Raw genomic sequence first — 57,671 nt, forward strand, 5'->3', positions numbered from 1 at the left:
GGCCGACGGCCGTGGCGGCGGCGACGCCGCCGACGAGCCGGTCGAGGACGGCCTCCGCCTGCTCGTCGGTGATGATCAGCGGCGGCAGCAGGCGCACGGTCGCGTCGTGGCGCCCGCCGAGCTCCACGATCAGCCCCCGGTCCAGGCACGCCGCCCGCACCCGCGACGCCAGCGCGGGCGCGGGGCGGCGGGCGCCGCAGGAGTCCGGCTCGCTCTCGGGGTCGACCAGCTCGACGCCGATCATGAGCCCGCGCCCGCGCACGTCGCCGATCACCGGCAGCTCGGCGCGCAGTTCCTCCAGCCTGGCGGTCATCCGCGCGCCGACCGCCGCCGCGCGCCCGGCCAGTTCCTCGCGTACGGCGTAGCGCAGCGTCGCCGTACCCGCCGCCATGGCGAGGGTGTTGCCGCGGAAGGTCCCGGTGTGCGCGCCCGGCTGCCAGCCGTCGAAGCGCTCGTGGTAGACGACCACGGCCAGGGGCAGGCTGCCGCCGATGGCCTTGGACAGCACCATCGCGTCCGGCATGATCCCGCTGTGGTCGATCGCCCAGAACGCCCCGGTACGGCCCACCCCGGTCTGCACCTCGTCCACGATCATCGGAATGCCGCGTTCGGTGGTGATCCGGCGCATCCTGCGCATCCACGCGTCCGGCGCGGGCACCGCGCCGCCCTCGCCCTGCACCGCCTCCACGATCATCGCGGCGGGCGGCACCACCCCGCCGGACGGGTCGTCGAGCAGCCGCTCGGTGTAGACGGCCGACAGCTCCGCGCCCCGCTGGCCGCCGACGCCGAACGGGCACCGGTAGGAGTACGGGTACGGCAGCCGCGTCACGTCGGCGGCGATGCCGGGCACCGGCTCCTTGACCGCGACGTTGCCGGTCGCGGCCAGCGCCGCCGCCGTCATACCGTGGTAGGCGCCGGTGAAGGCGAGCACGCCGTGCCTGCCGGTGGCGGTCTGCATGAGCTTCAGCGCGGCCTCGACCGCGTCGGTACCGGCCGGGCCGCAGAAGTGCACGCGGGCGCGGTCGGCGAAGGCGGGCGGCAGCGTCGCGAACAGCGCCTCGGTGAACTCGTCCTTCTCCGGCGTCGCGAGGTCGAGCACGTGCAGCGGGGCGCCGCTGTCGACGGTCCGCCGGATGGCCTCCATCACCACCGGGTGGTTGTGGCCGAGGGCGAGCGTGCCCGCGCCGGACAGGCAGTCGAGGTAGCGGCGGCCGTCGGCGCCCTCGACGGTCATGCCCTGCGCGCGTACCGGGACGACGGGGAACGAACGGGCGTAGGTCCGCGCCGAGGACTCCCGGTCGCGTTGCCGTCGCAGGACGGCGGCGGTGCGGGGGGCAGAGTCGAGGTCGGTCGCGTGCAGAGGCATTCAGGCTCCGGGTGTGGCAGAGACGGATGACGGGACGGCCCGGTAGGGCCGGTCGTGCTCGAAAGGTTCCGGTCGTGCTCAGAGGAGATGCCGCCGGGCGACGGGGTGGCCGAGGAAGGAGTGCATGGCGAACTCCCACCCGTAGGACCCCGCGTTGGGGAAGACGACCAGGTCTCCGGCGCGTACCCGGTCGACCCTGACGTCGCGCAGGAGGGTGTCCTCCGGCGTGCACAGCTCGCCCACCACGCTCACCTCGGCGTCCGCCACGCCCGGCCGGGGGCAGCCCGCAGGCCAGCGCTCGACGGGCAGGACGGCGACGTTGTGGACGATGTCCCACGACGTCGGAAGCTGGAAGTGGTTGATACCGCCGCGCAGGATCACGAAGTGCCGTCCGTAGGAGGTCTTCACGTCGGTGACCTCGGCCGCGTACCAGCCGCAGTCGGCGACCAGGTACCTGCCGGGCTCCAGCAGCACCCGTACGCCGGGCGGCGGCTCGGCCCGCGCGGCCAGTTCGCCGAAGCGGGCCACGTCGAAGGGCTTCTCGCCCTCGAACGCGACGCCGATGCCGCCGCCGACGTCGACGTGGCGCAGGTCGAGGCCGTGCGCCCGCGCGGTGCGCACACTCCAGTCGAGGCACCAGCGCAGGTAGGCGGCGTGGGCTTCGGCGTCCAGGTTGCCCGAGGCGGCGTGCACGTGGAAGCCGACCAGGTCGAGGCCGGGCAGCCGGGCGGCGGTGCGCAGCACCTCCGGCACGTCCGGCTCGGCCACGCCGAACTGGGAGGGGACCCCGCCCATGTGCAGGGCGCCGGTGACCGGGATCGCCGTCGGGTTGACCCGCAGCGCCACCCTGGCGGTGACGCCCTCGGCGGTGGCGATCCGGCTGATGCGGTGCAGCTCCAGCGGGCTCTCTGCGTTGATCGCCTCGACCTCGGCCCGGACCAGGGCGGTCAGGACGGGGACGGACTTGGCGGGTCCGGCGGCCACGATCCGGGCCCGCTCGCCGGTGCCGAGCGCGAGGCCGAGTTCGGACACCGAGGCCACCTCGAACCCGTCCACGTGCGGCGCCAGGGCCGCGACGACGCCGGGGAAGGAGTTGGCCTTGACGGCGTAGTAGACCGCCGCCCAGGGAGGCAGCGCCGCCATCAGCTCGCGGGCCCGCTCGGCGGCCACCTCCCCGTCGTACAGGTAGGCGGAGACCGGGGTCTCGTCCCGGGCGAGTTCGAGAAGACGCTCGCGGACGGGGTAGGGGAGGACGTCCACGGGGTAAGTGGAACGTGGCGCAGCGGAGGGCGGAAGCTGGATGGACATGTCTACTTTCCCTGACGCACAGTGAAAAGGGGCATGCCCCCATATTTCTAATTAGGCAAGGCTAACCTAATCTCCAGCTTCACTGGGCGCAAGACATCTCCCGCCGCCAAATTCGTGCACACAGGGCGTCGGGTACCTGAAACCGGTTTTCCGGTGAGGTCTGGCGGGATCCACGGGTTTCGACCGGCCAGGTAGAGCCGGCGGGCAGTGCCTACCCCTCGATGCGGTGTGCCGCCAGATGTTCGAGGACGGCCTGGTTGGCCTCCCAGCCGTCGGGGAACTTCACCGGCGCGCCGAGCTGCACCGGCTCGGCCGACGGGTGCGCGTCCAGCAGTTCGGCGATGCCCGCCCGCGCCACCACCACGCACGCGTGCCGGTGCCTGGAGGCCAGCACGCACAGCCGCCCGGACTCCAGGTGGAAGGCCGTCGCGTCACGCCGCCCCGACAGCGGATGCAGCACGATCGTCACGTCGTACTCGCGCCCCTGCAACCGGTTGGCCGTGTCCACGGTGATCTCGGGCGGCAGCCCCGCGTTCCTGATCGCCGCGACCTGGTCGCGATGCGCCGCCCCGACCGCGATGCGCTCGGCCGTCACCGGCCGTTCGCCCTGCTCGGATCGCGCGAGCGCGCCGCGCTGCAGCAGCCGCGCCGCCAGCCGCGCGACCGCGTCCACGGCCTCGGCGTCGGTGCGGACGGTGTGCCGTTCGGGCAGCTCCAGCAGCGCCCACCCGCTGCGCGCCGCCTCCTCCAGCGCCCGGTCGGCCACCGTCCCGAGCCCCTGCGCCGTCAGCTCCAGCGACCGCTCGCCGGGACCGGTGCCCGAGGTGAACCCGGTGAACGGGTAGAACGCCCGCGACACCACCGGCGCGGCGGAGGCGGGCAGCCGCCACGACACCGGCAGCCGGTGCACCGGCAGGTCCGGATTGTGGCGCAGCAGCACCGACACCGCGCTCTGCAGCGGATCCCACGACAGGCCGGACCAGCGCTCGCCCTCGACCACCGAGAACGGGTCGAGCTGCCCGGGATCGCCCACGAACAGCGCCCGCTCGAACAGCGACGCGATGCGCAGCAGCTTGTCCGAGCGCATCTGGTACGCCTCGTCCACGATCGCCCACGGCCACGTGCGGCCCGAGACCCACGCCCACTTGTCGGAGGTCGCGATGACGATGTCGGGGTCGCCGAGATCCTGGATCCGGGTGCCGACGGTGACGCCGCGCAGGTCGAGCAGGCGGCGCGGCGCGACGTACCCGGCGGCCGACAGGCGGCCCACGGTCAGGCGCGGATGCCTGTCGTTGATCCGGACGACGAGGTCGTCCACCTGCTCGTTGGTCTGCGCCACGATCATCAGCGGCTCACCGGTCCGCGCCAGGTGCGCGGCCGCCCTGACGACGAGCGTGGACTTGCCCGCGCCCGGCGGCGAGTCGACCACGACGCCTCGGTGGTGCGGCAGGTCGGCCAGGACGTTCTGGATGACCTCCTCGGGACTCACTCCCACGCCTCCTTGGCGTCGTCGTCGTCGGGGACGTACTGCTGGGGCGGTCCGCCGTGGGTCCACGGGGTCGCCTCCGGCTCGGGCAACGCGGCCGCGCCCTGGAAGTCGTCGGTGAGCGTCGTGTAGCAGACCCGCTCGCCGGGCTCCGGCACCGAGCCGGGCGCCGGGGTCTTCCCCCTGCCCATCCCCTTGGTGATCTTGATGGTGACCAGCCCGCCGTGTGACTCGACCAGTTCGGCGCCCTGCTGCCTGCGCTGCGGGGTGCCCAGGGCGGCGCCGGGCTGGAGGCGTACGGGGTCGTCGGTCTTGACGACCACGAGCGGGCGCAGCTTGCGCGAGCGGCCCTCGCCTTCGACGTGCCCGGGATCGGTCTCCACCACCTCGCCCGCGAACGCCTCGCCCGACAGCCGGTAGTCGGCCATCACGAGCGGGTCGTCATAGGCGCGCTGCACGTCGTAGCTGGCCTGGGCACGCTCCAGCCGCGACAGCCGGGACGCGGCCGCGACCGCGCCGTCCCGCCTGGCCTGCGGCGGCCCGCCCTCGGCGAGCTGCGCGGCGAAACCGCTGAACGACCCCCGGTCGAACTCCCACCGCTGGGCCACGCCGGCCCCCGGCGCGAGCGCACGCAACCGGTCGAGCGCCTCCCACATCAGCCGCCACGTCGGCTCCAGCTGGGTGCGCAGCACCTCGGCCACCCGCTCCGCCGAACCCGACTCGATCGCCGGGCCGAGCACCTCGGAGTCGAACCCCGGGTCGGTCGCGGGCCCGGAGGGCGGCCACACCAGCGGGTCCTCCGCCGCGTCCGACGGCTCGCCCCGCACCCAGCCCATCAGCGCGGCCAGATTCGCGTCCTCCAGCGCGCTCTGCCCGCTGGCCCAGTGCCGGGCCAGCTCCTCCGTCGCCGCCAGCGCCAGCGACGAGCCCGGATGGGCGGCCCGCTCGGCGAAGTACGTCAGCCAGCGGCCCAGCGCCGGGACCGACGCGGGCACCGGGTAGGGCCCGTCGGCGCGGCGGAAACGCGTCGAGCGGCCCATGAGCGCGGTGAACGCGATCCCGCCCCGGTTGGGCAGCAGCAGTTGCGGCGCGTCCAGCGCCCGCTCGTACGGATCGGCGTTCTTGCGCTCGACCGGCTCGCTGTCCTCCAGGAACCCCTCCGCGTACGGCAGCAGCACCTCCGCCAGCTCGGCGGCGAACGCGAAACGCAGGTCGCGGTTGCGCGGCTGCGTCACCACCAGCAGCCGGGGCGCGTGCCTGTCGGTGCCCAGCATCACCGCCAGCGGGGCGGCGGCCTCACCGGCCAGCTTCAGCGGGACGAACACCATCGGCCGCTCGGACAGGTGGCAGTGCCGTACGGTCGCGATCGGCTGCGCCCGGCCCTCGCGCAGCGCGCGCAGCTTGGCCAGCGAGGCGATCAGGCTCATGCGAGGCAGTCCTGGCGCAGCAGCTCGGCCGTACGGAGCACGCGGGCGATCTCCTCCTGCCCGTCGGCGGGCGACCGGGTGCCGTCGGCCAGGCCCAGCGCCTCCTCGACGCCCGCGACGCCGCCGAGGGCGTCGCGCACCTCCCGGCCCAGCAGGTCGGAGGCGCCCTCCTGGCGGGCCTCGTCGCGGCAGAAGAAGCACAGGTCACAGGTGGACAGGCAGTCGGGCGCGTACCTGGCCTCGACCCGGCGCAGCGCGTCCGCGAGGTCGGCCGCCGGACGGCCGGGCAGCCCGTCCTCGCCCGGCATCAGGTCGAAGGTCAGCTCCTCCGGCAGCCCGCCGAGCAGCCGGTCGAGCGAGGTCATCCGGGCGAGCTGGCGGCGCAGCACCGCCAGCTGCCTGCGCACGTCCACCAGGGTGGCGACCGGGCGGTTGGCGAAGTTCTCCGGGCACACCAGCACGACCTCGTCGGCCACCACGCCCGGGTCGTGGCCGAGGCCCGCCAGCATCAGGCGCAGCGCGTGCACGTACACCGCCGCCTGCCGGGCCGCCGCCGCCACCGCCGCCGGGTCGGCCTGCCCGTCGACCACCGCGAACGACTTGATCTCCACGATGTGGAAGCGCCCGCCGAGCTGGAAGGTCACCACGTCCGGTTCCAGGTAGGCGGTGTGCCCGGCGATCTCCAGCGTGAGCAGCGGGTGGTCGTACAGGGTGCCCGCGTCCTGCTCGCCGCGCGCCGCGCGGTCGAGCAGCGCCCTGGTGTGCGTGTGGCGCAGGTGCGCGCCGACGTTCTCGACGTCGTGGTAGGCGACCTCGGCCACCGGCAGCTCCAGCAGCTCGCGGAGCATCCGCAGCAGTTCGGCGCAGCCGTCGGCCTTCACCAGCGACTCGAACTGGTTGCCCCGGGTGATCGCGAACGGCGACTGCCCGAACGGCGCGGGGAAACCCAGGTGCCGCGCGGCCGCGTCCTTGTCCACCCCGGCGCCGTCCATCAGGGCACGCCGCGCGCACCCGGGGTTGGCGGCCAGCGCCGCGATCGCCCTGGCGTCGTGCGGCTTCGGCGGTGTGGTGCCGCGCAGCGCGTCGATGCGTCTCACGCCGTGATCCCCTTCTTACCGACCGTGCTCAGGTTAGTGGCGCCGAACAGCCGTGCCGGGTCATCCAACTGCTCCCTGGCGCGTCGCGCCAGCTCGGCGCGGTGCAGCGTGTCGCGTTCGGCGTGGACGGCGAGTTCGGCGGCGGCCAGTTCCGCCACCCGGGCCGGATCGACGTCCCTGCCGAGTTCGACGAGTTCGCCGCCCGGGATGTTGCGTCCCATCCGCGCCAGCAGACGCAGCGCCTCCTGGGACGGCTCGGCGGCGCCCGCCACCCGCGCCGCGACCGCGCGGGCGCAGGTGAGGAAGTCCACCCGGGGGCTGAGCGGGCCGACCATCCGCCGCTCCAGCGGCCACCCGCTCTGCGCGAGCAGGCCACGGGCGGGGGAGAGGCGGTCGGTCAGCGCCGCGCACAGGTAGTAGGGGCGGCCGTACGGCGCCGCGCGGAACGAGCGTTCCTCGTCCCTGCGGATGCTGGTCAGCTGCGCGCTGCGCAGGCCGCCCGCGAAGAACGCCTCGCTGACGGCCACGACCAGGCGTGGCTGGGCGGGGGCGCCGAGCACGTCGAGCGCCTGGTGCACCCGTTCGCGTACGGTCACCACCCCGGCGGCCCGCCGCCTCGGCCGGTCCTCGGAGGGGGCGGTGACCAGGCTGTCCCAGGCGTGCTCGGCGGCCCGCAGATCGGCCCGCAGACTGCGGGCGGCGGCCCCGTCCCTGGCGCGTACGGCTCGGCGGACCCCGGCACGGAGCTCGGCGATGCGGCTCTCAAGCGCGTCCAGCCGATCACTCATGGCGCAGAGAGTAGCAGGAGTTCCAGTATTTCCCAGTAAATACGTTCAAACCCATCAGTGCCGTGGGTGTCAGATCTCGGGAGCGCCCCGCCCGTGGGCATCGGATTCCGAAGGCCGCGCCCTTCGGCGAGTTCTGAAGGCCACGCCCCTCAGCGAGGCGGCCGATGGGGCACCGGCCCGCCGTCCGTCCCGTGCGCGGCCGCAGCGGGTGCGGGTGCGGCGAGCGGGGCCGTGCGCATGCCATGACAAGGGAGTTACGGTCTGTCATATCAAGTGTGAAACATTGCTCTATATGTCCTTCACGGCGGTTGCGCGGAGGATTACTTTCGGAGGCACCTGACCGCCGGGAGGCGCGGATGTCCCCGATCACCCTCTCTCACTCCGCACGTGAGGCGCTGCGCGCCGACGAGGTCGTGTACTTCGACTGGCACGTCACCGGCCTGTGCTGCGCCGACGCGGGGGAGTTCTCCGTGCGGCCGCTGCGCCGGGCCCGCCTGCCCAGGCGAGCCCGCCCGCTCGGCGATCTGGTCTACGCCCATCCCACCGCCTGGGTGCACCTCGCCGAGCTCCCGGTCACGGTCGACTGCCGTCCGCTGGGCCGCTGGCGGCGCTTCAGGAGCGACCTGCCGCCGGATGCCGGACTGCGCCACTGCCTGGGCCTACCTCTGGGAGGAAACCGGTGAAGCTGCGTTCCATCGTCATCTGGACGCTGGTCGCCCTGGTCGGCGCCGCCGGCTGGGCGGTGCTCGCCCTGTCCAGAGGCGAGAACGTCAACGCCGTCTGGCTGCTTGCAGCAGCGCTCGGCTCGTACGCCATCGCCTACCGCTTCTACGCCCGCTTCATCGTCCGCAAGGTGCTGCGCGCCGACGACCGCCGGGCCACGCCCGCCGAGCGGCTCGACAACGGACTCGACTACCAGCCCACCGACCGGCGCATCCTGTTCGGTCACCACTTCGCCGCCATCGCGGGTGCCGGGCCGCTCGTCGGGCCGGTGCTCGCCGCCCAGATGGGCTACCTGCCGGGCACGATCTGGATCGTCGCCGGCGTCATCTTCGCCGGCGCCGTCCAGGACATGGTGATCCTGTTCTTCTCCATGCGGCGCAACGGCCGGAGCCTCGGGCAGATGGCCCGCGACGAGATCGGCCCGGTCGGCGGCATCGCCGCGCTGCTCGCCGTGTTCGTCATCATGATCATCCTGCTGGCGGTGCTGGCGCTGGTCGTCGTCGGCGCGCTCGCGAAGTCCCCCTGGGGCGTCTTCTCGATCGCGATGACCATCCCGATCGCCCTGTTCATGGGCTTCTACCTGCGGACACTACGGCCAGGCCGGGTCGTCGAGACCACCGTCATCGGGGTCGGCCTGCTGCTCCTCGCGATCGTCGCGGGCGGCTGGGTGCAGGAGTCGAGCTGGGCGAGCGTCTTCACGCTCACCCCGTCGGCGCTGGCGCTGTGCCTGATCGGCTACGGCTTCGTCGCCGCCGTGCTGCCGGTGTGGATGCTGCTGGCCCCCCGCGACTACCTGTCCACCTTCATGAAGATCGGCACCATCGGGCTGATGGCGATCGGCGTCATCGTGACGATGCCGGTCATGCAGAACCAGGCGTTCACCGACTTCGCCTTCAACGGCAAGGGGCCGGTCTTCGCCGGGTCGCTGTTCCCGTTCGTCTTCATCATCATCGCCTGCGGCGCGCTGTCCGGCTTCCACGCGCTGATCTCCTCGGGCACCACGCCCAAGATGATCCAGAAGGAGTCGCAGGTACGGCTGGTCGGCTACGGCTCCATGCTCATGGAGTCGTTCGTCGCCGTCATGGCGATCATCGCCGCCTCGATCCTCAGCCCCGGCCTGTACTTCGCGATGAACTCGCCCGCGGGAGTGGTCGGCGCCACCGTCCAGACGGCCTCGGAGGCGGTCACCAACCTGGGCTTCGTCATCACCCCCGAGCAACTGCAGTCGGCGGCGGCGGCCGTACAGGAGAACACGCTGATCGCCCGCACCGGCGGCGCGCCCACGCTCGCGGTCGGCATCTCGGAGATCTTCTCCGGCTTTCTCGGCGGCGACGCGCTCAAGGCGTTCTGGTACCACTTCGCGATCATGTTCGAGGCGCTGTTCATCCTCACCACCGTCGACGCGGGCACCCGCGTGGGCCGCTTCATGCTGCAGGACACGCTCGGCAACCTCTGGAAGCCGATCGGCCGGGTGAGCTGGTGGCCCGGCGTGCTGCTGTCCAGCGGCGTGGTCGTCGCCGCCTGGGGCTACTTCCTCTACCAGGGCGTCAACGACCCGCTCGGCGGCATCAACCAGCTCTTCCCGCTGTTCGGCATCGCCAACCAGTTGCTCGCGGCCGTCGCGCTCACGGTGGCGACCACGCTGCTGATCAAGAGCGGGCGACTGAAATGGGCCTGGGTGACCGGGATCCCGCTGGCCTGGGACGTGGCCGTCACCCTCACCGCCAGCTACCAGAAGGTCTTCTCCAGCGACCCGGTGCTCGGCTTCTTCGCCCAGCGCGACCGCTTCCAGAGCGCACTGGACGAGGGCAGGCTGCTGGCCCCGGCCAAGACCGTCGGCGAGATGCGGCAGATCGTGGTCAACTCGACCGTGACCGGCGTGCTGGCCGCGCTGTTCGCCCTGCTGGTCATCATCGTGATCGTGGACGCGCTCCGGGTGTGGATCTCGGCCATCCGCACCTCGGAACCGCTGCCCGACACCGAGGCGCCGTTCGTGGAGTCCAAGCTCGTGGCCCCGTCCGGGCTGGTCGCGACCAGGGCGGAGCGCGAGCAGATGGCCGCCGCGCGTTCGTCGGCCGAAACATGACATAGGTTGTCGGGATTCGCTGCGACGGTGGATCCATGATCGCTTTGGTGGCGGGAGCCACGCGCGGAACAGGCAGAGGTATCGCCGTCCAACTCGGCGCGGCGGGCGCGACCGTGTACTGCACCGGCAGGAGCACACGCGCCGGCCGCTCCGAGATGGACCGGCCCGAGACCATCGAGGAGACCGCCGAACTGGTGACGGCGGCAGGGGGAAAGGGCGTTCCCGTCCAGGTCGACCACCTGGAGCCGGAACAGGTGAAGGCGCTCGTCGAACGGATCGACAGGGAGCAGGGGCGGCTCGACGTCCTGGTCAACGACGTGTGGGGCGGCGACCACCTCTTCGAGTGGGACGTGCCCGTCTGGAAGCACGACCTCGCCAACGGGCTGCGGCTGCTACGGCTGGCGATCGACACCCACATCGTCACCAGCCACCACGCGCTGCCGCTGCTGGTGCGCAACCCCGGCGGGCTCGTGGTGGAGGTGACCGACGGCACCACGGAGTACAACGACGACCACTACCGGCTCTCGCTCTTCTACGATCAGGCCAAGACCGCCGTCAACCGGCTGGCCTACGCGCTCTCGCACGAACTGCGCGACTTCGGCTGCGCGGCCGTGGCGCTCACCCCCGGCTTCCTCCGCTCGGAGGCGATGCTGGAGCACTTCGGCGTCACCGAGGAGACCTGGCGCGAGCACATCCCGAAGGACCCCCACTGGGCCGTGTCCGAGACCCCCGCCTACGCAGGGCGGGCCGTCGTCGCACTGGCGCGCGACCCCGACCGGATGCGCTGGAGCGGGCGGTCGCTGGACAGCGGACGGCTGGCGCGCGAGTACGGCTTCACCGACGTCGACGGCAGCCGCCCGGACGTGTGGCGGTACATCGCGGAGGTGAGCGAGGGCGGTAGGCAGGCGGACCCCGGGGAGTACCGCTGACCTCGGCGGGCCGCCCGTCAGCCGTACACGCGGTGCATGCGGCGGGCGGCCTCGCGTACCAGTTCGCGTAGTTCGGGCGGGTCCAGCACCTCGGCCTCCGGCCCGAAGCGCAGCATCTGCGCGAAGGCCACCTCGACCGACTCCACGGCCAGTACGGCGGTGCCGTCCGGCCGCAGCGAGGCGAGCGCGTCGTCGAGCGCGGCCGGGTCGGCGATGTGGCGCAGCATCCGCTGCCCCGCGGAGGTCAGCCGCAGTGTCACCGTCGTCCGCAGCAGCGAGCGGGCGAAGCGGGCCGACTGCTCCCGCCAGTACGCCGCCAGGTCGAAGCCTGGGTCGCGCTCGAAGCGCTCACCCCGCGCCTCGGCCGCCGCCACCCGGTCGACGCGGAAGGTCAGGAACGCCTCCGTACGGGCGACGAGATACCAGACGCCCGCCTTGAGGACGAGCCCGTACGGGTCGAGGACCCGCTCGCGCCCCTTGTACGTCATGGCCGCCCGCAGATCGTTCCACACGGCCCGGGCCAGCGGCGCCAGCGCGGGCGGCGGCGGCACCTCGCCCGCGAACCAGCCGGGCGCGTCGAGGTGGAAGCGCTGCGCCGCCGAGGCGGGCGCGTCACGCAGGCCGGGCGCCAGCGCGGCCGCGGCCTTCAGCCGCGCGCTCGCGGCCACCCCTTGCAGCCCCATCTCCCGCAGCGCGCCGGGCACTCCTGACAGGAACAGCGCCTCGGCCTCGGCCCGGTCGAGGCCGGTCAGCCGGGTACGGTAGCCCGGAAGCAGGCGGTAGCCGCCGTGCCTGCCCCGGTCGGCGTACACCGGCACCCCTGCCTCGGCCAGCGCGAGCACGTCGCGGTGGACGGTGCGCTCGGACACCTCCAGTTCGGCGGCGAGTTCGGCCGCGGTCATGCCGCCGCGCGCCTGCAGCAGCAGGAGCAGGGACATCAACCGGGCGGCGCGCACCCTTCCGACTCTAGGCCCGCTGCAGCGGCTCGCGAACCAGGGCGGGGCGTCCTCTTCCACCAGCCGTGGCATCCGCTCCGGCACCGCCTCGGCGGGATCGGCGACGGAGGCTCATCGGCGATGGCCGCACCCACAGCTCTCGCCGAGAATTCGCAAGTGCTCACCTTCTGCCGATATTTCAGGACACTGTGGGCAGGTGTACGGCCGACGGGTACTCAGGGGAGTGGAAGACCTCGACGTCGGCGGGCACCAGCGGGCCGTTGCCCGTGAGCGGCAGCGCCGTACCGGGGTTGCGGGCGATCGTCGGGTACGCGCCCGCCGCCACGTGCACCCGGATCCGGTGCCCGCGCCGGAACCGGTGCGCCACCGGCCACAGCTCCACCTCCACCCGCCGCACCCCGCCGGAGGCGTCGGACACCCGCCGCACCCCCTCGCAGACGTTCAGCGAACGACCCGCCGGATCCACGTCGCACACCCGCACCACCACGTCCGTGTACGGCGTGCTGGAACGCACGAACACCGTCGCCGAGACCGGCCCGATCACCTCCGTGTGCGCCCGCATCGGCCGCGAGGTGTACACCAGCACGTCCCGGCGCGCCTCCAGCCGCCGCTGGTCGCGCGGCCGCGAGTCGGCCAGCAGCACCGGCCCGCCCAGCACCGGCGTCGGATGGGCCGGGTGGTAGCGGAACCCGTCGGGCTCGGACGGCGGCGGCGCCCCCTCGCCCAGGTTGTAGCCGGGCTGCAGGAACCACGTCCGCGTCCGCGCCCCCGGCACCGGCCAGTCCGGGTACCCGCGCCACTCGCCCGCCCCCGTCACGTACAGCCGCACCGGGTCGGCGCGCAGCCCCGAGCGCTCGCCCAGCAGATGGGCCCGGAACCACGCGGTCGCCTCCGCCATCGCCACCGGCCCGTGCCGCACGTCCAGGTGGAACCAGGGCCCGACCGTGAGGTACGGCCGCCGCCCCGCCCGCCGCATCGTCAGGTAGTCCTGCAACTGCCACGGCAGGAACACGTCGTACCAGCCGCCCAGCATCGTCACCTCCGCGCCCACGTCGGCCACGTCGGCGGAGAAGTCGCGCCGCGACCAGTACGGCGCCGCCGGGTCGGCGTGGTGGGAGAGCAGATCCTGGTAGAAGCCGAGCGCATGCCCGGAGGAGACCCGGTCCAGTTCCTTCGGCGCGCGCCCGGACAGCACCGCCCTGCGGGTCTGCCGCTGCGCGGTCAGCAGCGCCGGGCCCTTGAACGGCCGTGACAGCGCGTCGGTCAGCGTCGTCCAGCTCAGCGTCGACTCCAGCGCGAACGCCCCGCCCACGTAGGCCGCGTCCCGGAACTGCGAGGCGGTGATCTGCGTCGCCATCGCCACCAGCTCCGGCCCCGCGTACGGCGCGACCGCCCACTGCGTGAAACCCAGGTAGGAGGGCCCGAACATGGCGAAGCGCCCCGGATACCACGGTTGGCGGCGCATCCACGCGATCGTGGCCAGGCCGTCGTCGTGCTCGTCGCCGAGCGGGTCGAGCCGCCCGCCCGAGCCGAACCCGCCCCGGCAGCTCTGGATCAGCACCTGGAAGCCCCGGCGGGCGAAGCCTCTGCCGTACATCCAGCCGAACGGCCCGCGCCGCCCGTAGGGCGAGCGCATGAGGATCACCGGCGCTCCCGACCCCTGCGCAGGGCTGTAGAGGTCGGCCAGTAGATCGACGCCGCCCGGCATCGGAACGACCAGGTCCCGTTGGATTCGCACCCGCATAACTCCAACGGTTAACAGATCATGACCTTCGTCGACAAGTCGAGTGATATTACGGTCGCGTAGGGACACCGGGAGTTGGCAAACTATCCGGTCATGGGACGAATCTCTTCATACGTCGCCCTGGGGGACAGCTTCACCGAAGGGCTGGAAGACCCGGCCGACCACGGCTTCAGAGGCTGGGCCGACCGGCTGGCCGAGCACATCGAGGCCGGGCAGCCCGGCTTGCGCTACGCCAACCTCGCCGTACGCGGCCGGCTCATGGACGAGGTCCTGGCCGAACAGGTGCCGCAGGCCGTCGCCATGCGGCCCGACCTGGTCTCCCTCTGCGCCGGCGGCAACGACATCCTGCGGCCGGGCAGCGGCCCCGCCCAGGTCGCCCGCAGCCTCGAACAGGGCGTCAGACGGCTGCGCGAGGCGGGCGCCCAGGTGATGCTCTTCACCGGCTTCGACCTCAGGCAGGTCCCCGTCATGCGCATGGCGCACCACAAGATCGAGATCTACAACCTGCACATCCACGACATCGCCCGCCGCCACGACGCCCACCTCGTGGACCTGTGGCCCATGCGGGTGCTGCGCGACCTGCGCGCCTGGAACCCCGACCGGCTGCACCTCAACTCCGACGGCCACCGCCGCGTCGCCCTCGCCGCGGCCGAGACCCTCGGCCTGCCCGTCGCCGAGGACTGGCGGCAGCCGTACCCGGACCGCCGCCCGCCCATGTGGACCGACGCCCGCTACGAGGACCTGCGCTGGGCCAAGAACCACCTGTACCCGTGGATCAGCAGGCGGCTGCACGGCCGCTCCTCCGGCGACGGTGTCAGCCCCAAACGACCGGGGCTGACACCGCTGCGCTGAAGGGCCTACTTGTCCGGCCGCTCGGAGATCCGGATCGCGTTCACGATCGTGTCACCCGTGCGCTTGGCCAGACGCACGTTCAGCTGACCGTCGGTCACCTTGACGGTGTACTGCTTGTCCACCGCCGTGAACGTGCCCGCCTCCAGGGCCAGGTCGAGCGCCGGTACGGCCAGCTGGCCCTCGATGATCACATCGAAGACCCGCCGCCCGAACCCGGTCGAGCGCGTGTCGGCGAAGCCCAGCTCCACCGTGTACGTGCCGTTCGGCACCGCGTCGAAGCGGTACTCCAGCGCGTCCTCCCTGGCCGAGCGGTACAACGACTGCTCTGCCGTGCCCGCGATCGTCCTGGTGGTCGCGTGCGTGCGGTTGCGGTTGGCGATCCAGCCGTGGCCGCCCGCCCGGTACTTCTGGTCGGCCGCCCATGCGTCGCCCTGCGTGTCCACCGACGACTTCGAGCCGCCCGCGTCCAGCGCCACCTGGTGCTTGGGCACCGCCACCGTCACCGCGATCTCCAGCACCGGCTGCCGGCCGCTGTTGGAGCGCACGGTCAGCTTGCCCGTGCGGGCCGTGCCCGCCTGCACGCCCTGGCTGTTCGCCGTGATCTTCACGCTCACCCGCTGACCCCGCGCGAGGTCGCCCGCCGCCGGCGTCGCGGTGATCCAGTCGGCGTCGCCGGTCAGCGTGTACGCCGCGGCGGAACCCAGGTTCGTCAGCTCGACCGTCCGCGAGCGCGTCGCGCCCGTCGGCAGCACGATCGCGACCTCGCCGGTCGAGGCGCTCACCGCGCCGGTGATCAGTGAGGTGCTCGCCGAGGTCAGCGCGCCCGGCGTGAGCGTCACCTGCTGCGTGAAGGTGCCGTAGTGCTCCTTCGAGACCTCCATCGCGTAGTCGCCCGCCAGCACCTGGCCGTAGAAGGTGCCGTCGGCCGTCGTCGTGAACACCGCCGCGTCGCCGATCTTCACGGTGGCGCCCGCGATCGGGCGGTTGTCGTTGGCGTCGGAGACCGTACCGGTGACCAGGCCGTGCCGCGTCGCCGCGAACGTCAGCGACTGGCCCTCGGCCAGCGCGGGCTCGTCGTTCGAGTACTGCAGCGCGTCGTCGCCGCGCGCGTTCTCCACGCCGACCGTCGCACTCGTGCCCTGGTCGCGGGCGCTGTCGACGTCGCGGTAGCGGTAGGACACCGAGCCGTCCTCGCCCAGCACCATCGCGAACGAGATCCGCTGGCCGGCCTCGGAGTAGAACGTCACGTTCCGCCACTCGATCACGAACGACCGGCGCGGCGCCGTGCCCGTCGTCGCCGTGTACACGCCCGCCTCCTCGTCCACCAGCAGGTCGTCCCAGTAGGCGAAGGCCGCGTTGTTCGGCGCCGCGCTGTTCGGCAGCCTGCCGTTGGTCGCCGCCGTCACCCGGTCCGCCGCGAACGAGACGTACCCGTTCGTGGTCACCCACGCCCGTGCCTGCGGCGTGCCGTAGAACGGGAACGCGAACGGCAACTGCACCTGCTCCGCCTCGTCGTCGCCGGTCAGCGCCAGCCGCGTGGTGCCGCTCGCGTACGGCAGCGTCCCGCTGGAGCAGCTGTAACCGAAGCTGTCCGTGCGCAGCGGCAGGTCCACGTCCTTGACCTGGTCGCCGCTCACCGTCAGGCTCAGCGACGCCGCCGACGCGCATCGCGAGCGCGGCGTCACCTCCAGCGTGTACTGACCGTTCGGCAGCGTCATCGAGTACCGCCCGTCGGCGCCCGTCACGGCCCGCACCGGGGTGCCCGACGCGGTGATCGCCGCGCCCGCCTCCGGCGTGCCCGCCGTCGTCACCGTGCCGGTCACCGTCCCCATGGGCTGCCGGGTCAGCGTCAGGTCGGCGGTGGCCGTCTGCCCGGCCGTCACCGTGAGGCTCGCCGTCGCCGTGTCGTAGCCGTAGCGGGCGGCCCGCACCTCGTACGTGCCGGGCAGCAGCCTCGGCACCGCGAAGGCGCCGTCGGCGCCCGCGAACACGGTACGGCGCAGCGGCCCCGTCAGCGTCAGCTCCGCGTGCTCGACCGGCTGGCCGCCCGAGGTCACCCGGCCGCCTGCCGCGCCCAGTCCGTCGCGCGGCGCGGCCCGCACCGCCGCCAGGGCGTCCAGGCGCCCCTCGCCCCACACGTTGTTGTCGGCCGCCGTGCCGCCGCAACTCGTGTCCGCCACGTCGATCGCGGTGCCGTCCAGGAGCGGCCGCGTGGCCGCGATGTCGCCCTCCAGGCTCGGCGCCGCCGACCACAGCAGCGCCACCGTGGCCGCCACGTGCGGGCTGGCCATCGAGGTGCCGGTGAAGCTGGCGTAGCCGCCGGGCACCGACGAGCGCACGTTCACGCCGGGCGCCGAGAGGTTCGGCTTGATCTCGCCGTTCTCGCCCGTGCCCTTGCTGGAGCGGTTGTACAGCGCGTTGTTGATGTCGAATCCGCCGGTGCTGTAGCTGATCTGGTACTGACCCGGCGAGCCGCTGGTGTTGCAGCCCGGCCCCTCGTTGCCGTTGGAGAACATCGGGAAGATCCCGGCCGCGATCCACGACTCGACGATCGTCTTGTACCAGGGGTCGAATCCGCGCCCGCCCCACGAGTTGTTGACGACGTCCGGAGCCAGGTCGGGGCGCGGGTTGCGGCCGTTCACGTCCGTCGGAGCCGCGATCCACTCACCCGCCCTGATCAGCGACAGCTCGGAGCAGGAGTTGGTCTCGCACCCCTTGGCCGCGATCCACCTGGCGCCCGGCGCCACGCCGATGCCGTTCGCGCCGACCATCGTGCCCATCACGTGCGTGCCGTGGCCGTTGTTGTCGCACGGCGCCGCGCTCGGGCAGATCCGCGCCGGATCGAACCAGTTGTAGTCGTGGCTGAGACCGCCGTCGGGGGCCCGCCCCCGGTACTGCGCCGAGATGTCCGGATGGGTGAGGTCGGCGCCGGTGTCGATGTGGCCGACGACGATGCCTTCGCCCCGGCTGCCCAGCTCCTCCCAGACCCTAGGGGCGCCGACCCGGTCCACGTTCCACTCGACGGCCGCCGTCCGTGCCTCCGCCGTGCCCTTCTCCGGCGTGGGCAGCGTGTACGTGCGCACCGGTAGCAGGGAGTCCACCTCGGGCAGCGCCGCGATCTCCTTCGCGAGCTTGCCGCCCGTGGTGACCTGGACCGCGTTGACGATCCAGAACGGCGTGAACTCCGCCCGCTGCGAGGTCAGCAGTTTGCGCAGGTTCGCCTGCGAGGAGTCGGCGTGCTCGGTCTTGGCCCGGAAGACCTCGGCCGCCTTCGTCTCCTTCGAGGTGGCCCTGCGGGCCCCGGCCAGCGACGCCTCGGTCTTCAGCCGTACCCAGAAGGTGGCCTTGTCGTCGCCCTTCAGGTCGGTCAGCACCGCCTGGTCGATCTTCTCGGGCACGGGCGCCGCCTGCGCCACGCCCGTGGGGACGAGCAGGCTCAACGCCGTGATGACACCGACCAGTAACGGCCGGCGACGATGGGGAGTGTGTAACACACGCGCTCCTAGTGATCTTTACAGCCTTGTGGAGAGCGTGATTCGACACAGTCAGGTTGGCAAGAGTGAATCTGGTAATGAGATTTCCGGGCGGCTGTCAGAGCCGGTAGACGCGCCGCGCGTTGCCCGAGCCGATCATATGGGCCACCCGCGCCGCGTCTGAGGCCGTCCACTCGCCCGCCTCCAGCCGCTCCCGCAGCGCGAAGCCCAGCGAGAGCCGGAAGTACACCGAGCCCAGATGACAGGTCTCCGCGACGCCGTAGCAGTCGGAGGAGAACAACTGCTTGTGGAACGGCACCAGCTCCAGCAGCTCCGACATCACCCGCGACGACCCCGCCGCCGTGTACGTCAGCGCCAGCCCCACGTCCACGTACACGTGCGGGAACACCGCCGCCAGATAGGCCGCCTGCCGGTGGAACGGGTAACAGTGCAGCAGGATCACCGGCACCCCGATCGGCTGCAAGGCCCGGATCAGCCCCGTCATCCGCGCCGGATCGACCCGGTGCAGGTCGAGGTCGGTGTCGCCGAAACCGGTGTGGAACTGCAGCGGCAGCCCCCGCTCGCGCACCGCGTCGACGGCCGTCCACAGCAGGTGGCGCAGCAGCACCGGGTCGCGCAGCCGCTCCCTGCGCTCGGCGAGGCGGCGCCCGGCCGCCGCGATCACCGCGCCCCTGCTCGGCCGCGCCGGATCGAAGTCGAGCCCGCACCGGTAACCGATGATCGTCTTCAGCCCCACCGCCCGCGCCGCCCGCGCGGCCAGTTCCTCCGCCAGGCCGGCGACGTACTCGACGGCCGTGCCCGCGATCTCGGCGACGTCCTGCTCGATCTGCTCGATCCTGACGACCTCGTCGGCCGCCGCCCCGCCGTGCCTGCCCATCTCCGCCGCCGACAGCAGCTCCGGCTCCTCCAGGCCGGTGTCGACGAGGAACGCCACGATCCCGGCCGCCTCCAGCAGCCGCCGGTTGACCTCGGCAGCCCCCAGCTCCGAGCGCCGCGCCAGATAGACCGCGGCGGGCGCGTGCGCCTCCAGGCCGAGCACCGGCGCGCACCAGCGGCGGATCGCCGCCCCGACGGGCGTGTCGAAGTGGGTCGTGCCGGGCGGCGCCGGCGCGCTGCCCTCCGTGATCAGCAACTCGAAGGCCGCCCGGCCCAGGTCCTCGCGGCTCACCCCGTGGCAGTGATGATCGACGAGCGGCGCCAGCAGCGCCTCGCGCACCGAGTCTGGCAGGTCTACGGGGAGCATGCGGGCGAGCCTAGTTGCCCCACCGCCCCTCGCGTGGCGCCTTTTCCACATCACCGGCCGGGACCAGGGGGACGGCACCGGGCGCCGCCCCCTTCTCCGCAGGCCGGTCAGCGGCGCGTCAGCCGCAGCACGTTGGCGATCACCTGGGCGCCCGCCTCACCCTCCGCCGTCAGGATCGACTCCGGATGGAACTGTACGGCGAAGCGCCGGTTGGCCACGTCCTCGATGGCCATCACGTTGCCGTCGGGCGTCTGCGCCGTGGCCGCGAACCCCGCCACCCCGCCGCGCTTGGCGTGCAGCGAGTGGTAGCGGGCCGCCGTGAACACCTCGGGCAGCCCGTCGAGCAGCGCGCCGGACCCCTCCCTGCTCACCCGCCCGCGCTTGCCGTGCTCGGGGTAGTCGAGCAGTTCGAGGCTGCCGCCCGCGTGCTCGACCATCGCCTGCAGGCCCAGGCACACGCCGAAGACCGGCAGCCCTCGGGCGTACACCTCGTCGAGCAGGGCGGACATGCCGAAGTCCGACGGCCAGCCGGGACCGGGCGACAGCACCACCAGGTCGGGCGCGAGGTCGTCGAGCATCGCGGACGGGAAGCCGTGCCGCAGCGTCGTCACCTCGGCGCCCTGCTGGCGGAAGTAGTCGGCCAGCGTGTTGACGAAGGAGTCCTCGTGGTCGACCAGCAGCACCCGCATGCCGAGACCCGGCTGCTCGCGTACCACCGGCTCCGGCACGCTCTCCGGCCGGTTGACCGCCGCCAGCGCGCCGAGCAGCGCGCTCGCCTTCAACTCGGTCTCCCGCTCCTCGGCCTCCGGGTCGGAGTCGAACAGCAGCGTCGCGCCCGCGCGCACCGCGGCCACGCCGTCCCTGATCTGCGCCGTGCGCAGCGTCAGGCCGGTGTTCATCGAGCCGTCGAAGCCGATGAAGCCGATCGCGCCGCCGTACCAGCGGCGGGTCGTGGCCTCGTGGTCCTCGATGAACTGCATCGCCCACGTCTTGGGCGCGCCGGTGACCGTGACCGCCCACATGTGCGTCAGGAACGCGTCCAGGGCGTCGAACTCCGGCCGCAGCCGCCCCTCGATGTGGTCCACCGTGTGGATCAGGCGGGAGTACAGCTCGATCTGGCGGCGGCCGATGACCTTGACGGTGCCAGGCACGCAGATGCGCGACTTGTCGTTGCGGTCGACGTCCGTGCACATGGTCAGCTCGGACTCCTCCTTCACGGAGGACAGCAGCGTGCGGATCGCCTCGGCGTCCTCGACCGGGTTGGCGCCGCGCGCGATCGTGCCGGAGATGGGGCAGGTCTCCACCCGGTCGCCGCTGACCCGGACGTACATCTCCGGCGAGGCCCCCACCAGGTGCTCGCCCTCGCCGAGGCTGATGATGAACTCGTACGGCGCCGGGTTCGACTGCCGCAGGCTGCGGTAGAAGGCGGGCGGGTCGGTGCAGGTCGAGTGGAAGACCTGGCCGGGCACCACCTCGAACAGGTCGCCCCGCTTGAACTTCTCCTTCGCCGCCGCGACGACCTGTGCGTACGTGCCGCGCTCCGGGTCGGCGGGGACCCGCGAGGGCGCGGCGGGCCGTACGGTCTCGCCGGAGCGCTCCAGACCGGCGGTGGTGGTGCCGTCGACGGTGAACTCGTAGCGGTGCTCCACGCAGGTCTCACGCTGGCGGTCGATGACCACGAGCCGGTCCGGCAGATGCAGCACCAGGTCGCGCTGGTCGTCGGGGCGGGCCAGCCGGTGCTCGATCGGCTCGAACTGGAAGGCCAGGTCGTAGCCGAAGGCGCCGTACAGGCCCAGGGTGGGGTCCTCGCCGCGAAAGGCCGCGATCACCTCGCGGATCGCGCTGAAGACCGTCGGCTTGCGGCTGCGCATCTCCTCCGGCACCAGGTCCTCGGAGGCGGCGACGTACACCTCGACCCGCTCCGGGGTCGGCTCCGTCACCGGCTTGCCCGCCGCGAGCAGGCACGAGGCCACGGCGGGCAGCACCACCCTGCCGCGCGCGTTGAGCGCTGTCGCGCTGATGCGCCGGCCCTTGGCGACCAGTTCCAGACACGGATCCACGTAGCCGAAGGCCCATCGGCTGTAGCGGCCCGGGTAGTCCATGCCCGAGGAGAAGGCGCCGCCGCGCCGCTCCCCGAGCGCGGTCACGATCTCCTCGAGGGCCGCTTCCGGCACCTCGCGGGTCTGGCGTTCGACGCCGATGCCACCCGCGGTGGTGTATCCGCTGGTCTCCACTGGCTGCCCCTTGTCAGGTGAATGAGCCCCGGGGGCGGACATGGCAACGGCCGCCAACCGGGGCGGCCGTCCGTTTGAGGAATGCGAGATCCGGCGCCGCCTACGAGCGGCGCCACCACTGCAGCTGCAGAGGAAGTCGCATGCTTCGATGCTAGCACGCGCAAACCCGCTCCGACGTGGGGTTCGGTCATGGCGCGCCGTACGATGGCCCGGTGCGATTTCTGGATGATGTGACGGTCGAGCTGGTCAAACACAGCGCGTCGGACACCGATGTGCTCTGGGCGGCCCGGGTGTCCACGGCGGGGGAGCAGTCCCTGGAGGAGGTCGGCACGGACCCGGAACGCTCCGCCGGTCTGATCAACTACCTGATGCGCGACCGCCACGGCAGTCCGTTCGAGCACACCTCGATGACCTTCTTCGTCAGTGCGCCGATCTTCGTCTTCCGCGAGTTCCACCGTCACCGGGTCTGGTCCTACAACGAGGAGTCCGGCCGCTACCGCGAACTGCAGCCCGTCTTCTACATCCCGGGCGCGGGCCGCAGGCTCGTGCAGGAGGGCAAACCCGGCCGGTACGTCTTCACCGAGGGCACTCCTGAGCAGCACCGGCTGGTCGAGCAGACCATGGCCGAGTCCTACCGTCATTCCTACGCCGCCTACCAGGAGATGCTTGAGGCGGGCATCGCCCGCGAGGTGGCCCGCGCCGTCCTGCCCGTCGGCCTGTTCTCCTCCATGTACGCCACGTGCAACGCCCGCGCGCTCATGCACTTCCTGTCGCTGCGCACCAAGAGCGAGGACGCCGCGGTTCCGTCCTTCCCGCAGCGCGAGATCGAGATGGTCGCCGAGCGCATGGAGGTCGTCTGGGCCGAGCTGATGCCGCTGACCCACGCCGCCTTCGTCGCCAACGGGCGCGTGGCCCCCTGATCATCTGGTTTGCTGGGGCGGTCCACCAACGCCGAGGTGAAAGCGGGGGCACCCGTGCACGCTGTCGAACCTGAGGTCTTCGTCGTCGCCCGTCCCGAACTGGACTACGACGAGCTGGCCCGCTACCTGGCCGAGGTCGGGGGCGAGACGTGGCTGGAGCGGCTCGACCGGGGCGATCTCGACGCGCAGAACCTCGCCGAGTTCGCCGGCCGCCTGTGCTATCGCTCCTTCGAGCCCGGTCTCAACCCCAACGTGGTCCGCATCCGCAAGGACCAGGACACCTACCTGCGCAACATCCTGGCCAGCGCGCACGGCTCGGTGCTCGAACACGTCAGCTTCAGCTTCGTGCTCCACAACGTCTCGCGGGTGCTCACCCACGAACTCGTACGGCACCGCCCCGGCGTCGCCATCTCGCAGGAGTCGCTGCGTTTCGTGCGCCTGACCGAGCTGCCGTTCTGGTTCCCCGAGTGGGCGCGGCAGGACCCCGAGCTGATGGAGCGGGCGACGGCGCTGCTGGAGGAGATGGAGCGCTTCCAGGGCTGGATGGCCGGGCACTTCGGGCTGGACGAGGAGGGCGTGCCGTTCTCGGAGAAGAAGCACCGCACCTCTTTCATGCGGCGTTTCGCGCCGGAGGGCTTGGCCACGGGCCTGGTCTGGACGGCCAACGTCCGCACGCTGCGCCACACGATCGAGGCGCGCACGGCGCTCGGCGCGGAGGAGGAGATCCGCCTGCTGTTCCAGCGGATCGGTGAGCTCATGGTGAAGGAGGCCCCGGCGCTGTTCGGCGACTACGTCGTCGAGGACGGCGCCTGGGTGCCCGGCTGGCGCAAGGTGTAGCCGGCCGCCTCAGAGGGCGGGCAGCACGTAGACCTCCGCGCCCGGGGGCAGCTCGCAGTCGAGCCGCCCCAGCCCCTGGCCGTCCTCACCGCACACGATCATGTTGATGTGGCGGCGGATGCGGCCGTACTCGTCGCGCAGCCGCTCCTCCAGCGTGGGATGGATGCGCCGCAGCGTGTCGAGGGCCGCGCCCAGGGTGGGCGGCGTGTGCGGGTCGGAGCCGACCGCGAAGACCTTGACCTCGCTCTGCCCGCTCACCCACCGCTGGAAGACGCTGGGAAGCACGAACACGACCATGGTGACGGGTCTGGCCATCGTCTAGCGCCCCGCCGCCGGTGCGCCCGCCCCGGGTGCGGGCCCGGCGGCGCCGTCGCCTCGGGTGTCGATCGAGAGTACGGCCCCACTCATCGCGTGCTCCCTTCGCCTGCCTACGCGTGTCCCGGTCATCGTGTCACGCCGTGGCCGCTCCCGCCCGCCGAGTGCGGGATATGTCACGAAGGTCGGTTGCTTACCTGTCAGGTAATCGAACGAGTCCCCTGAACTGGGTAAATTTCCTCCTATGGGAGCTGTAGTGGCAATGCGCGAGGAGTCGTTCGGGGACCTGCTGCGATCCTGGCGGCAACGACGCCGGGTGAGCCAGCTGGACCTCGGGATCGAGGCCGAGGTGTCGGCCCGGCACATCAGCTTCCTTGAGACCGGGCGGGCCCGCCCCAGCCGCGACATGGTGATGAAACTGTCCGAGGAACTCGAGGTGCCGTTGCGCCACCGCAACCGGATGCTGATCGCGGCCGGTTACGCCCCCGTCTTCCGCGAACGGGGGGTGGGCTCGCCGGAGATGGGGATCGTCCGCGAGGCGATCGACCGCATCCTGGCGGCGCACAACCCCTACCCGGCGGTGGTGGTCGACGTGGCCTGGGACCTGGTGGCGGCCAACGCGGCCGCCGAGGCGTTCTTCGGCGGCATCGCGCCGGAGCTCAAGGGGGAGCGGCCGAACGTGCTGCGCATGACGCTGCACCCCGAGGGCATGGCCGCGAACCTGGTCAACCTCGCCGAGGTGCGCGCCCACCTGGTGCACCGGCTGCGCAGGCACGCCGAGAGCTCGGGCGAGCCCCGCCTGGCCGAACTGCTCGAAGAGCTGATGTCCTACGAGTACCCCGGCGTGGAACTCAACGTGGCCCACGTGCCCGGCCCCGGCGACATCCTGCTGCCGCTGCGCGTCCGCGTGGGCGAGCGCGTCCTGTCGATGTTCACGACCATCGCGACGTTCGGCTCGCCACTGGACGTGACGGTCTCCGAACTCGCCATCGAGACCCTGTGGCCGGCCGACGCGGAGACGGCCGCCGCCTTCCGGTAACGCTTCCGGAGGGCATGGGCGCGGTCCCGGGCACGCCCAGGCAGGCAAGGGCGTGCCCGGCGTGCCCCGAACCCTCAGTACCCGGAGACCGCCGTGTCGCGGTGGATGCGCTCCGGGGGCACGCCACCGGCCTGGAGGCGGTGGACCGTCTCCGCGACCATGGGATCCGGCCCGCACACGAACACGTCGTGGTCCGCCCAGGAGTGGAAGCGCTGCGTCGCCTCCGGCAGGCTGCCGCGCATGCCCTCCCACCCGGGCTCGTCGGAGACCACCGGCAGCACCCGCAGCCAGGGGAACTCCGACTGCATGCGCAGCAGGTCCGGCAGGTCGTAGAGCTCGGCGCCGGTGCGCGCGCCGTAGAGCAGGTGGATGTTCGGACGGCGCGGCGAGGCGATCACCTGCTCGATGATCGCCTTGATCGGCGCCAGCCCGGTGCCGCCCGCGACGCACAGCAGGTCGCGCTCGCCGTCCTGCGGCGCGGTCATCGTGCCCATGGGCGGCCCCAGCATGACCGTGTCGCCGACGCGCGTGTGCCGCAGCAGCGCCGTCGAGACCCAGCCGCCGGGTATCCCGCGCACGTGCAGCCGGAGGGTGTTGTCCGTGCGCGGGGCGTTGGCGACGGAGTAGGCGCGCCACACGCGCGGCCAGCGGGCGGTCTGCACGTTCACGTACTGGCCCGCCGTGTACGGCAGCGGCTGCGACGGCCGGAGCGTGACGACGGCGATGGCGGGCCCCCGCTCCTCGTGGCCGACGACCTCCGCCAGCCACCACGCGGGCGAGACCCCGGCGTCGTCGTCGGCCGCCTCGGTCATCATCTTGGACGCGGCCGCGTACGCCGCCGTCCAGGCGGCCTCGACCTCCTCGGTCCAGACCTCGGCGGCGAAGCACCTGACCGTGGCCACGAGCGCGTCGCCGATCGCGGCGTAGTGCTCCGCGACCACCCCGTACTTGCGGTGGTCGCGGCCGAGTTGCCCCAGGTAGGCGGCCATGCTCTCCGGGCTGTCGAGGCTCCACACGACGCGGGTGAGGGCGCGGAAGAGCCGATCGCGCTGGAGGTCCATGGACGGCGGGAACAGGCCCCGCAGGTGGGGGTTGCCGGCGAACAGCCGGCCGTAGAAGTAGGCGGCGGCCTTGTCGGCCACCGGTTCGACGTGGGAGAAGCTCTCCTTGACAAGGCGCGGATTCAATGTCATTTAGCCGGTCCCGTCTATGGCCCGGAACTCTTTTCCGGGCGTTTCCATCCACCTCCCTGACATTCCGGGTGACGAGCGTCCGCCGAAACCCCGGCCCGGTCGGTCGCTCGGTTGTGAGTGTGGCACCGCAGCCCCGGCGCCACCACCGTTTCACCTCAATAATGCGGGGATCGCAACTATCCGTAACGAGAACGTTATTTTCCGCATTCGGTGGCTTTCTTTCGGATATGGAAGGTGAAGATTAATCATTTTCGTATTCCCCGAACGGGCTGGCCGCCTTACCCGATGAGACTCCCCGAACCGCCCAGATCCCGATTTTTCGGGACAAAACAGGGCAAACTGCATCTTTGTTATATTTCTGACGGTAAACGCGTGTCGGATTGACTACGCGTGTGAAGTCGGAATAATCGGATCTTGGTGTTCGGTCCGGCTGCAGCCAACAGCGCGGCACCCGCAGGTCGGCCACGCCCTCCGTCCCCCACCCCAAAGGTCGCAATGGCTTCCCCTCGCGCGCCCCAGCAGGCGCAGTGGCTCTGGCCCGTCAGTCTCGCCCTGCCCGTCGCAGCCGCCCTCCTCGCCTTCGCCGCCGCCCTGACCGGCGCGGCATGGCTGCCCGTCGCGGCGGGCGTCGCCGCGCTCGTGGGCATGCTGGCCCTGCTCGCCCTGCGATCCGACCAGCAGGCCGTACGGCAGGCGCTGACGAGCCGCGAGCGGGCCGCCCAGCAGCGCGAGAACGAGTTCCAGAACCACCTCCAGCAGCGCAACTCCCAGTGGAACAACCACCTGGCCACCCGCGCGGCCGCCCTCGACGAGGCCGTCAGGCACCTGGTGGAGGAGCGCATCCCCGCCGTCAGGACCGATAGCGCGGTGCCCGCGCCGTTCCAGAGCAACGCCCTGGACGAGGACGCGGCCGTCGCTCTGGAACACGTCCTCGACGCGGTCGCCGAAGCCGCCAAGGAGGACCGCGAACGCCAGGAGTCGCTGCGCCTGGCGGTGATCGCGCTGGCCCGCCGTGTGCAGACCTCGGCCCACCGCATCCAGGAGACCGTCTCGCTCATGGCCGAACGCCACGCGGGCAACCCCGACGTGCTGGAGGCCAGCATGCAGGTCGACCACGCCGCCGCCCAGCAGGGCAGGCACGCGCAGAGCCTCGCCGTGCTGTGCGGCGAGTGGCCGGGCCAGCAGTGGCCCAAGCCGCTCGCGCTCGTCGACGTCGTGCGTGCCGCCGCCTCCCGCATCGTCGCCTACAAACGCGTCGAGGTCTCCGGCGACCCCGACACCGCGGCCGCCGCCAAGGTGGTCGAGCCGCTCATCCACCTGGTCGCCGAACTGCTGGCCAACGCCACCCAGTCCTCGCCGCCCGCGACCTCGGTGCTCGTCGCCGTGCGCAACGTGCAGCGCGGCGCCGTCATCGAGATCGACGACGGCGGCGTCGGCATGGACGAGCACCACCTCGAACAGGCCCGCGAGATCGTCTCGGGCCGGCGGCCCGTCGGCGTCGGCGACGTCGGGGAGATCCCCCAGACCGGTCTCGCCGTCATCGGCCACTACGTGCGCAGGCACGGCTTCCTCGCCGACCTGCTGCCCTCGCCCTACGGCGGAGTGCGGGCCGTGGTGCTGGTGCCGTCCGAGGTGGTCGAGACCCTCGAACCCGTCCCGCTGCCGCCGCCCGCGCGGACCAGGACACCCGTACCCGAGCAGGACAGCCCGGAGCCGCGCTCGCTCGACACCGGCGACCTGCTGCCGCGCCGCCGCTCGCGGCGCGGCGAGGCCCCACCGGACGAACCCCGTGGGGCCGCGACGACCGGCACCGGGCCCGGCACCGGGCCCAACACCGGGGCCACCCCTGAGCAGGCGGGCGCGTGGATGGCCGCCTTCTTCGACCAGGACGCCGACACGGACCCAGGCGACGACCCCGAACGATGACGGAGGAACGGATGCAGCAAGACCAGGACTGGATGATCGCCGAGGTCGTCTGGGTTCCCGGTGTCAGGCACGTCGTCGTACTCAGCTCGGACGGGCTGCTGAAGGCCCGCTCGCAGGAGACGCCGAGAGACGTCGCCGACCGCCTGTCGGCCGCCTGCTCCGGCCTGCAGTCGCTGGCCCAGAGCGTCGGACGCGAGTTCGGCAGCGACGGCGGCGCCGTCAAGGAGTTGATGGTGGGCTTCGAGGGCGGCTATCTGTTCGCCCGAGCGGCGGGCACGGGCTCCCACCTGGTGGTGATCACCGAGCCCGTCGTGGACCCGCGTCTCATCGCCCAGCAGATGCAGGCGCAGGTCATCAAGATCGGCGAGCGGAACTTCAGCACCCCGGCCCGCAGGGCATGACGGGGCAGGGCGAGTATCACGACAGCGCCGTCCGCCCGTACGTCCTCACCCAGGGCAGGGCGCGGCCATCGCGCAACACCATCGGCCTGGACACGCTGCTCGTCGCGGCCGACACGGCCAAGCCGCTGCCGGTCTCGGCCAGCCGCCAGGAGCGCGCCCTGCTGCGCATGTGCCGCAGGCTGCTGTCGCTGGCCGAAGCCGCCGCCCACCTGGAGCTGCCGCTCAGCGTGGCGACGATCCTCGCCTCCGACCTCGTCGACTCCGGCCACCTGCTCGCCCGCTCCCGCATACCCGAGGTCCCACGACCGTCCCAGGACATGCTCAAGGAGGTGCTGGATGGGCTCCGCAGACTCCGCTGACCGCTACCTGCCCGACACCGTGCAGGAATCGGTGAAAATCCTGGTGGTCGGCGACTTCGGGGTCGGCAAGACCACACTGATCGGCTCGGTCAGCGAGATCGAGCCCCTGCGTACGGAGGAGACGATGACGCAGGCCAGCGTCGGCGTCGACGACCTCGCCGGGCTGGAGGGCAAGGCCACCACCACGGTGGCGATGGACTTCGGCCGCATCACGCTCAGCCCCTACACCGCCCTGTACCTGTTCGGCACCCCCGGCCAGCAGCGGTTCTGGGACCTTTGGGCCGGGCTCGCCGAGGGGGCGGTCGGCGCGCTGGTGCTCATCGACACCCGCCGCCTCGAAGGCAGCTTCGAGGTCCTCGACCAGCTTGAGGTGCGGGGCGACCTGCCCTTCGCCGTGGCCGTCAACCTCTTCCCCGACTCGCGGCGGTACAGCGAGAGCGACCTGCGCGAGGCGCTCGACCTGCGCCCGGACACCCCCATCGTGGAGTGCGACGCCAGAAGCCGCACCTCCTCGATGGACTGCCTCATCACGCTCGTCGACCACGCCTTCCGGAAAGTAAGCGCATGACCACCCCCCTGCACGCCACGACGCTCTACGAAGACCTGCGCCGCCAGTGGGGCGACCTCGCCTGGGTGGAACTGGAACCCGGCGTCGGAGCCTGGCTCGTCATGGGCTACCAGGAGATCCTCACCATCACCCGCCAGGAGAAGCTGTACAGCCGCGACGCCCGGAACTGGCGGCTGTTCCAGGAGGGCGTGGTGCCGCCGGACTCGGGCCTCGGCCCGATGATGTTCTGGCGCCCCAACGTGATCGGCGCCGACGGGGCGGAGCACCGCAGGCTGCGCCGTCCCCTGGACGACGGGGTCGCCGCCATCGACCAGCGGCGCATGCGCCGCTCGGTCGAGACCATGTGCGCCGACCTCATCGCGGGCTTTCGCGACCGGGGCAGCGCCGACCTGATGGGGGAGTACGCGGCGGTCGTGCCGATGCTGGCGCTGGCCGACCTGTTCGGCCTCGACGTCGGCCAGGGCCACGAACTGCTGGCGGCGCTGCGGGCGCTGTTCGGCAGCGCCGAGGACTCCCAGGCCGGCAACCGCCGCTTCGAGGAGATCCTCGGCTGCATCATGAACGCCAGGAAGCAGGCCCCGGCCGACGACCTGACCACCAGGTTCCTGCGTCACCACGACCTGCGCGGCGACCCCGAGGTGCTGCAGTCGATGGTGGTGATGATCTCGGCGGCGCAGGAGACGACCACCACGTGGATCTCCCAGACGCTGCGCCTGATGCTGACCGACCCGAGGTTCGCCGGACGCGTGCGCGGCGGGCGGCTCGGCGTCGACGACGCGCTCGACGAGGTCCTGTGGCGGGACCCGCCGATGACGAACATGCCCGCCAGGTACGCCCTGCGCGACACCGAGCTCGGCGGCCGCCGCATCGCCATGGGCGACGCGCTGGTGCTCGGGCTGGCCGCGGCCAACGCCGACCCGAAGGTGCACACCGGCGACGGCGTGCTCGAACTCGGCAACCGCGCCCACCTGGCCTGGAGCGCGGGGCCGCACGCCTGCCCCGCTCCGGTCCCCGCCCGGCTCATCACCCGCACCGCGGTCGAGACGGCGCTGCACCTGCTCCCCGACGTACGGCTCGCGGTGAACGCCGCCGAGCTCGTCCCCCACCCGTCACCGTGGACGCGCTGCCCGGCGGCGCTCCCGGTGCTGTTCGGAGATCAATGAGTAGGGAGCCCGCTGCATGGACGTCATCCCCCTCGACCCCACCGGATCCGATCACCACGGCGAGGCCGAAAGGCTGCGCGAGGCGGGCCCGGTGGTCCGCGTCGAGCTGCCCGGCGGCGTACGCGCCTGGGCCGTCACCCGCCACGACCTGCTGGCCGAGCTGGTGGCCGACCGCAGGGTCAGCAAGGACTGGCACAACTGGGCGGCGATCCGCCGAGGCGAGATCGCCGACGACTGGCCGCTCGTCGGCATGGTCAAGGTCACCAACATGGTCACGGCCGACGGACGCGAACACCACCGGCTGCGCAAGTTCGTCACCCAGACGCTCACGCCGCGCCGGGTGCAGGGCCTGCGGCCCCGGCTGGAGCGCATCGTGGCCGGTCTGCTGGACGAACTGCCCGGCCACGCGGCCGCCGACGGCGGCGTGGACCTGCGCGCGCACTTCGCCTACCCGGTGCCGATGCGGGTGATCTGCGAGCTGGTGGGGGTGCCTGAGGAGGAGCGGGAGGAACTGCGCGCGCTCGTCGACAGCATCTTCCGCTCCACGACGGCGCCCGAGGAGGTGCTGCGCACCCAGCGTGACATCCACCTGCTGCTGGGCAGGCTGGTGGCGGCCAAGCACGCGGCTCCGGGGGACGACCTGACCAGCGCGCTCATCGCCGCCCAGGTCGACGACCCGGAGCGGCTGACCGACGAGGAGCTCGCCGGGACGATCTGGCTGATGCTGGCCGCCGGGCACGAGACGACGCTGAGCCTGATCGTCAACGCGGTGCGCGCCCTGCTCACCCACCCGGACCAGCGCGACCTGGCGCTGGCGGGGGACGCCGACACGTGGGCGGCGGTCGTGGAGGAGACGCTGCGCTGGGACGCGCCGATCGGCAACTTCCTGGCCCGCTACCCGCTGGAGGACCTCACCATAGCCGGGGTGACGATCCCGGCGGGGGAGGCGATCCTCGCGCCCTACAGCGGGGTGGGGCGCGACCCCGGCCGGCACGGCGACGACGCGCACCGCTTCGACATCACCCGTGAGCAGCGCAGGCACCTGGCCTTCGGCGGGGGGCCGCACGTGTGCCTCGGCGCCGGGCTGGCCCGCCTGGAGGCGGGCATCGCGCTGCCCGCGCTGTTCGCCCGCTACCCGGAGCTGCGCCTGGCGCGGGCCGATCTGCCGCCGGTCCCGTCGCTGTTCTCGAACTCCGCCGCCGAACTGCCCGTCCACCTGACCGCCCGCTGACCCCCGGCCCCGCCCGAGGGCGGGGCCTTCTCACGGCCGCCCCTCTCGCGTGCGGCCTCGCTTCCGGCCGCACACACCCCCACAGCCTTCACGGCCCAGCCACACCCACGCCGCCGCCCGCCCCGCCGAGGGCCTCCAGGGCGCCCCTCGCCGCCACAGGTCCCCGCCGCGACGCCGCACCGTGGGCCGCCCGCCGCCGTACCCGAAGACATCCGGACAGATCCGGCGTACGGGATCTCCGTGAGAACCGGCACAACCGAAACCCACTGGGCCATGATGGCTATGGCCACGCCCGGCCGCCCGGTCCCCCTGGAGGATGGCATGTCCCGACCGCTCATCGGCATCACCGCCTACCTGGAGGCCGCCCGCTGGGGCGACTGGATCAGGGAGGCGGTCCTGTCGCCGCCCGCCTACGCCAAGGCGGTGGCCCGCGCGGGCGGCGCGCCCGTCATCCTGCCCCCGATGAGCCCGTACGCCGCCCGCGACTACGTGAGCGGGCTGCGGGGCATCGTGCTCGCCGGGGGCGCGGAGGTCGGCGCGGGAACCTACGGCGAGCAGCCGGAGGCCCGCGTCCCCGAGGCGCAGGACCACCGCGACCGCTTCGAGATCGCGCTGGCCCGCGCCGCCGTCGAGGCCGGCGTGCCGATCCTCGCCGTCGCGCGCGGCATGCACGTGCTCAACGTGGCGCAGGGCGGCTCGCTCATCCCGTGGCTGCCCGACGTCCTCGACCACGACAGGCACGCCCGCCAGGAGCCCCACGTGATCCAGGTGAGCGTCTCCAGCAGGCTCGGCAAGGCCGTCGGCGACCGCGTCGAGGCCGTCGCGCCGCACACCCAGTCCGTGCGCCGCCTCGGCTCCGGCCTGCTGGCCGTCGCCTGGGCGGACGATCAGATCGTCGAGGGCGTCGAGCTCCAGGGGCACCCCTTCGGCGTCGGCGTGCAATGGCACCCGGAACGCGGACAGGAGTTCCCGCTGTTCGATGCGTTCCTGGAGGCGGCCCGCTAGGCTGCCGACCATGCCGCTGCACCCCCAGGCACGAGACCACGTCGCGAATCACCCGTCCGACCTCGGAGTCGATCCGGGCACGCTCGACCTGGCGGCGATCCGGGCGATGCGCGCCACCGACGGGTTCGCCGCCGAGCGCGGCCCGCTCACCCACCTGCCGTCCGTGCGCGACGAGAGCGCCGAGGGCGTGCCGATCCGCATCTACCGCGCCGACCGGGGCGAGGACGCGCTGCCCGTGCTCGTCTACTTCCACGGGGGCGGCTTCGTCTTCGGCAGCGTCAAGCGCAACGACGCCGTCGGCCGCGACCTCGCCCTGCGCACCGGCGCCGTGGTCGTGTCCGTCGACTACCGGCTCGCGCCCGAGCACCCCTTCCCCGCCGCCGCCGACGACGCCTGGGCCGTCGTCCGCGACGTGTTCGCCCGTCCCGCCTTCTACCAGGGCAACGGCCGCGTGGCCGTCATCGGCGACAGCGCGGGCGGCAACCTCGCCGCCGTCGCCGCCTTCCAGGCCCGCGACGCCGGGCTCGCCCTGGCCCACCAGGTGCTCGTCTACCCGGTCCTCGACGCCGCCGGCGACACCCCGAGCTACACGGAGTTCGCGCGCGGCTTCGGGCTCGACGCCGCCGAGATGTCCTGGTTCTTCGAGCAGTACGCCAAGGGCGCCGCCCCCGAGGACCCACTGCTGTCGCCGTTGCGCCTGCCCTCCTGCGAGGGGCTGGCCCCCGCCACGGTCGTCACCGCCGAGTGCGACGTGCTGCGTGACGAGGCCGAGCGCTACGCCGAGCGGCTCGCCTCGGCCGGGGTGCCGGTCGAGCGGCGCCGCTTCGACGGCGCGGTCCACGGCTTCTTCGGCCTGCCCGGCCTGTTCGACCAGGCGATCGAGGCCAGGGAGTACATCGCGGCCCGGCTGGCGGAGGCGCTGTGACGTACGAGCGGCTGAAGACCGACACCCCGTCGGAGGGGGTGCTGCGCATCACGATCAGCGCGCCGCGCAGGCTCAACGCCGTCGACGCCACCGGCCACCGCGAGCTCGCCGAGATCTGGCGCGACGTCGACCGCGACCCGTCCGTGCGCGCCGTCGTGGTCAGGGGCGAGGGCGAGGCGTTCTCGGCGGGCGGCGACCTGTCGATGATCGAGGAGATGACCCGCGACCACGCCACCCGCATGCGCGTCTTCGCCGAGGCCCGCGACATCGTCCGCAACCTCGTCGAGTGCGGCAAACCGGTCGTCTCCGCCATCCAGGGTCCGGCCGTCGGCGCCGGGCTCGCGGTCGCGCTGCTGGCCGACATCTCGGTCGCCGGCCGCACCGCGCGCATCATCGACGGCCACACCAGGCTCGGCGTCGCCGCCGGCGACCACGCCGCGATCATCTGGCCGCTGCTGTGCGGCATGGCCAAGGCCAAGTACCACCTGCTGCTGTGCGAGCCGGTGACCGGCGCGGACGCCGAGCGCATGGGCCTGGTGAGCCTGTGCGTCGACGACGACCGCGTCCACGAGACCGCCCTGGGCCTCGCCGTCCGGCTGGCCGAGGGGCCGCAGGAGGCGCTGCGGCTGACCAAGCTGTCGCTGAACAACTGGCTGCGCCTGGCCGGGCCGACCTTCGACGCCTCCCTCGCCATGGAGTTCCTGGGCTTCACCGGCCCCGACGTCCAGGAGGGCGTCAGGGCCCTGCGCGAGAAGCGCCCGCCCCGCTTCTAGAAGCTGCGCGGCAGCCCCAGCACCTGCGTGGCCAGGTGGTTGAGCAGCAGTTCCTCCGTCACCGGGGCGATCTTGCCGATGCGCGCGTCGGTGAGCAGCCGGGCCACGGGATACTCCAGCGAGTACGCCATGCCGCCGTGCGTCTGGAAGGCCGCGTCCGCCGCCTCCCACGCCGCCTGCGAGGCGGCCAGCTTGGCGATGTTGGCCTCGGTGCCGCACGGCAGATGCCGGTCGAAGGACCAGGCCGCCTTGTACAGCATCAGCCTGGCCAGCTCGATCTGGGCCTTGACCCGGGCCAGCGGGAAGGCGATGGACTGGTTGGCGCCGATCGGCCGGCCGAACACCTCCCGCTCCTTCGCGTAGGCGACGCCGACGCGCAGCGCCACCTCCGCGCCCCCGAGCGCGGCGGCGCCCAGCAGCACGCGCTCGGGGTTGAGGATGTCCCACAGCACCAGCGCGCCCCGGTCGACCTCGCCGAGCACGTTCTCGGCCGGTACCCGCAGGCCGTCGAAGAACACCGTGTTGGACGGGGTGGTGTTGGCTCCCATCTTGGGGATCGGCCGGTACGACAGGGTGCCGGCCGCCACCGCCTCCTTGACGTCCACCAGCAGCACCGTCAGCCCGTTCGTGCGCGGCCGGGCCTCGGCCGCCGGGATCGTCCTGGTCACCAGCAGCATCCAGGACGCCCGCTGCACCCCGGTGATCCACACCTTCTGGCCGTCGACCACGAAGTCGCCGCCGTCCCTGCGCGCCCTGGTGGTGATGGCCAGCGAGTTCGACCCGGCGTCCGGCTCGGTCAGCGCGAAGCACGTCTCGATCTCGCCGGTGGCCAGAGCGGGCAGTAACCGCCGCTTCTGCTCGGGCGTGCCGTGCCTGGCGACGGTGAGGGCGCCGAACCCCGGCGTGAGCACGTAGGTGAAGGCCGAGCCGCCCGCGGCCCCCGAGGCCGACAGCGTCTCGGTCGCGACGGTCAGCTCCAGCAGTCCCTGCCCGCCGCCGCCGTACTCCTCCGGGACGGCCAAGCCGAGCCAGCCGCCCGCCGCGAGGTCCCGCCACGCCTCCTCCGGCCAGCGTTTGTCGGTTTCGCACCGCTGCCAGTAGTCCATGTCGTAGCGGGCGCAGACGGCGCCCACACCGCGCTGGACCGCCAGCGCGCTGTCCGGAAGGGTGAAGTCCATCGAGCCATCGTAGAAGTTAGTTCTGTTCAGGGTCGAGGTCTGCGCGCGTGGAAGACGAAGGCGGGCGGCGCGTTCCGCCACACCGTACGGCCCGGCACGACCTCCTCGAACCGCTCGGCCAGCAGCGCCCTGAACCGCCGGGCCGCGCCCAGCGGGATCGCGTGGACGTAGGAGAACGTGGTGAAGACCGCGCCTGCCCCCATCGCCGTCGTCACCGCGTCCATGAGCTGCCGCTGCAGGTCGGAGGGGAAGGCCGCCCAAGGCAGCCCGCTTACCACCACGTCCGCCCGGCCGAGGCCGCGCTCGACGAGCAGCCCCGGCAGCCGGGCGGCGTCCCCCAGTACCACGTCCACTCCCGGGTAGCGCCGCGCCAGCAGCGTCGCGAGCGGCGCGTTCAGCTCGACGGCCAGATGGTGGCCCCTGCCGTTCAGCCTGCGCTGGATCTCGGCCGTGAACGGGCCGGTGCCCGGTCCGAGCTCGACCACCACGGGCTCGCCGCGCTCGGGGATCGGGCGGCTGACGGCCTCCGCCAGCCGCCGCGACGACGGCGCGAGCGCGCCGATCGTGGCGGGAGAGCGGAGAAACTGACCGAGGAACAGGGCGGAATCATTGGACATGCCGGAAAAGTTAGGTATTGCGACCCGGGTGGCGGATCGGTCCGCAGGGCGGATCGCGCGGCCACCGGAAGGGATCCGGCGGCCACTTGGAGGAGGCCCGCTCCTGCGGGTGGAGGAGCAGCGAGGTCGCGCGCGGGGATAGCGTTTGCCCCATGCGACTGCGATGGCGGGGTGTGCCGCTCGATCTGCTCCTCGCCGCCAGCGGAGTGGGGCTCGACCTGCTGCTGTCCGGAAACGCCCCCGTCGGGGAGCCCGGCGGCTGGTCGGCGGCCTACCTCGCCGTCCTGGTGGGCGCGCCGATGGGGTTCGTCAGGCACCGGCCCGCGTTCGTCGCCCTCTACCTGGCGGCCATGCTCGTCCTCACCGACCACGTCGGTGCCTTCACCTCCAACGCCGCCCAGATCCTGCTGTGCCTTGCCATCGGGCTCGCCGGATACAAGGAGAAGGCCCGTCTGCTCGTCCCCGTCATCGTGGTCGGCTGCGCGGCCTCCGCCGTCAACATCCTCGATCCCGGCGTCCCCGTCACCACGAACGCCTGGATCTTCTCCGTCCTGCTCTCGCTCGCCCCCGGAATCGTCGGCTGCTATCTCGCCAACCCCCTCGTCCGGCCCCATGAACGCAACGTCACCGCCGACGTGCTCCTCGCCGCGGGAGGCGTCGCCGAGAGCGTGCTCACCACCTGGACCGACTGGCACGGCTCCGGGCAGCCCGTCTGGGTCATCGGCCTGCTCTCCGTCGTCGCGGGACTCTCGCTCGGCATCGCCAGGCAGTTGCCCGGCCTCGTCTTCGTCTTCCAGGGTGCGCTGCTCGTCGCCGCCGACACCTACCTGCCCGACGTGGTCACCACCTGCCTGATCCTCACCCTGGTCACCATCGGGGTGTTCGCCATGCGGGTCGGCTCCTGGCTGTGGACCGGCGTCGTCTACCTCGCCGGCTGTTTCCTCGCCGCGACCGCCATCGTCGACGCCCCCGGCGACACCACCGTCGTGCGGGCCGCCGTCCTCATGGGACTCGTCGCCACCCCCGTCGCCATCGGCAGGAACCTCGGCGCCAGGCAGGCCACCGCCGTCGCCGAACGCGCCGCCGCCCGTGAATCGGCCCGCCACGCCGTCGCCCAGGTACGCGCCGACCAGCTCGCCGAACGCGAGCGGATCGCCCGCGAGGTCCACGACATCGTCGCCCACCACGTCGGCGCCATGGTCCTGCGCGCCGGAGCCGCCCACTACGCGGCACCGGAAGGGCCCGTCGCCGACGCGCTCGCCGACATCCGCAACACCGGCCACCAGGCGCTCGAAGACCTGCGCGGCCTGCTCGACGTGCTCCGCGACCCGGAAGGCGACGCCCACCTGCTCGCCGACCCCGGCGACGTGGTGCGCGAGGCCGCCGAGCGCATGACCGCCGCCGGTCTGCTCGTCGACCTCGCCCTCGACCCGGCGGTCGACCAGGCCCCGCTCGTGGCCCGAGCCTCCGCCGCCCGCATCGTTCAGGAAGGACTCACGAACGTGCTCAAACACGCCGGGCCCGGCACCCGGGTCTGCGTCAACGTCCGCCCGCTCGGCCCGTCGGCGCCCGGCCTCAGCGTCCGCGTGCACAACGACCGGCCGTCGTCCGCCGCCCCGCCGCTGCCGTCCTCCGGACAGGGCCTCGCGGGCAGTCGCGAGCGCGTGCGCGCCCTCGGCGGCGTCCTCACGGCGGGCCCGGACGGCGAAGGCGGCTGGCTGCTGTCGGCCACCCTGCCCACCGCACGGAGCCAGGCGTGATCCGCGTCCTGGTCGCCGACGACCAGGCGCTGGTGCGGGCGGGGGTGCGCATGCTGCTGCAGGCGGCCGGCGGCATGGAGGTCGTCGCCGAGGCGGAGGACGGGGCCCAAGCCGTACGGCTGGCCCAGGAACACCGGCCGGACGTCGTCCTCATGGACGTGCGCATGCCCCGCGTCGACGGCATCGAGGCCACCCGCCGCATCCTGGCGGCCAGCCCCGGCGCCCGGATCGTCATCCTGACCACGTTCGCCGAGGACGCCAACGTCTACGCCGCGCTCCGGCTCGGCGCGCTCGGCTTCCTCGTCAAGGACGACGAGCCCGAGCGCATGGTGGAGGCCGTCCGGCGGGCGGCGACCGGGGAGGCGCTGCTGGCGCCGTCGGTGCTGCGGCGGGTCGTGGAACGGGCGCTCTCGGCCGAGGAGCGCCAGTCCGGCGAGGCCGTGCCCGCCGGACTCACCGAGCGTGAACTCGACGTCCTCACCCTGCTCGGCGGCGGGCTGTCGAACGGCGAGATCGCCGAGCACCTGCACGTCGGGGTGACGACGGTCAAGACCCACGTGGCGGGGGTGATGGACAAACTCGGCCTGCGCAACCGCATCCAGGCGGCGGTGGTCGCCCACCGGATGGGCCTCGTGGACGCCGACTTCCGCCCGATCAGGCGCTGACCTCGCGCGGGCCTCGGTAGGCTGGGAGGGTGTTCGTGAAGATCTGCGGTCTCAGCGAGGAAGAGCATGTGCGGGCGGCCGTCGAGGGCGGCGCCGACGCGATCGGGTTCCTCCTGACGGACAGCCCGCGCCGCGTCACGCCTGAGCGGGCTGCGGAGCTGGGCGCGCTGGTGCCGCCTGAGATCCTGACCGTCGGTGTGTTCAAGGGCGAGGCCCCTGCTACCGTCCGGGCGCTCGCGCAGGCGGCCGGGGTGCGGGCGATCCAGCTCCACGGCAACCACCCGCACGCGGACTTCACCGCGCTCAAGGACCTCGGCCGCACCCTGGTGCGGGCCGTCTCCTTCGAGGCCGACCTGCGGTGCGGGGCCTACGACGAGGACCTGCTGCTGGTCGACGCCCCCAAGGCGGGCTCAGGGGAGCCCTGGGACTGGGCCGCGATCAAGGGCCGTCCCACGGGCCGCTGGCTGCTGGCGGGCGGCCTCAGCCCGGACAACGTCCGCACGGCGATCGCCGCCGCCGACCCCTGGGGCCTGGACGTCTCCAGCGGCGTGGAGATCTCCCGCGGCGTCAAGGACACCGATCTCATCCGCCGCTTCCTCACCGTCGCCCGCTCCGGCTGACCCTGTCCCCTCCTCTGCCCCCTCCTCGGAACCCCCTCCTCGGAACCCCCTCCTCGGAACCCCCTCCTCGGAACCCCCCCTGGAGAACGGGCGCCCTGGTGGCCGGTGGTCCCGTGCCCGGGATCCCGCCGTTCGGCGGGCACCGCTGGGAAGCGCCGGAGGCGGGCGCCGGCTGGAAAACAGGGCGGCGGCCCATGTCGTGACAGGTCATGAGACGTGCGGTCTCGGCCGGCCGGCCGTGCGCGGCGCAGCACATGGACATGGGGGACAGTAGGGTCACAACGTGAGTGTGACTTCTGGGGAGGACCGGATCTGGACGGTTCCGAACCTGCTGAGCTTCCTGCGCCTGCTGGGCGTGCCCGTGTTCCTCTGGCTCGTCCTCGGCCCCCAGGCCGATATGTGGGCCATCGCACTGCTGGCCGTGGCCGGGTTCACCGACTGGCTCGACGGCAAGATCGCGCGGGCGTTCAACCAGACGAGCCGGCTGGGCCGGATCATCGATCCGGCCGCGGACAAGCTGTACGTGTTCGCGACCGTCATCGGTCTGCTGCTGCGCGAGGTGATCCCGTGGTGGCTCGTGGCGCTGATCCTGGGGCGGGAAATCTTCGTCTCGTGTTTCGTTCCCGTGCTCCGCAAGCACGGTTATCGGGCGCTCCAGGTGCATTATCTGGGCAAGGCGGCCATGTTCAACCTCATGTACGCGTTCCCGCTGCTCTTCCTGGCCTCCCACTCCGGCTGGTATGCCGAAATATCCCGCATTGTCGGGTGGGCCTTCGCCCTCTGGGGCGTGGGCCTGTACTGGTGGGCGGCAGTGTTGTACGTGGTGCAGGTGCGCCAGCTGGTCAAAGCCGACAAACAGGAGTAACGCCTGCAAAGAGGGTGCCATGTCCGGCCCTCGCGCCCCCGGACCGGCCCTTCCCCTTCCATCGACCGGCTCCCCGTACAAGTCGGGACCGTCGCCGCCGCGCTGCCCGGCCGGAACGCATCGGAGACGTCCCCGATGATCATTCTCCGGGATATCGACTTACGCCAGTAGTTCCCTTCTCATCATGAAATACCGGACCTTATGAGAAAGGCGTGCGATGCCCTTTCGGCAACCCGCCGGACGGCCCGGCCCCGTGATCCTCTGCGGCGGCCCGCGACCCCGCCCGCCCCTCCCGGAGCCGGTGCGCAGGGCCCGAAACGCCGGGCGGGACGCCGGAACGTGGTAGAAAGGCGCGCGGCGGCATGGACCTTGAGCCGCGCTCAGCGGTAACTTTGTCACCGTCCAAACCTGTCGTCCAGCGCCCCGCCTTGACCTTTCCCGCTGATCAGCGTAAGTTGCGGCATTCGCAAACTTGAAGAGCGAAGCGAGGCGCGCCCCGAGCACCGTCGCCGCGACTTCGCGGTAGGAGGCCGAGCCGATCGATGCCGAGCGTCTACTGCACGCAGTGCGGGCACGCCAACCCCGAGGATGCCCGTTTCTGTTCCCGTTGTGGAACACCGGTGACCAGATACGAGGTCCCCGGTGACACCACGTCGACGATCTCGGTCGCGGGAATCGAGGCGTACGAGGCGGAGACCGGTGAGTTCTTGCTCGCCGAGCGCCAGCTGGTCGAGCAGCTGCCGCCCGGAGCCGCGCTGCTGACCGTCACCAGGGGCCCCAACGTGGGCAGCAGGTTCCGCCTCGACAAGGACCTGACCACCACCGGGCGCCACCCGGAAAGCGACATCTTCCTCGATGACATCACGGTCTCGCGCAGGCACGTGGAGTTCTACCGCCACAGAGGCGGGCAGTTCTCGGTGCGCGACGTGGGCAGCCTCAACGGCACCTACGTCAACCGCGAGCGCATCGAGGAAGTGCCGCTGCACTCCGGCGACGAAGTGCAGATCGGGAAGTTCCGCCTCGTCTTCCTGATGCGGACCGCCGTCGGCGCATGAGCTCGCAGGCGGCGCGCTCGCACATGAGCATCGGGGAGGTGCTCGGCCTGCTGCGGTCCGAGTTCCCCGACATCACCATCTCCAAGATCCGGTTCCTGGAGGGCGAGGGGCTCATCGAGCCCGAGCGCAGCCCCTCCGGCTACCGCAAGTTCACCCACCTGCACGTCGAGCAGCTGAGGTACATCCTGCGCGAGCAGCGGGACCACTACCTGCCGCTGCGGGTGATCAAGGAGAAGCTGGCCGAGGAGTTCGGCCGCCCGCGCGCGCTGCAGGAGGGGCCGCCCGAGGTGCGGCTGTCTCGCACCGAACTCCTGGAGGCCGCGGGCCTGTCGGAGGAGGCTCTCGCCGAACTCGAGGACTACGGGCTGCTCGCGGCCACGGCCAGGCGCTACGACGAGGACGCGCTCGTGATCGCCCGGTCGGTGGCGGCCCTGTCCCGTTTCGGGCTGCACGCCCGCCACCTGCGCGCGGTCAAGGCCGCGGCGGAGCGGGAGAGCGGGCTGGTGGAGCAGTCGGTCGCACCCATCCTGAAGCGCCGCGCTCCCGGCGCCATCGGCCACGCGGACGAGGCCGCGAGGGAACTGTCGAGGCTGCTGCTGGACCTGCACGCCGCGTTGTTCAGGGTCGGCATCAAGGATGTTCTGGGCCGGTGAGTTCACGAGTAGGTCACCGGCGGACCCTTCGGGCACCGGTGGGTGTTACGTTGAATTGCATAAGTGCCGTCAGGTGTCGGATACGGAGCAGCTCGTGTTGCAGATGGAGGTAGTGGGCGTTCGCGTAGAAATGCCCACAAATCAGCCGATCGTCCTCCTCAAGGAGGCGCACGGTGAGCGGTTCCTGCCCATCTGGATCGGCATGACCGAGGCCACGGCCATCGCGCTGGCCCAGGCGGAGGAGCCGCCCCCGCGGCCGCTGACCCACGACCTGTTCAGGGACGTGCTCAGCGCGCTGGGCGTCGGCCTGCGCGAGATCAACATCACCGCTTTGCGCGACGGCATCTTCTACGCCGATCTGGTCTTCTCCAACGGGGTCGAGGTGAGCGCCAGGCCGTCCGACTCCATCGCCCTGGCTCTGCGCACCGGAGCGCGCATCTACGCCAGCGAGGAGGTCGTCCAGGAGGCCGGGGTGATCATCCCGGACGACCAGGAGGACGAGGTGGAGAAGTTCAGGGAGTTCCTTGACACGATCTCGCCCGAGGACTTCGGCAGGGCGGGGTAGGTATTTCAGTGCATTTACGCTTCACGACGCGCCGAGCCGGATCGTTGACTGTGCCTGGTCACGGTCCTACGGTGCAAGTGAAACCCGTGGTCGCCCTTTTACGAACCCCCAGATCAGGCCATGGGATGAGAGAAAGCCGGAGGTCCGCGTGGCGGTCAGCAGCGGCGAGGGAAAGACGGCCGGCCAGGAAGATCCGGTGCGGCGCGAGAGTGCGCGGCAGCGTGCCGGAGAGCAGGGTCTGCTCTTCGACGACGCGCCGTCCGCGCTGCCGGCTGACATCGGCTACCGGGGCCCGACGGCCTGCGCGGCGGCCGGCATCACCTACAGGCAGCTCGACTACTGGGCCCGCACCGGGCTCGTCGAGCCAACGATAAGAGCCGCGCAGGGCTCCGGGTCGCAGCGTCTGTACAGCTTCCGCGACATCCTGGTGCTCAAAGTGGTCAAGCGGCTGCTCGACACCGGCGTCTCGCTGCAGCAGATACGCACGGCCGTCCAGCATCTGCGCGACCGGGGTGTCGGCGACCTTGCGCAGATCACGCTCATGAGCGACGGCGTCAGCGTCTACGAGTGCACCTCGGCCGACGAGGTCATCGACCTGCTCCAGGGCGGTCAGGGCGTGTTCGGCATCGCACTCGGCCGCGTCTGGCGCGAGGTCGAGGGGTCGCTCGCGGAGCTGCCGGGGGAACGAGCGGCGGCCGGTGACGACGACCCGGCCGACCACCCAGGTGACGAACTCGCACAACGCAGGCGTGCCCGACGTATCGGGTAAGTAGTAACCTATGCCCTGAAGGCTGATGACCCCCTGCGGGAGAGTCCCCGACCCGGTCGGGGCGCCGAAGGAGCAACCCTCCCCGGAATCTCTCAGGCAACCGGTACCGCTGGGGCGAGGCAACTCTGGAAAGCGGGCGCGTCCGCCAGACGCGCCTCACCGACGGTGCAAGCCCCCGTTCGTGAGGGGTGAAGCTCTCAGGTTCCATGACAGAGGGGGAGATCCGGCCACCGCGCAAGCCTGGTCTCCACAGCCTCCGGGAGGGCACCCTCATGACCGACCTGACAGCCCCGCCGTTCGCCACCCGGCATATCGGCCCTTCCGCCGACGAGCAGCAGCGCATGCTGGAGGCGGTGGGCTTCGAGTCCGTCGCCGACCTGGTCGCGGTCGCCGTCCCCGAGGCCATCCGGGTGAAGGACCCTCTGAAGCTGCCGGCCGCCGCCACCGAGAGCGAGACGATCGCCGAACTGCGCGCGCTGGCCGACCGCAACCAGGTCATGACCTCGATGATCGGCCTGGGCTACCACGACACGATCACGCCCGCCGTCATCCGGCGCAACCTGCTGGAGAACCCCGGCTGGTACACCGCGTACACGCCGTACCAGCCCGAGATCTCCCAGGGCCGCCTGGAGGCGCTGCTCAACTTCCAGACCGTCGTCTCCGACCTCACCGGCCTCGACGTGGCCGGGGCCTCCCTCCTCGACGAGGGCACGGCCGCCGCCGAGGCGATGACGCTGGCCCGCCGGGCGGGCCGGTCGAAGAGCGCCGTGTTCGTCGTCGACGCCGACGCTCTGCCCCAGACCAAGGCCGTCCTCGCCACCCGCGCCGAGCCCCTCGGCATCGAACTGGTCTTCAGCGACCTCGACGGCGATCTGCCCGAGTGCTTCGGCGTCCTGGTGCAGTACCCCGGCGCCTCCGGGCGGGTGCGCGACTTCCGTGCCGTCGCCGAGCGTGCCCACGCCTCCGGGGCGATCGTCGTGGCCGCCGCCGACCTGCTTGCCCTCACCCTGCTCGCCTCGCCCGGTTCTCTGGGCGCCGACATCGCGATCGGCTCCTCCCAGCGCTTCGGCGTGCCGTTCGGATTCGGTGGCCCGCACGCCGCGTACATGTCCGTGCGCGAAGGGTTGCAGCGGCAGATGCCCGGCCGCCTCGTCGGCGTCTCCGTCGACGCCGACGGCGCTCCCGCCTACCGCCTGGCCCTCCAGACCCGCGAGCAGCACATCCGCCGCGAGAAGGCCACCAGCAACATCTGCACCGCGCAGGTGCTGCTGGCCGTCATCGCCGGAATGTACGCCGTCTACCACGGCCCCGACGGGCTGCGCCGCATCGCCCGCCGCGCCCACGCCCACGCCGTCACCCTCGCCGAGGTACTGCGCGCGGGCCGGGTCGAGGTCGTCCACGAGGTGTTCTTCGACACGGTGACCGCCCGCGTGCCCGGCCGCGCCGCCCAGGTCGTCGCCGAGGCCGCCAAGCGCGGGGTCAACGTGTGGCAGGCCGACGCCGACCACGTCTCCGTCGCCTGCGACGAGAAGACCGAACTCGCCCACCTGGAGCGGGTCGCCGCCGCCTTCGGTATCCCTGTCGAGCTGTCGGATCTGGCCGACGAGCGCGCCCTGCCCGCCGGGCTCGCCCGCGACGACGACTACCTCACCCACCCCGTCTTCCACAGCCACCGTTCGGAGACCGCGCTGCTGCGCTACCTGCGCAAGCTCCAGGACAAGGACATCGCGCTCGACCGCTCCATGATCCCGCTGGGCTCCTGCACCATGAAGCTCAACGCGACCACCGAGATGGAGCCCATCACCTGGCCCGAGTTCGCCGCCGTGCACCCGTACGCGCCCGCCGAGCAGGCCGAGGGCTACCTGGAGCTGATCGGCACGCTTGAGTCCTGGCTGGCCGAGGTGACCGGCTACGACGCCGTCTCCATCCAGCCGAACGCCGGATCCCAGGGCGAGTTCGCCGGGCTGCTGGCCATCCGCGCCTACCACCGGGCCAACGGCGACCTCGGCCGCGACGTCTGCCTCATCCCGTCCTCCGCGCACGGCACCAACGCCGCCAGCGCCGTCATGGCCGGGATGCGGGTCGTCGTGGTCGCCTGCGACGACGACGGCAACGTCGACCTCGCCGACCTCGACGCGAAGCTGGCCAAGCACCGCGACACCCTGGCCGCGATCATGGTCACCTACCCCTCGACCCACGGGGTGTACGAGGAGGCCATCACCGAGATCTGCGCCAAGGTCCACGACGCGGGCGGCCAGGTGTACGTCGACGGCGCCAACCTCAACGCGCTCGTCGGCCTCGCCAAGCCGGGCGAGTTCGGGGCCGACGTGTCCCACCTCAACCTGCACAAGACCTTCTGCATCCCGCACGGCGGCGGCGGGCCCGGCGTCGGACCCGTCGCGGTCCGCGGCCACCTGACCCCCTACCTGCCCGGCCACGCGCTGCGCGACGGCTCGCCGGTCGGGCCGGTGTCGGCGGCGCCGTACGGGTCGGCCGGGATCCTGCCGATCTCCTGGGCCTACATCCGCATGATGGGCGGCGAGGGCCTGCGCTCGGCCACCGAGCAGGCGATCCTGTCGGCCAACTACCTCGCCCGCCGCCTGGCCCCCCACTACCCGGTCCTGTACACCGGGCGCGGCGGGCTGGTTGCCCACGAGTGCATCATCGACCTGCGCCAGATCACCAAGGAGACCGGCGTCACCGTCGACGACGTCGCCAAGCGCCTCATCGACTACGGCTTCCACGCGCCCACCATGTCCTTCCCGGTGGCGGGCACGCTGATGATCGAGCCGACGGAGAGCGAGGACCTGGGCGAACTGGACCGCTTCGCCGAGGCGATGGTCGCCATCCGGGGCGAGATCGCCAAGGTGGCCTCCGGCGCCTACGACGCGACGGACAACCCGCTGCGCAACGCGCCGCACACCGCCGAGTCGGTGGCCGCCGACGAGTGGACGCACCCGTACTCGCGGACCGAGGCGGCCTACCCGCTGGCCTCGCTGCGCGACGGCAAGTACTGGGTGCCGGTCCGCCGCATCGACCAGGCATACGGGGACCGCAACCTGGTGTGCTCCTGCCCGCCGTTGTCGGCGTACGAGGACTAGGGCTTCCCGCTTCTTCGTAGAAGGCTGGTCTGAGTCACGGCGTAGAGGCTCTGTCTATTACGGCGAAGCCACCGGCACGCGCCCCGCCGTCCCCGGCTCGCGGCCTCCAGCGCCGCCGCTCGGTCTGACACCGGGCCCGCCGTGACGACTCCGCTGTGAGCCGTCCGACGGGCCCGCGCCGGCCGCCGCACCCTCGGCGCCGAACCGCGCCGCACGACACCTCGTCGTGCGGCGCCTTTCGTCTCGCCGTAGCGAGCCGACGTCCCCTGAATCCGGGCCGCAGCGCCGCCTTTTCGTGGTCGAGTCGCCGGCGGTCGTGGGCTCTGCTTCGTCCGTGCGTCGTCGCGGCGGTGGGTGAGCCGGGGGAGGAGCGTGATCGGGGGCCGGGTGGGGCGGCGGCGGGTGGCGGTGGATGGGCTGTGCCGTGAAACGGAAGTGACCACCTGCGCCGTGAAACGGAAGTGACCACAGAGAGAGGAGCCAACCGGAGGGGCAGCGAAAGCGCCCGGACGGCGACGAACGGGGGCGAGTTGCGAGACGTCCGGGTCACGAGTCGTTAGGCTCATGGCGATCACTGCCGAAGGAGCCTCCTTGACACCCCCTGACGTCGACACCCCCCTGCTGGAACAGGCCCGGCGCCTGGCCGAGAACGGTGACCTGGACGGCGCGGCGGGCATCCTGTCCGGCCTCGCCCGCGATCCCGACGGCCCCGACCGCGCCCAGGCCGCCGTCGGGCTGGCCGTGGTCCTGGAGCAGCGCGGCGACGCCGACGCTGCCAGAGCCGCCGCCAGGGTCGCGCTGGAGAGCGGGCACCCCGAGTACGCCGCGCAGGCCGCCTGCCACCTGGCGCAGGGGTTCGAACGCGAAGGCCGTCTCGACCAGGCCAGAGGCGCCTGGCAGGCCGTCATCGGGGTCGGCAACGCCGCCTACGCCCCCCTCGCCCATCTGGCCCTCGCCCGGCTGGCCGCCCACGACGGCGATCTCGACCGCGCCGAGAGCGAACTGCGTTCGGCGATCGCCGTGGGGGAGCCCGAGCTCGGGGCGCACGCCGCCCAGCAACTCGCCGAACTCCTGCTGGAGCGCGGCGAGCCGGGGGAGGCCGCCGACGTGCTGCTGGCCGCGCTGGCCGAGGCGCCCGCGTCGGCGACGCCGCGCCTGCGGGTGCAACTCGGCATCGCGCACCTGGAGCTCGCCTGCGCCGAGTTCGCCGGTGCCGTCGAGGACGGCGCCGAGCCCGAGACGTCCGCGCTGGCGATCGAGTTGCTGGCCCGCACGCTGCCGCTACGGGGCCGCACCGACGACGCCGAGCAGGTCTGGTCGTACGGCCTCGGCCACGCCGACCCGGTCCTCGCCGCCGAGGTGACCTTGAGGTTCAACCGCGACACCTGACCCTGACGCCGGGTGCGGACCCGGGGCGGAGCGGCGGCAGAATGGGCGGATCCCTTTCACACATCTGCCCGAAGAGGTCCCGCATGTCCCACCCGCCCCTGCCACCGCAAGGCCACCGGCCCCCGGACCCGCATCACCGGCCCCACGGCATGCACGGCCCACCCGGCAACCATCCAGGCTCACCGCCGGGCTACCCCGGTCCGCCCGGCGATCCCGGGCGACCACCAGGACGCCGGCGAACGGCGCTCATCCTGGCCGCGGCGGCCTTCGCCGTCGTCCTGGTGGTCGGTCTGGGCACGGTGCTCCACCTCAACGGGTCCTTCCGCGGCGGCGACCAGGAGACCCGCCAGGCCGCACAGAAGACCTCCGCCTCCCCTTCCTCCTCGACGACGGCCCCCACCTCCGCCCCTCCCTTCGCCAAGAGTGAGGCGGAGCCGCCCGCCAGGGCGAACGTCGCGGCCCGCGAGCTGTTCCGGGTGCCGCAACCTGTGAAGAACGGCGACGATTCCATCGCCTCCGACGGCTCCTGGGCCACCGACTCCCTGTACATCTCCGGTGGCGAGGGCGACGTACGCGCCTACCACGCCACCACCGGGAAGAAGGCGTGGACGGTGGACCTGACCGGCACCATCTGCGAAGCCTCCCCCGGCATCACCACCGAGGGCCTCATCGCCGTCCTGTCGACGAAGAAGCCGGGAAAGAACGCCCACTGCACCCAGCTCACCGTCATCGACGTCGACGAGGGCCGCAAGCTCTGGACCGCCACCACTCCGGGAGAGCACCAGAGCAGGGGGTGGGGCACCAGCGTCGCCGTCACCGACGCCCTCGTCGCGGTCGGCTGGGAGCACAGAGCGGTCGTCTACCAGGCCGGCACCGGCAGGCAGCTGACGGTGGCCGAAGCCGGCTGCGACAACAGGACCTTCGCCGGACAGGAGCGGATGCTCTCGGTGGCCGTCTGCGGGAAAGAGGTCGTGCTGCACGACCACAGCCCGGAGACCGGCAAACCCACGCAGACGATCACGCTGCCCCCACAGGTCACCAACGCGCGGATCGTCTCCACCGACCCGCTCGTCCTCGCGACGATGACCAAGCTGCCGTTCCTGGACGCCGAGAAGTACATGACCATGAAGGTCGACCAGCTCATGGTCCTGACCCGTGAGGGCCGCGTCCAGGCCACCGTGGACGTCGCCACCGGCTACGAGATCGGCTGCGACGAGCGTGACACGGTCTGCGACCAGGCCGTCGTGACCGACGACACCGTCTACACCGTGACCGCCGTCGAGAGCCTGACCCGCGCCAACCGGGTCGTCGCCTTCGACCTCGTCACCGGCAGGCGGAAGTGGTCGGCCGTGTCGGACACGGGTACCGACCGCAAGGCGACCAAGCACCGGCTGGTTCCCATCCGCGCCGAGAACGACGCCCTGCTGGCGTACCTGACCTCGACCTTCCGGGCGAAGAGCGAGGTCGTCCGCTTCGGCCCGGACGGCCGGCGGGAGACGCTGCTGCGGATGCCGGACACCCGGGAGATCAACGACACCCAGGTCAACATGGCCTCCTCCAGCGGGGTCCGGGAGACGCCGCGCTTCGTCAACGGACGCCTGTACCTGCACATGCGCAGGTCCTTCTGGTGGCATCTGACCGATCCGGTGATGACGCTCGCCTTCGGCCCCCGCTAGCGGAGCCGCCGCCGGTCACGATCCGGTGAGTTCTCGCCCTCGCGCGGTGAGGGCCGAGATCTGGCGTAGAGTCTCCACCGATCGCGGAGCGGTTCAACGGCCCCTCCCCGGCCGGTGGGCAGGACGCACCGGGGCGGGCGCCGTCGGTACCGCCGACACGTCGGCCACGCGGGTGGAGGAAGACATGGCGCTGGACCTCTTTGCCGGTATCCCCGTCACTGACTACGCGGCGGCGCTGCCGTGGTACGAGCAGGTGTTCGGCGGGAAGCCCGCATTCCTGCCGAACGACATCGAGGCAGTGTGGGAGGTGGCGGAGCACCGTTACGTCTACATCGTGCAGCGGCCGGAGCGGGCGGGGAACGCCCTGGTGCTGTTGTTCGTCGACGACCTGGACGCCCGGGTCGCCGAGATCGCCCGGCGGGGCGTCGAGCCTGCCGAGCGGGAGGCGTACGACGGCGGCGTGACCAAGGTGACCTACCGGGACGCCGAGGGCAACGAGATCAGCTTCGGCGGCGTGGGGGCGGTCACCGTCCCGTGATCGCCTGCCCCGGACGGCCGGCACCCGGTCGCCGAACCGTCCCAGACGACGGGGGCTATGCCGGCTGCCCGCCTGCCACGGGCCGTGGGAGGTCGCGTCCTCTGATGAGGGTCAGAACCAGGGCGAAGGTGAGGACGGCCAGGCCCGCCGAGCTGAGGAGCACGGCCGATGCGCCGGCGGCGACGGCGTCGCCCAGCAGGTCTGCGACGGCGGCCCGGGCGTCGGCGGGAACGGCGTCGAGGACGCGCTGGAGGTCGCCGTCGGCGGCGAGAACGGCCTCGAGCGCGGCGGCGGGCAGATGCGGAGCGTCGGCGACGACATCGGCGATCCGGCCCGTGTAGACGGCGCCCAGCAGGGCGGTGCCGATGCCGGCTCCGATCGAGGCCAGGCTGGTGATCGTCCCGGCGACCATACCGGCCTGCCGCTTGTCGGTGACGTTCATGGCGACGGCCATGACCGGGGCGCCGGCGATGCCGCCGCCGATGCCCCAGACCAGCAGGGGGACGGCCAGCAGCCACGGCGAGACGGTCGGGGTGAAGGCCAGCGCCAGCGCGGTGGCACCGGCCGCCTTGCAGGCGTAGCCGCCGGCGATGACGTGTCCGGGGGCGAACCGGCTCAGGAGTTTGCCGCCGATCATGCCCGCTGCCATCTGGGCGACGAAGACGGGTGTCAGCAGCAGGCCGCTCTGGGTGGGGGACAGGTGCAGGGAGCCCTGGAAGTACTGCACGAAGTAGACCGTGCCGCCGACGGTCAGCACGCGGGAGACGAAGACCGCCAGGGCGGCGCCGGTGAAGGCGGGCCTGCGGAACAGGACGAGGTCCAGGGTGGGTGTGCCGACCCGGGACTGGAGCCGGAGAAAGGCGGCGAACAGGGCGGCTGCGATCGTGAACTGCGTCAGTGTCGTCGCCGATCCCCAGCCCTGGTCCTCGCCCCGCAGCAGTGCCAGGTCGGCCGGGGTGAGTGAGGCGATCAGCAGTGCGGCGCCCGCCCAGTCGATCCGGACGCGTCCTGCGGGGGCGTCGGCGGGGAGGACCCGCAGGCAGATCGCGAAGGCCACGACGCCGATCGGCACGTTGATCAGGAAGATCGCGCGCCAGCCGAGCGTGTCGACGAGGGCGCCGCCCAGCAGGGGAGCGATCAGCCCCGCCGCGGTCGCCGCGCTGCCCCAGGTGGAGATGGCCATGTTGCGGCGTTCGCCGTCCAGGTGCCGGGAGAGCAGGGGGAGCGCGTTGACCATCAGGACGGCGCCGCCGATGCCCTGCACCGCGCGGGCGAGGTCGAGGAATGTGGTGTTCGGCGCCGCGCCGCAGGCGATCGACGCGGCGGTGAACAGGGCGAGGCCGAGCAGGTACATGCGGCGTCGGCCGATGCGGTCGGACAGACTTCCCACGACCTGGGTCAGCGCACCCATGGTGATCAGGTAGCTGATGATCACCCACTGGATGCCGGCGCCCCACCCGGATCCCGGCCACTGGGAACGGGGCATCCGGGAGTACTGCGCCGCCCTGCGCGCGATCTACCGGCGCTACCCGCGCGCGCTGCTGGTGTCGCTGGACGAACGACTCGGTGATCAGGCGATCCACCGGGACCGCCTGATCCACACCGACGCCGTTCTGGGCATGCTCCGCGCCGTCGGGCTGGGCGTCGCCGAGGCGCAGATCGTGCACCGCGATCTGACGCTGCGTGTCTTCGGGTTCGTGCTGCTCGTGGACTACCGCCACGACCGGGGCGAGCCGGTCATGGAGCACACGCCCGTCCCGCCGCCCTGGTTGCGGGCACACCCCGATGTGGCCGTTCCGCACCTGCGCGAAGCGGCGGCCGCCGCTCCCCTGATGACCGTGGACGAGGCGTTCGAGCAGGTCGTGCACGGATTGATCGTCACCGTGCGCGATCTGATGGCCACCACACGGAACCCGTAGCGCCGGGGGCGATGAGGAGGCGGCCTGCGGACATCGCAAGATCTTTTCTGGTCCGTCGGCCAACCTGACGCGGGTCGCAGGCGTTTGGAAGGTCGTAATGAGCGCTTCCGGCGATGCGGAGAAGGAGCAGACGGAGTGCGAAGGACCGAGAAGGCAGCGGGAATGTCCCTGCTGCTCGCGGTGTCGATGACCGCGTTACCCGCCCACGCGCAGAGCGAGACGCAGAGCGCGACGCGGGCCGATGCCCGGAGTGTCACCCTGATCACCGGCGACCGGGTGATCCTCACCGAGGCCGGCCCGATGATCACGCCGGGCGAAGGCCGGGAGAAGGTCGATTTCCACACCTACGACCGGGGCGGGCGGCTGCGGGTCGTGCCGGGCGACGCGATCGAGCCCATACGGCAGGGACGGCTGGACCCGCGCCTGTTCGACGTGAGCGCCCTGATCGAGTTCGGCTACGACGACCGGCGTCCGAACCTGCCGCTCATCGTGACCGGCGCGTCCGCGCCCCGCTCGCTGCGCGGAGCCTCGGGGCACCGGTCCCTCGGGGCGGTCGACGGCTTCGCCGTACGGCAGGACAGGGCGCAGGCCGTGCGCTTCTGGCAGGACCTCGGGGGTCTGGTGGGTCGAAGGGGCGTCGGGGGCCTCGGGAGCAGGGTCTGGCTCGACGCCCGGGTCAAGCTCTCCCTCGACACCAGCGTCAAGCAGATCGGCGCACCGGCGGCCTGGGCGAGGGGCCTCACCGGCGCGGGGGTCAAGGTGGCGGTGCTCGACACCGGCATCGACGCCGCACATCCCGACCTGGCGGGGAAGGTCGTGGCACGGGCGGATTTCACCGAGACGCCCGACGAGCGGGACGTCGAAGGGCACGGCACACATGTGGCCGCCACCATCGCGGGCGGCGGCGACAGGTACAGGGGAGTGGCGCCGGGGGCCGAACTCCTGGACGGCAAGGTGTGCGAGAGCGGCGGCTGCTCCTACTCGGCGTTGCTGGCCGGGATGCAGTGGGCCGTCGACCAGGGCGCACGCGTCGTCAACCTGAGCCTCGGCGGGTGGGACGAGCCCGGTCTCGACCCGCTGGAGGAGGCCGTCCAGCACCTGACCGAGAGCCACGGCACGCTGTTCGTGGCCGCTGCGGGCAACACCGGCGTGGACCGCACGGTCAGCTCTCCCGCCAGCGCGGACGCGGCCCTGGCCGTGGGCGCCGTGGACCGGACGGATCGGCTCGCGGACTTCTCCAGCAGAGGCCCGCGCGTGGGTGACTCCGGCCTGAAACCGGACATCACCGCGCCCGGAGTGGAGATCACCGCCGCACGCGGCAAGGACAGCCCCGGCAGCGGCTCACATGTCGCCATGTCGGGGACGTCGATGGCCACGCCGCATGTCGCAGGCACGGCCGCGCTGCTCGCTGGAGCGAACGCCACGTGGAAGGCCGGCGACCTGAAGGCCGCGCTGATGGGTTCGGCCCGGCCGGACGCCCGATCCGGGGTGTTCGCGCAAGGAGCCGGACGGCTCGACGCCGACCGCGCCACCGCCCAGGCGGTGACCGTGGATCCGCCGAGCCTGGGGTTCGGTCTCCAGCAGTGGCCCCACGACGACGACCGGATTCTCACGAAGAAGCTGACCTACCGCAACCACGGGGACGCGCCGGTGACGCTCGACCTCAGCGCTCCGGCGGGGCGGACGTTCGCGGTGACGCCGTCCACCCTGACCGTGCCCGCAGGAGGGCGGGCGGAGGCCACGGTGACGGCGGACACCCGTACCGGCGAACCCGACGGCCTGCACGGCGGTTTCGTCACGGCGACGGGCGCCGGCGGCGTCCAGGTGAGCACTCCGGCGGCGGTGGAGAAGGAGATCGAGAGCTACGACCTGACCGTGAACCAGACCGACCGGTCGGGAGCGCCGACCACCAGGTACCAGATGGTGATCTGGCGCCTGGACGAGACGGACCCGTCGCCGCAGGTCTTCTGGCCGACGGAGAGTTCGATGACCTTCCGCCTGCCCAGGGGCGAGTATCTGCTCGACACCACCATCATCAGCGACGACGGTGTCGCGCTTCTGGTCCAGCCCCGGCTGCGGCTGGACAGGACGCAGACCCTCGAAGCCGATGCCCGGCTCGGCAAGCCGACGCTGATCCGCGCGCCCCGCCCCGACGCGGTGCTGAAGCAGGCCAGCGTCGCCTACACCTTCACCACTCCCGACAGGGCACACACCAGAGGCTGGTACCCCTGGGACCTGAGCAGGGCCTTCACCGCCCAGCTCGGACCGGACCAGGACCACGAGGACATGATCACCAGGGTCTCCGGACACTTCCAGGCCGGGAAGGACAGCTTCCGGCTGGCCTGGTTCGAGCGCGAGCGTATGATCACCGGCTTCGACCGGGCGGCCGATCCCGACGACCTCGCGGAGGTACGTCTCGACATCGCGCGGCACCTGCCCGGCGCGCGCGTGTTCGCCGGTCGCCAGGCGTGGCCGAGCGAGGGCGCAGTCCTCACCCACCAGTCCTTCAACGAGGTCGCCACCCCCTCGACCCTGACCGAGTACGTCAACACCGGAGACGACATCAGGTGGCAGAGCACCGTCGGCGAGATCGGGGCCGACGGACGGGTCACCACGTTCGTCTCGGGTGCCTCGCGATTCGAGCCGGGCAGCCTCACCACGGAACGGTGGAACCGCGGCGTCTTCGGGCCCGCGCTTCCGACGGAGGGGCTGCCCTACGAAAGCGTCAGCCGTGCCGGGGACACCATGACGGTCGCGGCATGGATGTTCGGCGACGGTCAGGGCGCCATCGGGAACTCCAGCCGGGCCACCGAGCACCTCGCCCTCTACCGTGACGGCGACCTCGTCGGGGAGAGCGAACGGCTGCAGGACCGCTTCACCGTGCCGCCCGGCCGAGCCACCTACCGGCTGGTCGCGCGGGCCGAGCGGGGCGCGCCCCACGTGCTGTCCACCCAGAGCTCGGTGGCCTGGACGTTCCGGTCGGGGACCACGAAGTCGCCCACCCGGATGCCGGTGTCCGTGGTCCGGTTCTCTCCCGGCCTCGACGCGGAGAACACCGCACCGGCCGGGCGCCGCTTCGCCGTACCCGTCGCCGTCGACCGGCTCGCGGGCAGTACGGCGGGGCGGCCGCGTGAGCTGACGGTGGAGGTCTCCTACGACGACGGTGCCACCTGGTCCAGGGCGAAGGTCGCCGGATCCCGGGTGATCCTGGACCACCCGCAGCGGGACGGGTTCGTGTCGTTGCGCGCCGCCTCGACCGACGTCCACGGCAACAAGGTGGAGCAGAGCGTGATCCGCGCCTACCGGATCGCCATGAGGTAGCCCGTCGCCCCGGGCCCGTACGGTGACCGCACCCTGAGATCGAAAAACCGGGTCCGCGCTGTGGGCGCGGACCCGGTTTCGTGAGGTGCCTGGGTCAGGCGGCGACGATGTTCTCCGCCTGCGGGCCCTTCTGGCCCTGCACGACGTCGAAGGACACCTTCTGGCCCTCGGTCAGCTCACGGTAGCCGCCGTTGGCGACGATGTTCGAGTAGTGGGCGAAGACGTCGGCGCCGCCGCCGTCCTGCGCGATGAAGCCGAAGCCCTTTTCCGAGTTGAACCACTTGACGGTGCCGGTGGCCATGTCGATCTCCTTCAGACAGTGTCGGAACTTGAGAGTTCACACCCTGTGAACCTCGTGCCGCCGCGATGAGCCCACCCGGAAAAAGCCGGACAAAAAGAAATGCGCCCGAAGATCCACTCCATCAGGCGCACATAAAATCTTTATGGGTACCATTACTGCAACGCCTGCCAGGCTAGCACGGGTTTCCGGTTACTTCGCTCACGGGAACCGTGTCTGTGTCGCGCGGACGCCGAAGACGGGGGTCCGGGCGCCGCGTGTGCACGTCGTGGCAGGCTCAGCGGGTGCGGCGGCAGATCCGAGGGTCGACGCCCTTCCCGGCGGCACCGGCGACGACGACCCGGTCGGCCTCCTCCAGCGACGCGGCGGCGGCCGTGCACGCGATCTGCCTGACGGCCAGGGGCGACAGTTCGCCCGCCGGAGCGGACAGGTTCACCACCAACCGGCCGGCGGGCCCGGTGGTCACCGAGAAGGGCCCGGCCTCGGGCGGGACCTCCGTCGTGAATCCGTCCCCGCGTTCCATCGTGGTGGGTCCGGCCGCCAGCAGCGCGAGGACGTCCGCCCGGAACTGCGGGCGACCGCCGGTCGGTCGGGTCACCGCGCCGAGCCGGCCGTCCTTCACCAGATAGAGGGTGATCATCCCCGCCGGTGCGACGCGGCCGCTCGGCGGATCGCCGCCCGAGATGACGACGCTGGGCCGTATGCCGCACCCGGCGACGAGCGATATGAGGCCCACCGCGAGGGCGCTGCGGATCCTCACTCGGGGCCTCCGTCAGGCTCGGGTGCCCGGCGGGGCAGGCGAAGCGTGAACACGGCGCCGCCGTCGGCGACGTTGGCGACGGTGAGGTCGCCTCGATGCAGGCGCGCGTTCTCCCGCGCGATGGCGAGCCCGAGGCCGCTGCCCTCGGACCTGGCCCTGGCGGCGCTGGCCTTGTAGAACCGGTCGAACACGTGCGGCAGCACCGCCTCGTGCAACCCGGGTCCGTGGTCGCGGACCTCCAGGGTGATCCAGTGCGGGTCGGCGGCGAGCCGTACCGACACCGGGGGCTCGCCGTGCCGCAGGGCGTTGCCGACCAGGTTCGCGAGGACGACGTCCACCCGGCGGGGGTCCAGCCGTGCCGTCACCTCGGGCGGAAGCTCCGTGTGCACCCTGTCCGACCAGCCCCGGGTACGCAGGGTCGCGTGCACCAGCTCGGCCACGTCTATCTCGTTCAGCGCGAGGGCGGCGACACCGGAGTCGAACCTGCTGATCTCGATGAGGTCGTTCACCAGGCCGGTCAGGTTGAGCGTTTCCTGGCTGACCAGCGTGGCGGCCCTGCCGGCGGGCTCGGGCAACCCGGCGGCCTCCTCTTCGAGGATGTCGGCGACCGCGGTGAGCGCGGCCAGCGGGGTGCGCAACTCGTGGGACACGTCGGCGACGAACCGGCGGGCGTCGGCCTCCATCTCGCGCAGTTGCCGGACGTGCCGTTCCAGCTCCGCGGCGGTGTCGTTGAACGTGCGCGCCACGTCGGCCAGTTCGTCGGAGCCCCGTACCGAGACCCTGGCCCGCAGCTCGCCCTCGCCCAGCAGGCGTGCCGCCCTGCCGAGCTCACGCACCGGGCGCAGCACGCCACGGGTGGCCAGCAGCGCCAGGACGACCGCGAACACCAGGCTCGCCCCGCCGGTCAGCCAGGCGAATCCGGCCAGAGCGTCGACGCTCCGCTGTTCGGGACGCAGACTGCGGGCGAGGTAGACCTCGATGCCGGAGATCCGTGTCGGCAGGTCCCGTTCGTCGATCAGCAACGGTGTGCCGATGATCAGGAAGGGCGCGTCCTGCCACACCACGCGTTGCCACACGAGATCACCGGCCGCCACCCTGCGCCGCAACTCCGGCGGAACCATCCCGAGCTCCAGGGCCGGGGTGTTCCCGCCCGGCCCCCCGGGCCCCGGTGGCGGACCCGGCGCCGGGCCCACCTGCGCGTACGCCCGGCGGTAGCGAACGACCACGGAGCTGTTCCCGTCGGCCACGGCGCGCGCGATCCGGTCGAGCTCTTCCTGGTCCGGCTCCGCACTCCGCAACGGGAAGATCGCCTGCAGGCGGTTGGTCATCGTCTGGGCGGCGGCATCCTGCGCCCGCTCCAGGATGGCCCTGCGGGCCTGGACATAGCTCCCGCCGGCCACCGCCGACGCGGTGACGACGCACAGCAGGGCGAAGGCGAACAGCAGCCGGGCGCGCAGTCCCAGGCTCGGCCGGGAGGTCACCGGCGGCTCACACCGGCCCGAACCGGTAGCCGAACCCACGCACCGTCTGCACG

Annotated in this window: 50 protein-coding genes and 1 riboswitch (1 of these 51 running past the window's edge); of the genes, 30 read left to right on the forward strand and 20 right to left on the reverse strand. The window is 72.1% G+C overall.

Translation table 11 applies throughout. The annotated features are described in order from the left end of the window. The 6 genes from ABD120_RS24270 to ABD120_RS24295 all read right to left on the reverse strand — a co-directional run. Positions 1 to 1,366 (reverse strand): diaminobutyrate--2-oxoglutarate transaminase (locus ABD120_RS24270; RefSeq protein WP_343952325.1); only part of this gene is annotated, 1,366 nt, incomplete at its 3' end. Between the two features lie 78 nt (positions 1,367 to 1,444). Continuing rightward, positions 1,445 to 2,626: an alanine racemase gene (locus tag ABD120_RS24275; RefSeq protein WP_343952326.1), complete on the reverse strand. Its 1,182-nt coding sequence runs from the start codon at positions 2,624 to 2,626 to the stop codon at positions 1,445 to 1,447. A 259-nt stretch (positions 2,627 to 2,885) separates the two neighbouring features. After that, a complete protein-coding gene (locus ABD120_RS24280) occupies positions 2,886 to 4,163 on the reverse strand; it encodes an AAA family ATPase (protein ID WP_343952327.1) in 1,278 nt (425 codons plus the stop codon). Continuing rightward, the gene (locus tag ABD120_RS24285; RefSeq protein WP_343952328.1) at positions 4,160 to 5,587 is read right to left on the reverse strand and encodes a hypothetical protein; all 1,428 of its coding nucleotides are present in this window, start codon (positions 5,585 to 5,587) and stop codon (positions 4,160 to 4,162) included. Before ABD120_RS24285 ends, ABD120_RS24280 begins: the two co-directional genes overlap by 4 nt. Beyond that, complete coding sequence (locus tag ABD120_RS24290) at positions 5,584 to 6,684, reverse strand: hypothetical protein (RefSeq protein WP_343952330.1); 1,101 nt, start codon at positions 6,682 to 6,684, stop codon at positions 5,584 to 5,586. The genes ABD120_RS24285 and ABD120_RS24290 overlap by 4 nt, the downstream gene beginning before the upstream one ends. Further along, positions 6,681 to 7,472 (reverse strand): hypothetical protein, encoded by a 792-nt coding sequence (locus ABD120_RS24295; protein WP_343952331.1) that lies wholly within the window; start codon positions 7,470 to 7,472, stop codon positions 6,681 to 6,683. The genes ABD120_RS24290 and ABD120_RS24295 overlap by 4 nt, the downstream gene beginning before the upstream one ends. 356 nt (positions 7,473 to 7,828) lie before the next feature. Between ABD120_RS24295 and ABD120_RS24300 the strand changes: the two genes are divergently transcribed. Genes ABD120_RS24300 through ABD120_RS24310 form a run of 3 tightly spaced genes read left to right on the forward strand, consistent with a single transcriptional unit; the run spans position 7,829 to position 11,210 of the window. Next, positions 7,829 to 8,155, forward strand: coding sequence for a hypothetical protein (locus ABD120_RS24300; protein ID WP_343952332.1), 327 nt, complete (start codon positions 7,829 to 7,831; stop codon positions 8,153 to 8,155). Continuing rightward, complete coding sequence (locus ABD120_RS24305) at positions 8,152 to 10,281, forward strand: carbon starvation CstA family protein (protein ID WP_343952333.1); 2,130 nt, start codon at positions 8,152 to 8,154, stop codon at positions 10,279 to 10,281. The genes ABD120_RS24300 and ABD120_RS24305 overlap by 4 nt, the downstream gene beginning before the upstream one ends. A gap of 35 nt (positions 10,282 to 10,316) precedes the next feature. Continuing rightward, positions 10,317 to 11,210 (forward strand): SDR family oxidoreductase, encoded by an 894-nt coding sequence (locus ABD120_RS24310; RefSeq protein WP_343952334.1) that lies wholly within the window; start codon positions 10,317 to 10,319, stop codon positions 11,208 to 11,210. Positions 11,211 to 11,227: 17 nt separating this feature from the next. On the opposite strand, the gene ABD120_RS24315 is transcribed toward ABD120_RS24310, so the two are convergent. Beyond that, positions 11,228 to 12,166: a helix-turn-helix transcriptional regulator gene (locus tag ABD120_RS24315; RefSeq protein WP_343952335.1), complete on the reverse strand. Its 939-nt coding sequence runs from the start codon at positions 12,164 to 12,166 to the stop codon at positions 11,228 to 11,230. A 178-nt stretch (positions 12,167 to 12,344) separates the two neighbouring features. After that, on the reverse strand, positions 12,345 to 13,910 hold the full coding sequence (locus ABD120_RS24320; RefSeq protein WP_343952336.1) for a CocE/NonD family hydrolase: 1,566 nt from the start codon (positions 13,908 to 13,910) through the stop codon (positions 12,345 to 12,347). Between the two features lie 93 nt (positions 13,911 to 14,003). Between ABD120_RS24320 and ABD120_RS24325 the strand changes: the two genes are divergently transcribed. Beyond that, complete coding sequence (locus tag ABD120_RS24325; protein ID WP_343952337.1) at positions 14,004 to 14,762, forward strand: SGNH/GDSL hydrolase family protein; 759 nt, start codon at positions 14,004 to 14,006, stop codon at positions 14,760 to 14,762. Between the two features lie 5 nt (positions 14,763 to 14,767). Here the strand turns inward: ABD120_RS24325 and ABD120_RS24330 are convergent, their stop codons facing one another. The 3 genes from ABD120_RS24330 to ABD120_RS24340 form a co-directional block, all read right to left on the reverse strand. Next, entirely contained in the window at positions 14,768 to 18,202 is a 3,435-nt protein-coding gene (locus ABD120_RS24330) for a S8 family serine peptidase (protein WP_343952338.1), read from the reverse strand. Between the two features lie 151 nt (positions 18,203 to 18,353). Beyond that, positions 18,354 to 19,499, reverse strand: coding sequence for an amidohydrolase family protein (locus ABD120_RS24335; protein ID WP_343952339.1), 1,146 nt, complete (start codon positions 19,497 to 19,499; stop codon positions 18,354 to 18,356). 107 nt (positions 19,500 to 19,606) lie between these two features. After that, a complete protein-coding gene (locus ABD120_RS24340; RefSeq protein WP_343952340.1) occupies positions 19,607 to 21,733 on the reverse strand; it encodes an anthranilate synthase component I in 2,127 nt (708 codons plus the stop codon). Positions 21,734 to 21,945: 212 nt separating this feature from the next. Between ABD120_RS24340 and thyX (ABD120_RS24345) the strand changes: the two genes are divergently transcribed. Then, positions 21,946 to 22,653 carry an FAD-dependent thymidylate synthase gene (gene thyX / locus ABD120_RS24345; RefSeq protein ID WP_343952341.1) on the forward strand — a complete coding sequence of 236 codons (708 nt, stop codon included), beginning with the start codon at positions 21,946 to 21,948 and terminating at the stop codon, positions 22,651 to 22,653. A 54-nt stretch (positions 22,654 to 22,707) separates the two neighbouring features. After that, a complete protein-coding gene (gene thyX, locus ABD120_RS24350; RefSeq protein ID WP_343952342.1) occupies positions 22,708 to 23,490 on the forward strand; it encodes an FAD-dependent thymidylate synthase in 783 nt (260 codons plus the stop codon). 9 nt (positions 23,491 to 23,499) lie between these two features. On the opposite strand, the gene ABD120_RS24355 is transcribed toward thyX (ABD120_RS24350), so the two are convergent. Further along, on the reverse strand, positions 23,500 to 23,805 hold the full coding sequence (locus ABD120_RS24355) for a ubiquitin family protein (protein ID WP_343952343.1): 306 nt from the start codon (positions 23,803 to 23,805) through the stop codon (positions 23,500 to 23,502). Positions 23,806 to 24,049: 244 nt separating this feature from the next. On the opposite strand from ABD120_RS24355, the gene ABD120_RS24360 reads away from it, so the two are divergent. Further along, positions 24,050 to 24,844 (forward strand): helix-turn-helix domain-containing protein, encoded by a 795-nt coding sequence (locus tag ABD120_RS24360; protein WP_343952344.1) that lies wholly within the window; start codon positions 24,050 to 24,052, stop codon positions 24,842 to 24,844. 74 nt (positions 24,845 to 24,918) lie between these two features. Here the strand turns inward: ABD120_RS24360 and ABD120_RS24365 are convergent, their stop codons facing one another. Continuing rightward, positions 24,919 to 26,037 (reverse strand): globin domain-containing protein, encoded by a 1,119-nt coding sequence (locus ABD120_RS24365; RefSeq protein WP_343952345.1) that lies wholly within the window; start codon positions 26,035 to 26,037, stop codon positions 24,919 to 24,921. 495 nt (positions 26,038 to 26,532) lie between these two features. Between ABD120_RS24365 and ABD120_RS24370 the strand changes: the two genes are divergently transcribed. The 9 genes from ABD120_RS24370 to ABD120_RS24410 all read left to right on the forward strand — a co-directional run bounded on the left by ABD120_RS24370 (position 26,533) and on the right by ABD120_RS24410 (position 34,388). After that, positions 26,533 to 27,963 (forward strand): ATP-binding protein, encoded by a 1,431-nt coding sequence (locus ABD120_RS24370; RefSeq protein ID WP_343952346.1) that lies wholly within the window; start codon positions 26,533 to 26,535, stop codon positions 27,961 to 27,963. An 11-nt stretch (positions 27,964 to 27,974) separates the two neighbouring features. Beyond that, entirely contained in the window at positions 27,975 to 28,364 is a 390-nt protein-coding gene (locus tag ABD120_RS24375; RefSeq protein WP_343952347.1) for a roadblock/LC7 domain-containing protein, read from the forward strand. Beyond that, entirely contained in the window at positions 28,361 to 28,723 is a 363-nt protein-coding gene (locus tag ABD120_RS24380) for a DUF742 domain-containing protein (RefSeq protein ID WP_343952348.1), read from the forward strand. The genes ABD120_RS24375 and ABD120_RS24380 overlap by 4 nt, the downstream gene beginning before the upstream one ends. Further along, positions 28,701 to 29,291, forward strand: a complete 591-nt coding sequence (locus ABD120_RS24385; protein WP_343952349.1) for a GTP-binding protein — start codon at positions 28,701 to 28,703, stop codon at positions 29,289 to 29,291. Before ABD120_RS24380 ends, ABD120_RS24385 begins: the two co-directional genes overlap by 23 nt. After that, on the forward strand, positions 29,288 to 30,454 hold the full coding sequence (locus ABD120_RS24390) for a cytochrome P450 (RefSeq protein ID WP_343952350.1): 1,167 nt from the start codon (positions 29,288 to 29,290) through the stop codon (positions 30,452 to 30,454). The genes ABD120_RS24385 and ABD120_RS24390 overlap by 4 nt, the downstream gene beginning before the upstream one ends. A gap of 16 nt (positions 30,455 to 30,470) precedes the next feature. Continuing rightward, positions 30,471 to 31,685, forward strand: a complete 1,215-nt coding sequence (locus tag ABD120_RS24395) for a cytochrome P450 family protein (protein ID WP_343952351.1) — start codon at positions 30,471 to 30,473, stop codon at positions 31,683 to 31,685. Between the two features lie 321 nt (positions 31,686 to 32,006). After that, on the forward strand, positions 32,007 to 32,690 hold the full coding sequence (locus tag ABD120_RS24400; protein WP_343952353.1) for a gamma-glutamyl-gamma-aminobutyrate hydrolase family protein: 684 nt from the start codon (positions 32,007 to 32,009) through the stop codon (positions 32,688 to 32,690). A gap of 10 nt (positions 32,691 to 32,700) precedes the next feature. Next, entirely contained in the window at positions 32,701 to 33,615 is a 915-nt protein-coding gene (locus tag ABD120_RS24405; protein ID WP_343952354.1) for an alpha/beta hydrolase, read from the forward strand. Beyond that, a complete protein-coding gene (locus tag ABD120_RS24410) occupies positions 33,612 to 34,388 on the forward strand; it encodes an enoyl-CoA hydratase/isomerase family protein (protein ID WP_343952355.1) in 777 nt (258 codons plus the stop codon). The genes ABD120_RS24405 and ABD120_RS24410 overlap by 4 nt, the downstream gene beginning before the upstream one ends. On the opposite strand, the gene ABD120_RS24415 is transcribed toward ABD120_RS24410, so the two are convergent. After that, positions 34,385 to 35,566: an acyl-CoA dehydrogenase family protein gene (locus ABD120_RS24415; protein ID WP_343952356.1), complete on the reverse strand. Its 1,182-nt coding sequence runs from the start codon at positions 35,564 to 35,566 to the stop codon at positions 34,385 to 34,387. The genes ABD120_RS24410 and ABD120_RS24415 overlap by 4 nt on opposite strands. 26 nt (positions 35,567 to 35,592) lie before the next feature. Continuing rightward, positions 35,593 to 36,183 (reverse strand): class I SAM-dependent methyltransferase, encoded by a 591-nt coding sequence (locus tag ABD120_RS24420; RefSeq protein ID WP_343952357.1) that lies wholly within the window; start codon positions 36,181 to 36,183, stop codon positions 35,593 to 35,595. A gap of 152 nt (positions 36,184 to 36,335) precedes the next feature. Here ABD120_RS24420 and ABD120_RS24425 point away from each other — a divergent pair, with 152 nt between their 5' ends. From ABD120_RS24425 to ABD120_RS24480, 12 genes are all read left to right on the forward strand, one after another. Beyond that, positions 36,336 to 37,943, forward strand: coding sequence for a sensor histidine kinase (locus tag ABD120_RS24425; RefSeq protein WP_343952358.1), 1,608 nt, complete (start codon positions 36,336 to 36,338; stop codon positions 37,941 to 37,943). Next, positions 37,940 to 38,608, forward strand: coding sequence for a response regulator (locus ABD120_RS24430; RefSeq protein ID WP_343952359.1), 669 nt, complete (start codon positions 37,940 to 37,942; stop codon positions 38,606 to 38,608). Before ABD120_RS24425 ends, ABD120_RS24430 begins: the two co-directional genes overlap by 4 nt. A 29-nt stretch (positions 38,609 to 38,637) precedes the next feature. Then, on the forward strand, positions 38,638 to 39,228 hold the full coding sequence (locus ABD120_RS24435; RefSeq protein ID WP_343952360.1) for a phosphoribosylanthranilate isomerase: 591 nt from the start codon (positions 38,638 to 38,640) through the stop codon (positions 39,226 to 39,228). Positions 39,229 to 39,511: 283 nt separating this feature from the next. Continuing rightward, complete coding sequence (clsA, locus tag ABD120_RS24440) at positions 39,512 to 40,093, forward strand: cardiolipin synthase ClsA (RefSeq protein WP_343952361.1); 582 nt, start codon at positions 39,512 to 39,514, stop codon at positions 40,091 to 40,093. A gap of 542 nt (positions 40,094 to 40,635) precedes the next feature. Then, positions 40,636 to 41,148, forward strand: coding sequence for a double zinc ribbon and FHA domain-containing protein (locus ABD120_RS24445; RefSeq protein WP_343952362.1), 513 nt, complete (start codon positions 40,636 to 40,638; stop codon positions 41,146 to 41,148). Continuing rightward, positions 41,145 to 41,801, forward strand: a complete 657-nt coding sequence (gene ftsR, locus ABD120_RS24450) for a transcriptional regulator FtsR (protein WP_343952363.1) — start codon at positions 41,145 to 41,147, stop codon at positions 41,799 to 41,801. Before ABD120_RS24445 ends, ftsR begins: the two co-directional genes overlap by 4 nt. 94 nt (positions 41,802 to 41,895) lie before the next feature. Beyond that, positions 41,896 to 42,366, forward strand: a complete 471-nt coding sequence (locus ABD120_RS24455; RefSeq protein WP_343952364.1) for a bifunctional nuclease family protein — start codon at positions 41,896 to 41,898, stop codon at positions 42,364 to 42,366. 148 nt (positions 42,367 to 42,514) lie between these two features. Beyond that, positions 42,515 to 43,135, forward strand: coding sequence for a MerR family transcriptional regulator (locus ABD120_RS24460; RefSeq protein ID WP_343952365.1), 621 nt, complete (start codon positions 42,515 to 42,517; stop codon positions 43,133 to 43,135). A 26-nt stretch (positions 43,136 to 43,161) separates the two neighbouring features. Further along, a riboswitch (glycine riboswitch) is annotated at positions 43,162 to 43,254 on the forward strand. A 153-nt stretch (positions 43,255 to 43,407) separates the two neighbouring features. Then, the gene (gcvP, locus tag ABD120_RS24465) at positions 43,408 to 46,236 is read left to right on the forward strand and encodes an aminomethyl-transferring glycine dehydrogenase (RefSeq protein ID WP_343952366.1); all 2,829 of its coding nucleotides are present in this window, start codon (positions 43,408 to 43,410) and stop codon (positions 46,234 to 46,236) included. A gap of 591 nt (positions 46,237 to 46,827) precedes the next feature. Then, on the forward strand, positions 46,828 to 47,625 hold the full coding sequence (locus tag ABD120_RS24470) for a tetratricopeptide repeat protein (RefSeq protein ID WP_343952367.1): 798 nt from the start codon (positions 46,828 to 46,830) through the stop codon (positions 47,623 to 47,625). Positions 47,626 to 47,708: 83 nt separating this feature from the next. After that, entirely contained in the window at positions 47,709 to 49,301 is a 1,593-nt protein-coding gene (locus tag ABD120_RS24475) for an outer membrane protein assembly factor BamB family protein (RefSeq protein WP_343952368.1), read from the forward strand. A gap of 184 nt (positions 49,302 to 49,485) precedes the next feature. Further along, positions 49,486 to 49,839, forward strand: a complete 354-nt coding sequence (locus ABD120_RS24480) for a VOC family protein (protein WP_343952369.1) — start codon at positions 49,486 to 49,488, stop codon at positions 49,837 to 49,839. 55 nt (positions 49,840 to 49,894) lie between these two features. Here ABD120_RS24480 and ABD120_RS24485 read toward each other — a convergent pair whose 3' ends face one another. Continuing rightward, a complete protein-coding gene (locus ABD120_RS24485) occupies positions 49,895 to 51,274 on the reverse strand; it encodes an MFS transporter (RefSeq protein ID WP_343952371.1) in 1,380 nt (459 codons plus the stop codon). On the opposite strand from ABD120_RS24485, the gene ABD120_RS24490 reads away from it, so the two are divergent. Together ABD120_RS24490 and ABD120_RS24495 are read left to right on the forward strand one after the other, a co-directional pair. Further along, entirely contained in the window at positions 51,267 to 51,758 is a 492-nt protein-coding gene (locus ABD120_RS24490; protein ID WP_343952372.1) for a TetR/AcrR family transcriptional regulator C-terminal domain-containing protein, read from the forward strand. The two genes, ABD120_RS24485 and ABD120_RS24490, sit on opposite strands and share 8 nt — an antisense overlap. A 135-nt stretch (positions 51,759 to 51,893) precedes the next feature. Continuing rightward, the gene (locus tag ABD120_RS24495; RefSeq protein WP_343952373.1) at positions 51,894 to 55,079 is read left to right on the forward strand and encodes a S8 family serine peptidase; all 3,186 of its coding nucleotides are present in this window, start codon (positions 51,894 to 51,896) and stop codon (positions 55,077 to 55,079) included. A 94-nt stretch (positions 55,080 to 55,173) separates the two neighbouring features. Here ABD120_RS24495 and ABD120_RS24500 read toward each other — a convergent pair whose 3' ends face one another. The 4 genes from ABD120_RS24500 to ABD120_RS24515 all read right to left on the reverse strand — a co-directional run. Then, entirely contained in the window at positions 55,174 to 55,380 is a 207-nt protein-coding gene (locus ABD120_RS24500) for a cold-shock protein (protein ID WP_139637865.1), read from the reverse strand. A 274-nt stretch (positions 55,381 to 55,654) separates the two neighbouring features. Continuing rightward, a complete protein-coding gene (locus tag ABD120_RS24505; protein ID WP_343952374.1) occupies positions 55,655 to 56,137 on the reverse strand; it encodes a GerMN domain-containing protein in 483 nt (160 codons plus the stop codon). Further along, positions 56,134 to 57,618, reverse strand: coding sequence for an ATP-binding protein (locus ABD120_RS24510; RefSeq protein ID WP_343952375.1), 1,485 nt, complete (start codon positions 57,616 to 57,618; stop codon positions 56,134 to 56,136). Before ABD120_RS24510 ends, ABD120_RS24505 begins: the two co-directional genes overlap by 4 nt. Before the next feature lie 7 nt (positions 57,619 to 57,625). Then, a protein-coding gene (locus ABD120_RS24515) for a response regulator (RefSeq protein ID WP_343952376.1) crosses the window boundary here: on the reverse strand, positions 57,626 to 57,671 show its final stretch. 629 nt of this gene lie beyond the right edge of the window; 46 of the gene's 675 nt are visible here — the last part of the coding sequence; its start codon lies off the right edge, out of view — the gene reads right to left on this strand; its stop codon occupies positions 57,626 to 57,628.

The organism is Nonomuraea longicatena, from assembly GCF_039525605.1.
GTDB classification, from domain to species: domain Bacteria; phylum Actinomycetota; class Actinomycetes; order Streptosporangiales; family Streptosporangiaceae; genus Nonomuraea; species Nonomuraea longicatena.

Coding starts and splice junctions, on each gene's coding strand:
- ABD120_RS24355 (WP_343952343.1), bottom strand. CDS start 23,805: ATGGCCAGACCCGTCACCATGGTCGTGTTCGTGCTTCCCAGCGTCTTC.
- ABD120_RS24370 (WP_343952346.1), top strand. CDS start 26,533: ATGGCTTCCCCTCGCGCGCCCCAGCAGGCGCAGTGGCTCTGGCCCGTC.
- ABD120_RS24285 (WP_343952328.1), bottom strand. CDS start 5,587: ATGAGCCTGATCGCCTCGCTGGCCAAGCTGCGCGCGCTGCGCGAGGGC.
- ABD120_RS24395 (WP_343952351.1), top strand. CDS start 30,471: ATGGACGTCATCCCCCTCGACCCCACCGGATCCGATCACCACGGCGAG.
- ABD120_RS24420 (WP_343952357.1), bottom strand. CDS start 36,183: ATGTCCAATGATTCCGCCCTGTTCCTCGGTCAGTTTCTCCGCTCTCCC.
- ABD120_RS24365 (WP_343952345.1), bottom strand. CDS start 26,037: ATGACATTGAATCCGCGCCTTGTCAAGGAGAGCTTCTCCCACGTCGAA.
- gcvP (WP_343952366.1), top strand. CDS start 43,408: ATGACCGACCTGACAGCCCCGCCGTTCGCCACCCGGCATATCGGCCCT.
- ABD120_RS24380 (WP_343952348.1), top strand. CDS start 28,361: ATGACGGGGCAGGGCGAGTATCACGACAGCGCCGTCCGCCCGTACGTC.
- ABD120_RS24385 (WP_343952349.1), top strand. CDS start 28,701: ATGGGCTCCGCAGACTCCGCTGACCGCTACCTGCCCGACACCGTGCAG.
- ABD120_RS24300 (WP_343952332.1), top strand. CDS start 7,829: ATGTCCCCGATCACCCTCTCTCACTCCGCACGTGAGGCGCTGCGCGCC.
- ABD120_RS24390 (WP_343952350.1), top strand. CDS start 29,288: ATGACCACCCCCCTGCACGCCACGACGCTCTACGAAGACCTGCGCCGC.
- ABD120_RS24445 (WP_343952362.1), top strand. CDS start 40,636: ATGCCGAGCGTCTACTGCACGCAGTGCGGGCACGCCAACCCCGAGGAT.
- ABD120_RS24400 (WP_343952353.1), top strand. CDS start 32,007: ATGTCCCGACCGCTCATCGGCATCACCGCCTACCTGGAGGCCGCCCGC.
- ABD120_RS24335 (WP_343952339.1), bottom strand. CDS start 19,499: ATGCTCCCCGTAGACCTGCCAGACTCGGTGCGCGAGGCGCTGCTGGCG.
- ABD120_RS24475 (WP_343952368.1), top strand. CDS start 47,709: ATGTCCCACCCGCCCCTGCCACCGCAAGGCCACCGGCCCCCGGACCCG.
- ABD120_RS24310 (WP_343952334.1), top strand. CDS start 10,317: ATGATCGCTTTGGTGGCGGGAGCCACGCGCGGAACAGGCAGAGGTATC.
- ABD120_RS24295 (WP_343952331.1), bottom strand. CDS start 7,472: ATGAGTGATCGGCTGGACGCGCTTGAGAGCCGCATCGCCGAGCTCCGT.
- ABD120_RS24480 (WP_343952369.1), top strand. CDS start 49,486: ATGGCGCTGGACCTCTTTGCCGGTATCCCCGTCACTGACTACGCGGCG.
- ABD120_RS24425 (WP_343952358.1), top strand. CDS start 36,336: ATGCGACTGCGATGGCGGGGTGTGCCGCTCGATCTGCTCCTCGCCGCC.
- ftsR (WP_343952363.1), top strand. CDS start 41,145: ATGAGCTCGCAGGCGGCGCGCTCGCACATGAGCATCGGGGAGGTGCTC.
- ABD120_RS24325 (WP_343952337.1), top strand. CDS start 14,004: ATGGGACGAATCTCTTCATACGTCGCCCTGGGGGACAGCTTCACCGAA.
- ABD120_RS24360 (WP_343952344.1), top strand. CDS start 24,050: ATGGGAGCTGTAGTGGCAATGCGCGAGGAGTCGTTCGGGGACCTGCTG.
- ABD120_RS24320 (WP_343952336.1), bottom strand. CDS start 13,910: ATGCGGGTGCGAATCCAACGGGACCTGGTCGTTCCGATGCCGGGCGGC.
- ABD120_RS24415 (WP_343952356.1), bottom strand. CDS start 35,566: ATGGACTTCACCCTTCCGGACAGCGCGCTGGCGGTCCAGCGCGGTGTG.
- ABD120_RS24375 (WP_343952347.1), top strand. CDS start 27,975: ATGCAGCAAGACCAGGACTGGATGATCGCCGAGGTCGTCTGGGTTCCC.
- ABD120_RS24500 (WP_139637865.1), bottom strand. CDS start 55,380: ATGGCCACCGGCACCGTCAAGTGGTTCAACTCGGAAAAGGGCTTCGGC.
- ABD120_RS24490 (WP_343952372.1), top strand. CDS start 51,267: ATGATCACCCACTGGATGCCGGCGCCCCACCCGGATCCCGGCCACTGG.
- ABD120_RS24405 (WP_343952354.1), top strand. CDS start 32,701: ATGCCGCTGCACCCCCAGGCACGAGACCACGTCGCGAATCACCCGTCC.